Annotated in this window: 51 protein-coding genes and 4 pseudogenes (1 of these 55 only partly in view); 23 read left to right on the top strand and 32 right to left on the bottom strand. The window is 52.9% G+C overall.

Annotated features, from left to right (window positions below; all coding sequences use genetic code 11):
• On the bottom strand, nucleotides 1-627 hold the 5' portion of the coding sequence (ggt, locus tag H6G13_RS11860; protein WP_190483428.1) for a gamma-glutamyltransferase. 1,170 nt of this gene lie to the left of the window's left edge; 627 of the gene's 1,797 nt are visible here — the first part of the coding sequence; the start codon lies at nucleotides 625-627; its stop codon lies off the left edge, out of view.
• A 193-nt stretch (nucleotides 628-820) separates the two neighbouring features.
• A complete protein-coding gene (locus H6G13_RS11855) occupies nucleotides 821-1,438 on the bottom strand; it encodes a TetR/AcrR family transcriptional regulator (RefSeq protein ID WP_190483427.1) in 618 nt (205 codons plus the stop codon).
• Nucleotides 1,439-1,557: 119 nt separating this feature from the next.
• Between H6G13_RS11855 and H6G13_RS11850 the strand changes: the two genes are divergently transcribed.
• From H6G13_RS11850 to H6G13_RS11835, 4 genes are all read left to right on the top strand, one after another.
• On the top strand, nucleotides 1,558-3,150 hold the full coding sequence (locus H6G13_RS11850; RefSeq protein ID WP_242028279.1) for an FAD-dependent monooxygenase: 1,593 nt from the start codon (nucleotides 1,558-1,560) through the stop codon (nucleotides 3,148-3,150).
• Nucleotides 3,151-3,245: 95 nt separating this feature from the next.
• Nucleotides 3,246-4,436 (top strand): HlyD family efflux transporter periplasmic adaptor subunit, encoded by a 1,191-nt coding sequence (locus H6G13_RS11845; RefSeq protein ID WP_190483426.1) that lies wholly within the window; start codon nucleotides 3,246-3,248, stop codon nucleotides 4,434-4,436.
• The gene (devC, locus tag H6G13_RS11840; RefSeq protein ID WP_190483425.1) at nucleotides 4,433-5,608 is read left to right on the top strand and encodes an ABC transporter permease DevC; all 1,176 of its coding nucleotides are present in this window, start codon (nucleotides 4,433-4,435) and stop codon (nucleotides 5,606-5,608) included. The genes H6G13_RS11845 and devC overlap by 4 nt, the downstream gene beginning before the upstream one ends.
• Nucleotides 5,609-5,616: 8 nt before the next feature.
• On the top strand, nucleotides 5,617-6,315 hold the full coding sequence (locus H6G13_RS11835) for a DevA family ABC transporter ATP-binding protein (protein WP_190483424.1): 699 nt from the start codon (nucleotides 5,617-5,619) through the stop codon (nucleotides 6,313-6,315).
• 26 nt (nucleotides 6,316-6,341) lie between these two features.
• Here the strand turns inward: H6G13_RS11835 and H6G13_RS11830 are convergent, their stop codons facing one another.
• Genes H6G13_RS11830 through H6G13_RS11815 form a run of 4 tightly spaced genes read right to left on the bottom strand, consistent with a single transcriptional unit; the run spans nucleotide 6,342 to nucleotide 9,804 of the window.
• Complete coding sequence (locus H6G13_RS11830; protein ID WP_190483423.1) at nucleotides 6,342-7,427, bottom strand: hypothetical protein; 1,086 nt, start codon at nucleotides 7,425-7,427, stop codon at nucleotides 6,342-6,344.
• Nucleotides 7,428-8,159 carry an FHA domain-containing protein gene (locus H6G13_RS11825; RefSeq protein WP_190483422.1) on the bottom strand — a complete coding sequence of 244 codons (732 nt, stop codon included), beginning with the start codon at nucleotides 8,157-8,159 and terminating at the stop codon, nucleotides 7,428-7,430. It abuts the gene before it with no gap.
• Nucleotides 8,160-8,161: 2 nt separating this feature from the next.
• Nucleotides 8,162-8,950, bottom strand: a complete 789-nt coding sequence (locus H6G13_RS11820) for a hypothetical protein (protein WP_190483421.1) — start codon at nucleotides 8,948-8,950, stop codon at nucleotides 8,162-8,164.
• On the bottom strand, nucleotides 8,947-9,804 hold the full coding sequence (locus tag H6G13_RS11815; protein ID WP_190483420.1) for a hypothetical protein: 858 nt from the start codon (nucleotides 9,802-9,804) through the stop codon (nucleotides 8,947-8,949). Before H6G13_RS11815 ends, H6G13_RS11820 begins: the two co-directional genes overlap by 4 nt.
• Nucleotides 9,805-9,927: 123 nt before the next feature.
• On the opposite strand from H6G13_RS11815, the gene H6G13_RS11810 reads away from it, so the two are divergent.
• The gene (locus H6G13_RS11810) at nucleotides 9,928-11,103 is read left to right on the top strand and encodes a glycosyltransferase family 4 protein (protein ID WP_190483419.1); all 1,176 of its coding nucleotides are present in this window, start codon (nucleotides 9,928-9,930) and stop codon (nucleotides 11,101-11,103) included.
• A gap of 43 nt (nucleotides 11,104-11,146) precedes the next feature.
• On the opposite strand, the gene H6G13_RS11805 is transcribed toward H6G13_RS11810, so the two are convergent.
• The 3 genes from H6G13_RS11805 to H6G13_RS11795 form a co-directional block, all read right to left on the bottom strand.
• Entirely contained in the window at nucleotides 11,147-12,328 is a 1,182-nt protein-coding gene (locus H6G13_RS11805; RefSeq protein WP_190483418.1) for a glycosyltransferase family 4 protein, read from the bottom strand.
• A 79-nt stretch (nucleotides 12,329-12,407) separates the two neighbouring features.
• Nucleotides 12,408-12,977: a hypothetical protein gene (locus H6G13_RS11800; RefSeq protein ID WP_190483417.1), complete on the bottom strand. Its 570-nt coding sequence runs from the start codon at nucleotides 12,975-12,977 to the stop codon at nucleotides 12,408-12,410.
• 25 nt (nucleotides 12,978-13,002) lie between these two features.
• Complete coding sequence (locus H6G13_RS11795) at nucleotides 13,003-13,707, bottom strand: hypothetical protein (RefSeq protein WP_190483416.1); 705 nt, start codon at nucleotides 13,705-13,707, stop codon at nucleotides 13,003-13,005.
• A gap of 375 nt (nucleotides 13,708-14,082) precedes the next feature.
• On the opposite strand from H6G13_RS11795, the gene H6G13_RS11790 reads away from it, so the two are divergent.
• Complete coding sequence (locus H6G13_RS11790) at nucleotides 14,083-14,976, top strand: AEC family transporter (protein WP_190483415.1); 894 nt, start codon at nucleotides 14,083-14,085, stop codon at nucleotides 14,974-14,976.
• A gap of 361 nt (nucleotides 14,977-15,337) precedes the next feature.
• Here H6G13_RS11790 and H6G13_RS11785 read toward each other — a convergent pair whose 3' ends face one another.
• From H6G13_RS11785 to H6G13_RS11760, 7 genes are all read right to left on the bottom strand, one after another.
• Nucleotides 15,338-15,739 (bottom strand): fasciclin domain-containing protein, encoded by a 402-nt coding sequence (locus H6G13_RS11785; protein WP_190483414.1) that lies wholly within the window; start codon nucleotides 15,737-15,739, stop codon nucleotides 15,338-15,340.
• A 296-nt stretch (nucleotides 15,740-16,035) separates the two neighbouring features.
• Entirely contained in the window at nucleotides 16,036-16,335 is a 300-nt protein-coding gene (locus tag H6G13_RS11780) for a hypothetical protein (protein ID WP_190483413.1), read from the bottom strand.
• A gap of 104 nt (nucleotides 16,336-16,439) precedes the next feature.
• On the bottom strand, nucleotides 16,440-18,311 hold the full coding sequence (ftsH, locus tag H6G13_RS11775; RefSeq protein WP_190483412.1) for an ATP-dependent zinc metalloprotease FtsH: 1,872 nt from the start codon (nucleotides 18,309-18,311) through the stop codon (nucleotides 16,440-16,442).
• A gap of 466 nt (nucleotides 18,312-18,777) precedes the next feature.
• Entirely contained in the window at nucleotides 18,778-18,951 is a 174-nt protein-coding gene (locus tag H6G13_RS29130; RefSeq protein ID WP_190483411.1) for an NblA/ycf18 family protein, read from the bottom strand.
• Between the two features lie 347 nt (nucleotides 18,952-19,298).
• The gene (locus H6G13_RS29125) at nucleotides 19,299-19,430 is read right to left on the bottom strand and encodes a hypothetical protein (protein ID WP_277882507.1); all 132 of its coding nucleotides are present in this window, start codon (nucleotides 19,428-19,430) and stop codon (nucleotides 19,299-19,301) included.
• Between the two features lie 462 nt (nucleotides 19,431-19,892).
• Nucleotides 19,893-22,211: an NACHT domain-containing NTPase gene (locus H6G13_RS11765; RefSeq protein WP_190483410.1), complete on the bottom strand. Its 2,319-nt coding sequence runs from the start codon at nucleotides 22,209-22,211 to the stop codon at nucleotides 19,893-19,895.
• Nucleotides 22,212-23,261: 1,050 nt separating this feature from the next.
• Nucleotides 23,262-26,111: a PAS domain S-box protein gene (locus tag H6G13_RS11760; protein ID WP_190483409.1), complete on the bottom strand. Its 2,850-nt coding sequence runs from the start codon at nucleotides 26,109-26,111 to the stop codon at nucleotides 23,262-23,264.
• Nucleotides 26,112-26,411: 300 nt separating this feature from the next.
• On the opposite strand from H6G13_RS11760, the gene H6G13_RS11755 reads away from it, so the two are divergent.
• From H6G13_RS11755 to H6G13_RS28675, 4 genes and pseudogenes are all read left to right on the top strand, one after another.
• Entirely contained in the window at nucleotides 26,412-27,011 is a 600-nt protein-coding gene (locus H6G13_RS11755) for a tyrosine-type recombinase/integrase (protein ID WP_190483408.1), read from the top strand.
• Nucleotides 27,012-27,032: 21 nt separating this feature from the next.
• Entirely contained in the window at nucleotides 27,033-27,278 is a 246-nt protein-coding gene (locus tag H6G13_RS11750; protein ID WP_190483407.1) for a hypothetical protein, read from the top strand.
• 707 nt (nucleotides 27,279-27,985) lie between these two features.
• Nucleotides 27,986-28,075: pseudogene (locus H6G13_RS29425) on the top strand (hypothetical protein); the annotation flags it as partial.
• 69 nt (nucleotides 28,076-28,144) lie between these two features.
• On the top strand, nucleotides 28,145-28,393 hold the full coding sequence (locus H6G13_RS28675) for a histidine kinase dimerization/phospho-acceptor domain-containing protein (protein WP_347277467.1): 249 nt from the start codon (nucleotides 28,145-28,147) through the stop codon (nucleotides 28,391-28,393).
• Here H6G13_RS28675 and H6G13_RS11740 read toward each other — a convergent pair.
• A complete protein-coding gene (locus tag H6G13_RS11740) occupies nucleotides 28,390-28,779 on the bottom strand; it encodes a barstar family protein (protein WP_190483406.1) in 390 nt (129 codons plus the stop codon). The two genes, H6G13_RS28675 and H6G13_RS11740, sit on opposite strands and share 4 nt — an antisense overlap.
• A gap of 354 nt (nucleotides 28,780-29,133) precedes the next feature.
• Here H6G13_RS11740 and H6G13_RS11735 point away from each other — a divergent pair, with 354 nt between their 5' ends.
• From H6G13_RS11735 to H6G13_RS11700, 8 genes are all read left to right on the top strand, one after another.
• Nucleotides 29,134-30,885 carry an ABC transporter ATP-binding protein gene (locus H6G13_RS11735; RefSeq protein ID WP_190483405.1) on the top strand — a complete coding sequence of 584 codons (1,752 nt, stop codon included), beginning with the start codon at nucleotides 29,134-29,136 and terminating at the stop codon, nucleotides 30,883-30,885.
• 40 nt (nucleotides 30,886-30,925) lie between these two features.
• Entirely contained in the window at nucleotides 30,926-31,900 is a 975-nt protein-coding gene (locus H6G13_RS11730; RefSeq protein WP_190483404.1) for an AraC family transcriptional regulator, read from the top strand.
• 162 nt (nucleotides 31,901-32,062) lie between these two features.
• Nucleotides 32,063-34,546: a TonB-dependent siderophore receptor gene (locus tag H6G13_RS11725; protein WP_242028278.1), complete on the top strand. Its 2,484-nt coding sequence runs from the start codon at nucleotides 32,063-32,065 to the stop codon at nucleotides 34,544-34,546.
• Nucleotides 34,547-34,819: 273 nt separating this feature from the next.
• Nucleotides 34,820-35,782, top strand: a complete 963-nt coding sequence (locus tag H6G13_RS11720) for an iron-siderophore ABC transporter substrate-binding protein (RefSeq protein ID WP_242028277.1) — start codon at nucleotides 34,820-34,822, stop codon at nucleotides 35,780-35,782.
• A gap of 7 nt (nucleotides 35,783-35,789) precedes the next feature.
• On the top strand, nucleotides 35,790-36,164 hold the full coding sequence (locus tag H6G13_RS11715; RefSeq protein WP_190483402.1) for a DUF1636 family protein: 375 nt from the start codon (nucleotides 35,790-35,792) through the stop codon (nucleotides 36,162-36,164).
• An 84-nt stretch (nucleotides 36,165-36,248) separates the two neighbouring features.
• On the top strand, nucleotides 36,249-38,255 hold the full coding sequence (locus H6G13_RS11710) for an ABC transporter ATP-binding protein (protein ID WP_190483401.1): 2,007 nt from the start codon (nucleotides 36,249-36,251) through the stop codon (nucleotides 38,253-38,255).
• A gap of 14 nt (nucleotides 38,256-38,269) precedes the next feature.
• Nucleotides 38,270-38,698, top strand: coding sequence for an EamA family transporter (locus H6G13_RS11705; RefSeq protein ID WP_190483400.1), 429 nt, complete (start codon nucleotides 38,270-38,272; stop codon nucleotides 38,696-38,698).
• Between the two features lie 110 nt (nucleotides 38,699-38,808).
• Entirely contained in the window at nucleotides 38,809-39,786 is a 978-nt protein-coding gene (locus H6G13_RS11700; RefSeq protein WP_190483399.1) for a class I SAM-dependent methyltransferase, read from the top strand.
• Between the two features lie 510 nt (nucleotides 39,787-40,296).
• On the opposite strand, the gene H6G13_RS11695 is transcribed toward H6G13_RS11700, so the two are convergent.
• On the bottom strand, nucleotides 40,297-40,611 hold the full coding sequence (locus H6G13_RS11695; protein WP_206756519.1) for a hypothetical protein: 315 nt from the start codon (nucleotides 40,609-40,611) through the stop codon (nucleotides 40,297-40,299).
• Between the two features lie 206 nt (nucleotides 40,612-40,817).
• Here H6G13_RS11695 and H6G13_RS29120 point away from each other — a divergent pair, with 206 nt between their 5' ends.
• On the top strand, nucleotides 40,818-40,952 hold the full coding sequence (locus H6G13_RS29120) for a hypothetical protein (RefSeq protein ID WP_277882506.1): 135 nt from the start codon (nucleotides 40,818-40,820) through the stop codon (nucleotides 40,950-40,952).
• A gap of 15 nt (nucleotides 40,953-40,967) precedes the next feature.
• On the opposite strand, the gene H6G13_RS11685 is transcribed toward H6G13_RS29120, so the two are convergent.
• The 8 genes from H6G13_RS11685 to H6G13_RS11650 form a co-directional block, all read right to left on the bottom strand.
• Nucleotides 40,968-41,204 (bottom strand): hypothetical protein, encoded by a 237-nt coding sequence (locus H6G13_RS11685; RefSeq protein WP_190483396.1) that lies wholly within the window; start codon nucleotides 41,202-41,204, stop codon nucleotides 40,968-40,970.
• Between the two features lie 429 nt (nucleotides 41,205-41,633).
• The gene (locus tag H6G13_RS11680; protein WP_190483395.1) at nucleotides 41,634-42,131 is read right to left on the bottom strand and encodes a hypothetical protein; all 498 of its coding nucleotides are present in this window, start codon (nucleotides 42,129-42,131) and stop codon (nucleotides 41,634-41,636) included.
• Between the two features lie 515 nt (nucleotides 42,132-42,646).
• Nucleotides 42,647-43,453, bottom strand: coding sequence for an ABC transporter ATP-binding protein (locus H6G13_RS11675; protein ID WP_190483394.1), 807 nt, complete (start codon nucleotides 43,451-43,453; stop codon nucleotides 42,647-42,649).
• A 48-nt stretch (nucleotides 43,454-43,501) separates the two neighbouring features.
• Nucleotides 43,502-43,936 carry a ferritin-like domain-containing protein gene (locus H6G13_RS11670; RefSeq protein ID WP_190483393.1) on the bottom strand — a complete coding sequence of 145 codons (435 nt, stop codon included), beginning with the start codon at nucleotides 43,934-43,936 and terminating at the stop codon, nucleotides 43,502-43,504.
• 107 nt (nucleotides 43,937-44,043) lie between these two features.
• Nucleotides 44,044-45,087, bottom strand: a complete 1,044-nt coding sequence (locus H6G13_RS11665) for an iron ABC transporter permease (protein ID WP_190483392.1) — start codon at nucleotides 45,085-45,087, stop codon at nucleotides 44,044-44,046.
• 93 nt (nucleotides 45,088-45,180) lie between these two features.
• Nucleotides 45,181-46,203, bottom strand: coding sequence for an iron ABC transporter permease (locus H6G13_RS11660; RefSeq protein ID WP_190483391.1), 1,023 nt, complete (start codon nucleotides 46,201-46,203; stop codon nucleotides 45,181-45,183).
• 57 nt (nucleotides 46,204-46,260) lie between these two features.
• On the bottom strand, nucleotides 46,261-46,665 hold the full coding sequence (locus tag H6G13_RS11655; RefSeq protein ID WP_190483390.1) for a biopolymer transporter ExbD: 405 nt from the start codon (nucleotides 46,663-46,665) through the stop codon (nucleotides 46,261-46,263).
• A complete protein-coding gene (locus H6G13_RS11650) occupies nucleotides 46,652-47,302 on the bottom strand; it encodes a MotA/TolQ/ExbB proton channel family protein (protein ID WP_190483389.1) in 651 nt (216 codons plus the stop codon). The genes H6G13_RS11655 and H6G13_RS11650 overlap by 14 nt, the downstream gene beginning before the upstream one ends.
• 300 nt (nucleotides 47,303-47,602) lie before the next feature.
• Between H6G13_RS11650 and H6G13_RS11645 the strand changes: the two genes are divergently transcribed.
• Nucleotides 47,603-49,147: a TonB family protein gene (locus H6G13_RS11645; RefSeq protein WP_190483388.1), complete on the top strand. Its 1,545-nt coding sequence runs from the start codon at nucleotides 47,603-47,605 to the stop codon at nucleotides 49,145-49,147.
• A gap of 378 nt (nucleotides 49,148-49,525) precedes the next feature.
• Nucleotides 49,526-51,136, top strand: coding sequence for an NAD(P)/FAD-dependent oxidoreductase (locus H6G13_RS11640; protein ID WP_190483387.1), 1,611 nt, complete (start codon nucleotides 49,526-49,528; stop codon nucleotides 51,134-51,136).
• A gap of 41 nt (nucleotides 51,137-51,177) precedes the next feature.
• Here H6G13_RS11640 and H6G13_RS11635 read toward each other — a convergent pair whose 3' ends face one another.
• Nucleotides 51,178-52,569 carry an FAD-containing oxidoreductase gene (locus tag H6G13_RS11635; RefSeq protein ID WP_190483386.1) on the bottom strand — a complete coding sequence of 464 codons (1,392 nt, stop codon included), beginning with the start codon at nucleotides 52,567-52,569 and terminating at the stop codon, nucleotides 51,178-51,180.
• A gap of 224 nt (nucleotides 52,570-52,793) precedes the next feature.
• On the opposite strand from H6G13_RS11635, the gene H6G13_RS11630 reads away from it, so the two are divergent.
• Nucleotides 52,794-52,985, top strand: coding sequence for a hypothetical protein (locus H6G13_RS11630; protein WP_190483385.1), 192 nt, complete (start codon nucleotides 52,794-52,796; stop codon nucleotides 52,983-52,985).
• Between the two features lie 122 nt (nucleotides 52,986-53,107).
• Here the strand turns inward: H6G13_RS11630 and H6G13_RS29420 are convergent.
• From H6G13_RS29420 to H6G13_RS29415, 3 genes and pseudogenes are all read right to left on the bottom strand, one after another.
• Nucleotides 53,108-53,587 (bottom strand): annotated as a pseudogene (locus H6G13_RS29420) (GNAT family N-acetyltransferase).
• Between the two features lie 20 nt (nucleotides 53,588-53,607).
• A complete protein-coding gene (locus H6G13_RS11620) occupies nucleotides 53,608-54,006 on the bottom strand; it encodes a hypothetical protein (RefSeq protein ID WP_199305864.1) in 399 nt (132 codons plus the stop codon).
• A gap of 35 nt (nucleotides 54,007-54,041) precedes the next feature.
• Nucleotides 54,042-54,112, bottom strand: a pseudogene (locus tag H6G13_RS29415) (hypothetical protein); the annotation flags it as partial.
• A 114-nt stretch (nucleotides 54,113-54,226) separates the two neighbouring features.
• On the opposite strand from H6G13_RS29415, the gene H6G13_RS11615 reads away from it, so the two are divergent.
• Entirely contained in the window at nucleotides 54,227-55,132 is a 906-nt protein-coding gene (locus tag H6G13_RS11615; RefSeq protein WP_190483384.1) for a LysR substrate-binding domain-containing protein, read from the top strand.
• Between the two features lie 147 nt (nucleotides 55,133-55,279).
• Here the strand turns inward: H6G13_RS11615 and H6G13_RS29410 are convergent, their stop codons facing one another.
• The gene (locus H6G13_RS29410; protein ID WP_347277469.1) at nucleotides 55,280-55,456 is read right to left on the bottom strand and encodes a hypothetical protein; all 177 of its coding nucleotides are present in this window, start codon (nucleotides 55,454-55,456) and stop codon (nucleotides 55,280-55,282) included.
• Nucleotides 55,457-55,661: 205 nt separating this feature from the next.
• Nucleotides 55,662-56,157: pseudogene (locus tag H6G13_RS11605) on the bottom strand (O-acetyl-ADP-ribose deacetylase).
• Between the last annotated feature and the right edge of the window lie 234 nt (nucleotides 56,158-56,391).

The following is a 56,391-nucleotide window of genomic DNA, read 5'->3' as shown; positions in this document are numbered from 1 at the left end:
CAGTTTGCCGCCGGGCAGGTAGAGGGCTCCAGTCGAGGTAAAGGCCGCAAAGCGAGCCTGGTTTTCTTCAATTTGTTGGGCAAAAGTTTCATCTACCACAAAGCCGTTTTCTGCCAGTGCGATCGCAGGTTGTAGGGCCTCTGCTAACGACAATGTGCCATAGCGATTTAGCGCTTCTGCCCACTCTAGGGGCGTTCCCGGTACACCCACCGCAAGGCCAGAGGAAATTCGGTTGGGGGAAAAGGGCAATACTTGCCCTGTAGGGCTATCTGGGTCTTTGAACAGGTTCACATCGGCAGCAGCAGGTGCCTGCTCGCGTCCGTCGATGGTGATCACGCGATCGCTATCCTTGAGATAGATCACCATGAAACCACCTCCGCCAATGCCGGCAGAAAAAGGGTCTGAAACTCCCAGAGCAGCGGCAGTAGCCACAGCTGCATCAATGGCATTTCCTCCCCGCTTCAAGACATCAATACCAATCTGGGTGGCGCGTGCGTCTACTGTTGCTACTGCGCCGCCTCGTCCCTGAGCCACAACAGAAGGGGTCTGGGACAGGAGTATCCGGTTCGACAAGAGGAAAAAACAGAGACAGCCTCCTAGCACCCCTAAGATAATTCGCCTGACCATACTGGTTCCTTCTACAGACTCTCTACAGTTTGGCTTAGAGGGTGTCCTGTTGTCTTATACGGCTGTCCTACAACTGGCTCACCCAGCAAAAGGTTATTCCCCCAGTTTTGATGGATGCTGATGTCAATAAAGAGTCTCTGCTGGCGGCTTTGGCATCTACTTCATTTCTGCACATTGCCTGTTACGGCGTCTTTCACCCTACAATCAAGCCAACCAAGCTATTGACAAGGCGATCGCGTTCCATCGGCAAAATATCTTTCCCATGCAGCATTTCCTGCACGATCATGAAATGCACAATTGCACCCACAAAAATTCGGGCTGTCGCTTCAGGGTCAGCTAGCTTGAGTTGGGGACAGTTCGTGAGGTAGTGACAGAGCCTACTAAAGGCGGTCTGTTCAATGTTGTGAACAAAAGCGCGAGCGAGCTGCGGAAACCGCCCTGACTCCCCCAAAATTAGCCGCATAAAGTTGAGAAACTGCGGCTCTGTAGCCCCAATATCGAGAGCTCGGTTGGCAAAACTTTTCAGAACGTCTTGGGGTGGCATCTGCAAAATCCGGTCATCCTCTGCACCAAAGATAGACTGGAACTTTTGCTCAACCAGACGCTGTATGAGGACAATAAACAAGCCTTCTTTGTCCTGAAAGTGGCTATATACCGTGGCCTTTGAGACTTTTGCTGCGATCGCAACTCGGTCCATCGTGGTTGCCGCATAGCCGTGGGTCAAAAACTCCTGCATTCCCCCTTCTAAAATGGCTTCGGTTTTTTCTGGAGAGAGCTGTCTCTCCGGGCGTCCAGATTTTGCCTGTCTCATCCGGGTTGTTTTTGACGCTAAACGGCTGTTTTCCCTTGACATTATAAACTAGTCGGTTTAGTTTAAACGCATAGCTAAACTAGCCGGTTTAGTTTACCGCTTTTACACCAGGAGGAACCATGATGTCAGATGCCACGGTTCAAACGGATGTGATTATCGTTGGAGCCGGCCCGACAGGGCTCTCGCTGGCTGTGCAGCTAATGCACTACAACATTGATTTTGTAATCTTCGACCAGAAAAAAGGGGTTACAGAACTGTCTAAGGCGCTGGTAGTCCACGCCCGCACGCTGGAAATTTACGACCAAGTGGGACTGGCAGAAAAGGCTGTTGCCGGGGGTGAACAGGTGCGAACTGTGGCCGTCATGCACGACGGCAAGGTCCGTGCCCGTCTCGACTTTTCAAACTTTGGCGCAGGTCTTAGCCCCTTTCCCTTCATGCTCGTGTATGAACAGAGCAAAAACGAGCGTCTGCTGTATGAGCATCTGCAGCGCAACGGTAAAGCAGTGCATTGGCAGACCGAACTGGAGACTTTGACCCAAGATACAGACAAAGTGAGGGCAGTTGTTAGAACTTCCAGCGGCGAAACGCAAACGCTCGAAGCACGTTATCTCGTGGGGTGTGATGGAGCTGGTAGTCCTACTCGCAAGCTGCTTGATTTGCCCTTTGAAGGGTCAACGCATCCGCGCTTATTTTATGTCGCTGATGTGCAAATGGAATTTCCAAGGGAAGAGAACACGGCGTATCCTGTCTTAGGCGAAGACTCTTTTGTGCTGATGGCACCAATGCAGGGTGAAAACCGTTGGCGGCTGATTGGTAACCTACCTGAATACGAAGATCGGGTTGATCAGGAAGTCTCCTTCGAAGCAGTTGAGCCCAAAATCAAAGAGTTGGTACAACAGCCTTTAGACATCAAGACCGTACTCTGGTTTTCGAGCTACAAAGTGCATACTCGGCAGGCAGAAACCTTCTCGGTTGGCAGATGTTTTTTGGCTGGTGATGCAGCTCATGTCCACACGCCTGCAGGAGGGCAGGGCATGAACACAGGCATTCAAGATGCCTATAACCTTGCCTGGAAGCTTGCCTTTGTTTTGCAAGACAAAGCTCAGGACTCGCTGCTAGAAACTTACGACGAGGAACGGGTAGCCAATGCCAAACGGCTGCTGCAAACCACTGATCAGTTTTTTGATGTGGCAGCCAGCGATCGCTGGCATTTCCGCTTCTTTCGCGAAAACATTTTGCCAAGCCTGGTCGGGCTGGTGTCTCAGTTTGACGCAGCAAAGAAACTTTTATTTCCAATGATCTCTCAAATTGGGCTGGACCACCGTGATAGTTCCTTAAGTCAACATCAGCATGACCACAAGTTTGAAGTCAAAGCTGGAGATCGAATGCCATATTTTTCAGTTAATGGCAAAAACGTTTACGACCAGCTTCGCAGTCCTAAGTTTCACCTAATTATGTTTTCAGATGGGCAACAGGACTATGCGCATTTGAAGCCCAACCTTGAAGCTGAATACGGCGGCTGCGTAGATTTTCACATCATTCCGCTCTATCCGAAAGTGGTTGAGATCTTTGGCAGTCGTGAACCGTTTAAGGTGCTGCTGCGACCCGATAACTACATTGCGCTGATCTCCGCCGATGGCGCTTTAGACGATCTCAAAGGCTATTTCAATAAGGTCGTTGGGCGTACTCTTAGCTCAGCTTTATCCAGTTGAACTGAAAATCTAATTGAACTGAAAAGAAAAGCAGCAAGGACCATTCAAGGTCCCTATAGCTTCCTAACTTTCTGCATTTTAGGAGTTCATTACTTATGCAGGGCACAGCTCAAGATAGGAAACAATCTACTAAGGCCATCTCTCAAAGAGTCATTGCGATCGCAGGCGTAGTACTGTTAGCTGTCGTTGGCACGGCGGCGTTGCGATGGGTGCTCACAGCCTCGGTTGAGCAAGAAGAGGCTGCCCCTATAGCGGCCCCTGTGATTCAGACAGTCACTGCTTTGGGGCGATTAGAGCCACGGGGCACAGTGATTGCGCTGTCGGCTCCCACAGCCAGCCAGGGCAACCGGGTTGAACAGCTGCTGGTGCAGGAGGGCGATCGCATTCAAGCCGGCCAAGTCATTGCTATTTTAGACTCGCACGATCAGCGCCAAGCCGCCCTTGCAGAGGCAGAGGAGCAGGTGAATGTAGCGCGGGCTCAACTAGACGTGATTCAAGCGGGGGCAAAACAGGGTGAAATCAATGCCCAGCAGGCAGAAATTGAACGGTTGACTGCAGAACGTCAGGGCAGCATTGACGCGCAAGCAGCCACCGTAGATCGGCTGCAGTCAGAGCTGAGAAATGTTCAGGTCGAGTTTGATCGCTACCAGTCTCTATACGAAAGGGGAGCGATTTCGGCCTCTGAGCGTGACAACAGACGCCTAGCCCTCGAAACGGCTCAAGCCTCTGCCCAAGAAGCGCAGGTTAACCTCAATCGGCTCCGTTCGGTTGCTCCGCCAGAACTGAATCGGGCCAGGGCAACGCTGGAGCAAATTGCTGAGGTGCGCCCTGTTGATGTGCGTTCGGCGCAGGCAGAAGTAGAGCGTGCGATCGCAGCTCGCAACCAAGCGCTGGCAAGTTTTGATCAGTCCATCGTGCGTTCTCCTGTGGCGGGGGAAGTGCTCGATATTCACACCCGAGCGGGGGAAGTTGTCTCGTCAGATGGCATTGCCGAGATTGGGCAAACGCAGCAGATGCAGGTAGTTGCAGAAGTCTATCAAAGCGATGTCGGCAAAGTTCAAGCTGGACAACGAGTTCGAATCACCAGTGATTCCATTACGGGCGAACTGATAGGAAGGGTTGAGCGCGTGGGTTCTCAGGTGCGCCGACAGGCGGTTGTCAACACTGACCCTAGCGCCAATATCGATGACAGGGTGGTTGAGGTTTATATCAGCTTGGACGAGGTCTCTAGCCAAAAAGCCGCTAAGTTTACAAATTTGCAGGTTGAGGCGGTGATTGAACAATGATTGGATTTATTCAACAGCTGCAGCGCCGCACGCCCCTGGGATGGCTACAGCTGAGCCATGAAAAAAGTCGCTTGCTGGTTGCCCTAGCCGGTATTGCGTTTGCAGATGTGCTGATGTTTATGCAGCTCGGCTTTCAAAATGCGCTGTACGACAGCAATACCCGCGTTAGTCACGCCATGTCAGCCGATATCGTTTTGCTCAGTCCCAAAGCCCTTAATCTGCAAAATCTATCAACCTTTTCGCGGCGGCGACTGCTGCAGGCAAGGGATGTTCCAGGTGTCGAGTCGGCAACTGCGCTGTATATCAGCAGCATCACCTGGAGAAATCCCCAAACCCGTCTGAACGCTACGGTGCAGGTGTTGGGATTTAGGCCAGATGAGCCAGCCTTTGAGCTACCAGAAGTCAATCAGCAGCTCGACAAGCTGAAGTTGCCAGACACAGTTCTCTTTGATCGGGGTGCGAGAGGCAAGTATGCCGATGCGATCGCACAGGTAGACCAGGGCAACCCCATCACCACTGAAGTTGATCGTCGCACATTGACGATTGCCGGACTGTTTAGCCTGGGGGCATCTTTTGGCGCAGATGCTAACCTGATGGTCAGCGATCAGACCTTTCTCCAGCTTTTTCCGCGCCGAGAGGCTGCCAGCATTAGCCTGGGGCTGATTCAGGTGCAATCAGACTCCGATCCTCAGCAGGTGGCCGCTGCTCTAGCCTCCTATTTGCCCGAAGATGTGCGCGTGCTGACGGTTCAAGAGTATGTGCAGTTTGAGGAAACCTATTGGAGAACTGCCAGCCCAATTGGATTTGTCTTTGGGCTAGGAACTGTCATGGCATTTGTGGTGGGCGTTGTGATTGTTTATCAGGTTCTATCCACCGATGTCAATGCTCACTTGAAGGAGTATGCGACTTTCAAAGCAATGGGTTACGGCAATTCCTATTTACTGGGCATCGTGTTTGAAGAGGCAATTATCCTGGCCTTTCTCGGATTTATCCCCGGTGCCGTTTTGCCCCTGGGGCTGTATACCCTGGCAGCTCGAGCAACGGCTTTACCGATTTACATGACGGCTTCAAGAGCAGCCTTTGTCCTTGTGCTGACGGTTGTGATGTGTGCGCTTTCAGGTGCGATCGCAACCCGCAAGCTTCAGTCCGCAGATCCAGCAGATATGTTTTAAAGCGAATAATGGCTATCGCTATTTCGGTTCAAAATCTCGACCACACCTTTGGCCAAGGTCAGCTGCGTAAGCAGGTTTTATTTGATATCAATCTCGAAATCAATGCAGGCGAGATTGTGATCATGACTGGGCCTTCAGGCTCTGGAAAAACAACGCTGCTGACGTTGATCGGTGGGCTACGGTCTGCTCAATCTGGCCGCTTACAAGTCCTGGGGCAAGAATTGTGCGGGGCAACTTCTCGACAGCTGACGCAAGCCCGCAAGCACCACGGATACATTTTTCAGGCACACAACCTGCACAGCAGTTTGACGGCCCTACAGAACGTCAAGATGGGTCTAGAACTGCATCGAGAGCTAACTTCCGCAGATATGAAAGCGCGGTCGGTTGCGATGCTAAACCAGGTCGGCTTGGGAGAGCGCATCGACTATTATCCAGATGAGCTATCGGGCGGACAAAAACAGAGGGTTGCGATCGCACGAGCACTAGTTAGCCATCCCAAACTGGTCCTTGCTGACGAACCTACTGCCGCGCTAGACAGCAAATCAGGGCGAGATGTGGTTAACCTAATGCAGTCTCTGGCAAAAGAGCAAGGCTGCACAATTTTGCTAGTAACCCACGACAACCGAATTTTAGACGTCGCAGATCGCCTCATCCACATGGAAGATGGCGTGTTAAAGCGTAACTCGGCAGCTTCAGCCGTGGGTTAGGGGGCTGTGTCACGCGCCTGCTGAGCTCAGCCCCCAAGCACCTGCTGTATCTGCCGAAGTGCGTTGGTCGCACCATTGGAGTAGAGTGCAATGGCATTGCTGAGGCTGAGGCAGGGCATTTGAACATCTCTCTGTGGCCGTTGCAGGACGATCTTTACTTGCTCTATCGCCGCTGCCATTGTGCTCACCTGCACCCCATAGCGGCCCAGCCGACGCGACTGACGGTCGTATAGGCGGGGCAAAGCAAAGGCCACTAGCGGCTTCTTGAGGGCAGCACATTCATAAACTGTGTTGTAGCCACCGCCGCCTACTACGACCGCAGCCTGGGCAATCCAGGGCAACCCCGGCCAGGTTTGTAGCCATAGAGCGGGGGGACAGCCGGGGGGACAGTTAGCGGCCAGACACCGCACGCGGGCTTTGGGAAATGCCTGCTGCAGCTGATCGGTGAGGGTGCCAAAGAATTCTTGTTCAGCGGTGTTGCCTGCTGCACAGACCAGGATGAGGGGGTGCCCTCCGTTAGGGGCAGGGGTCGGAGCGCAGGGGCCTGCACCTTTAGTGAAGGTGGGATGCGCCAACCGTTTTGCTAGTTCTGCCGCGTCGTATATTAGCCAGGGCGGGGTGTGGCGAACTTGGGGCAGCGAGGCTAGGGGCACAGCGCCCTCCCCAGGAACAATTACCAGGTCGTAATAGCGAGCGACAAATTCTGACAGCTGGTGCGATCGCACATAGTCCGGGTTCAAATCCCGATGAATGAGCACCTTAGGACAGTTCAGCCCTGGCAGCAGATCGGCCAATTCGCCGCCCAGCCCACGGGGAAAGGTATCGGCAATTAGGCAGCGGTAGGAGCGGCTGATCACCTGCGCCTGGACTTGGCGGCAGAGGGCCGCTTTTTCCAGAGTGGCTGAAAAGGCTATCAGGTGAGGAACGCTCTGGCCCTGCTGCTGCCAGCGCTCTAGTTCCTCGTTCACTAGGGCAGCATAGGGGCTGTTGGTGAGAATGTGAACCGGGCTTTGGGCGGCAGCAAGACGGCCCAGAGCCACGGTTCGGTTGAGATGGCCCCAGCCGCCGCCCAAGGCATAAATCAGCCAGGGGCAGGGGACGGACTGACCCATTTAGCTGGCTCCCATATCCCTCTCATAGTCACGGTCCGCCTCTGACTCAAAGGCAGCGGCATCGGCCTCAGTGAAGTCGGCCTGCCCTCGATTGTAGGAGCCGGAGCTGTAGCGGTAAGCGTAATAGTCGTGGCCCCAGTAGCCCCGGTTATAGATGCCGTAGTTAGGGTAAGCGCTGTATTCTTCGTAAAAATAGGGGTCACCTGAAGACTGGCCGTCATTGCAGTAGGGGCAGTCAACGCGGCTAGTGCGGCCACAGCGCCGCTTAAACAAAAAGCCGACTTTGCGATCGCACCCCTCTGGCCCCAGATCTTCCTCAGTTTGAGGTGTAGCGGTTGGGGGTGCAGCGATTGGAGCTACACCCCCGACCGCTGGTGCCGCTGGACTTGTTGCTGGACTGATTGAGGTCTCTGCAGAAGGGAAGCTGAGCAATAGAGAGAAGGGGCCAATCTGCAGCACATCACCCTCAAACAAGGTAGACATGGGCAGGGTCAGGCGGTTGATCTGCACGTTTTGACCAGAAGGCGTGGTGATCAGGGGTGTGTCGTTGCGAACCTCGATCAGAGCGTGGTAAGCGGTCACTGTCTCATCGGGTAAGACCAGACGGCTGACCTGCTGCCCCTCGTAGTTAGTGGGCATAGCGTCAAAGTCGCTGCCCAAGGCGATGGGGGTTTCTAGAATCGGCTGACGCTGCTGGCCGCTCGGGTCGGTCCAGGTGAGTTGAATACGCAAGATTACTGGCCCCCTGTCAGGTTGACCGAGTAGGCAAGGGCGGCCTGCTGTTCCGGCGTTAGCACCTCAAAGCCAAAGGCGGCAAAGGCAATGGGTGCGATCGCATCCTTGGTAGACAGCACAGTTTCTTCTGCTGCGTTGCGTAGAGAGATTTTGCCTTCCTTTACCTTGATCTTGTAGAGCGACTGTTTATCCGGCGTTTCAATCTCATAGCCATAGTCCCGCACCTTAATACGGTAGATCGGCTGGTCTTGACCATCTTCTAGCTTGTAATCGCCGTCAGTCTGTCGCCGCAGCACGTAGAGCGTTTTGCTCTGCTCGGCATTCTCCACCTTCCAGTGATCCCCGTTCTTCACTACGTAGCCTAGGGGCTTGTCCTGAGCGTTCTTAATTTTGACCTTCTGCGCATCATCTACTGTCAGTCGGGCCAGCTCTGCCTCTCCAGGATTTACCAGCTTGGCCCCATCAGGCTTGAGCTTGAGGGAAAAGGCTTCGGCTCCGCTGCCCTGTTTAAACTTGAGAGTTTCGAGGGTGGTTGTGGCGTCGGCTGCCGGGTTAGCGTCAGGTGAGGATGGTGTAGCAGGCTCCACCGCTGCGGGTGGGGGATCTGCCGTTAGAGTCGTCGAAGCAGTACAGCCCGTCATGGAAAAGCTCAGCATGATTGCCAGAAGCAGCCCCAGAGAAAGCCACTGAGATTGACGGGATGGCGTTAGCCGTTGAGGACGGGGGGTTGGCTCTAGCCTTTGAGGCCAACAGAGATGAGTTGAGGCAAAGGAAGAAATCGGCATCATGGCTGCTTAGAAAGTTCGCGTGATAGGTTCAAAATTTGGTAGATGCTGAGGAACATGAGGCTGATGGTTTGGTACAGATCATCAACACCGGGGGGCGGCGAGGACTTGACCTGGAGCAGCAGGTGGTTGTCCCGATTTTCGATAGCTTTCAGGCGAACCGTAGGCGGTAGTTGAATCGCGCCCTGCAAATCACTGCTCATCTGGTCTACTGCGCCATACTTACGTCGGGAAAAGGTCAAGTTTAGGCTCAGCAGCTGACCCTTAGGCTTGGGCTTGCGCTTGTATTTGCTTTTGCCGCTGCGGCCTCGCTTCCAGCCGTGGTGACTCTGAAACAGCTCTGTAGCGCTGAGGGTAAAGCGCGTACCATCGAGAAACTGGCTCGACAGCTCCAGCCAAGGGTCGGCGTAGCGGTCAATGTTCCATTTAGATCGAGACGGGTGGGGAATGGTGTCGATCTTCTTCTCCGGCCGCTCAACCGAAGTCAGCCCCAGCTTTAAGTCAACTGGCTGATCGGGAGCCATGTCCCGCAGCAGCATTTGCAAGACCCGGATCAGCAGCTCATAGCGGTAGTTGGGAATGTTGATTTTGACTAGCCGCTGACGGCTGACTCCGCCCCAAATCGCTAGCCCCAGCCCCACAGCCAGGGTGACAATGCCAATGCCTATGGCAAGCAAAAAGAACGAAATAAAAACCACAGCAATTCCCACACCCAGCAGTATGTTGGCCCTTTTGAGCTTTTGCTCGATTTGGACATCTAGCTGGGTCAGGAAACTCAGATCACCTAGCAGCGACTCAACTGGGGTGCTAGCTTGGTAAGTCGGCTGCTGGCGCAGAGTCTTGATATCGACAGCCATGGTATCACTGGCTACAGGACATCTCCTGTCTATCAAGCCCAGCTCTACCCTATGGGGGGTTGTCACAAAACGTTATAGCTGCTGCCTGCGTAATGGCTGAGCCTGCCTTCTTCTGTAGCATCCATGACTCAACCGATTGCTTACCTCTCCTTTGACACAGTACCCGCGCCCAAAGGAGCTGCCACCCACATCGAAGCCTTTGTCAAAACCCTAGGTGCCGCTGTGGGGCCGGTGCAGCTAGTCACTGTTGCCGCCACTCCTAGCGCAGAAGAGACGGCCCGTTGGTCTGGTGTCTATCACACCGCCCTACCTGCCCTCGGCAAAACTCTGATTGACCGAGTGATCGACTTTCGCCAGCGGCTGTGGCACTGGCTGCAGGGGCGGCATTTTGAGGTAATCCAGGTGCGCTCCATCTTTGAGGGGCTGCCAATTGCGCTGAATCGGGAGCAGTTTTGCCGCCACCTAATTTTTGAGGTCAACGGGCTACCCTCGATCGAGCTGAAGTACCGCTATCCTCAGGTGGCCGATGACCGGGAGCTGATGCACAAGCTGCGATCGCAAGAACACCTCTGCCTCCACGCTGCCACCCACATCGTCACCCCCAGCCCCATCACCCGTGACTACCTGATCCAAGCCTACGGAGTGCCTGCCGAAAAACTCACTGTCATTCCTAACGGCGTCGATTTGGGCCTGATTCCCTACCAGCCGCCTGCCCTGGGCAACCCACTGGAGCCGCTACAGCTGCTTTACTTTGGCACTCTGTCGGCCTGGCAGGGCGTCTCCCTGGCCTTGGATGCCTTGGCCCTGTACTGCCGCGACTTTGAGGCGGAGCTAACGGTCATTGGTCCGGCCCGCCCCGATCAGATCACAGCTCTAGAAAAGCTGGCCGACCGCTGGCAGGTGGCCGACCGACTGCACATATTGCCGCCCCTGCCCCAGACCGAGTTGGTGCGCTATTTACACAAGGCAGATGCGATCGCAGCTCCCCTCACCGCCAATGATCGCAACATGGTCCAGGGCTGCTGTCCCCTGAAAGTATTAGAGGGTATGGCCTCGGGCACCCCAGTGATTACCAGCGACCTGCCGGTGGTGACAGCCTTGGGTCAACCCGAGATCCATTTTTTGACCACTCCTCCTGGCTCAGCTAAAGGCATTAAAGAAGCAATGGTGCGGTTGCGGCAAGACGGGGATCTGCGGCAGCGACTTTCTAGCCAAGCGCGCCGGCGGGTTGAGCAGCACTACACTTGGGAGCAGGCAGGGGCTCAGCTAGTAGCGGTGTATAAGGGGATGAGAGGATGAGAGACTTATGCTTATTGTCTGTTCTCGTCCCATTCACCATTCCTCATTGCCTATACAACCCTTGTAACAGTGCTTTGAGCTGTGTCTGTTCCTGCATTAAAGAAAAGCGGATGCGGATGAGGTTGCCAGCTCTCTTTCCGATCTCCTGCCGTTCGCTGAGGGGCAGGGATAAGCACTCTAGAACGGCGTCGCCTAGGTGGTGAAGTTGCGATCGCGGCAGCAGAAAGCCGGTCTTGCTAGATTCCATCACCTCCGGGATGCCGCCAGCATCACTGGCGATGCAGCAGCGCTCACAGGCCATAGCCTCTAGCAGGGCATTGGGCAGTCCTTCCCAGAGTGAGGGCTGTAGATACACGTCACATAGGCTCAGGTGGCGAGCAACGGCCTTAGGGTCAGGCAGATGGCCCGTAATCACAATTCGATCCGCTGCTTGGGGGTGGTCGTTAGCAAAGCTCTCGATTAAGGTTTGGGCTGAGGGGCGCACCTCGCCAATGACCAGCAAACAGGCAGGCCGCACCTGCTGAACCTGGGCCAGGGCCTGCAGCAAAAACCGCTGCCCCTTTTTCTCCCGCAGCTCACCAGAAAAGCCCAGTACCGTCTCTTGCGGGGCAATCCCTAGGGACTGCCGCAGCTGGGCCAAGTCATCCGTCGGCCAGTTCGCGTGAAACTCGTCCGTATTCACCACGTTGTGCAGCACCTGCACGTCCTGACGCTGGCTTAGGCACTGCACTTTATGGGCCATGTTCTGGCTGACGGCAGCAATCTGGGTCGCTTGGGCTAAGGTCCACTGCAGGCGGGCAAAGTCACCGGGGGGAAACATGGCCCGATCAACGTCATTACCCCGAGCGCTAACCAGGCTGGGCAATCCTTTGAGCTGGGCAAACCAGACGGCCACAAAGGCAGCTGGAAACAGGTAGTGCCCCCAGACCGCGTGGAAGGGCTGCTCATCGTGGAGCCAGTCCAACACGTTGAGGGTATGGGGCAGGGTCATATCCCACTGGCGGTACAGACCGACTCGATGCACACTCAGGCTGCCAGACGGCGTATCGACCGCTTGACGCATCACCTCCCCCGGCTGCAGGTAGCGGCTCCAGGTCAGTACCTCCAGGCTCAGACCTAACTGGACTAGGCTCTGGGTCAGACGGTCAGCGCTGCGGGAAACGCCTCCCACATCGGACGGAAAGCGTTCGCTGATAAACAGTAGGCGATTTGGAGAACGGGCCAAAAGATTCACAGCTGTACGGTGACTTTTTCTTTATCACAGTACAAATTAAGGTCATGAAGGGTAAAAAGCTATCTCCGCCTCAATTCAATTCGGCCTGTTGGGCTATTCTTCGGGCCGCTTCAATTTCTTGTCTGAGCAGGGCGGCCTCTTCTTTGGCTTCAACCGTCTGTTTTTCAAGCTCAACGGCCATTTCCTGAGCCTCCTGGCCGAGCCGCTGGGCTTTATCGATGGCTTTGCTCAGGTCTGTGGTGGCAGAGTCTATTTCTGCAAAGAGGTCTTTGTATTCCTCAGAGGGCTGATTGAGCCAGTCTTGAAAGGTAATCGGGGAGGGTTGGAGGAGGGCCAGCGCCTTTTCCCACGAGGCTTTTTGGCTGAAGTTGAGCGTTTTAGTCGCTGCAACTTTGGCTTTGAGTTGCAGGGGAGTGGTGACCTGGGCTAAGGCATACACCTCCGCCTTTAGCTCGGAGAGGGTTTTGGGCCGAGCTGATTTAATCTCTGGGTTAGCTCGGAGAAACTCTAGCGCCTCTGCCCAAGAAGATTTGAGCCGTAGGTTGAGGGCGGCTAGAGGTTGGTAACGCGCTTTTAGCTGCCGAGTATTGCTGACCCCGGCTAGCTGATAGACCTCGGTTTTTAGCGCAGGAAGTTCCATGACGGCTAATCTCAACAGTGCCGAGCTAGTTTTTTTGACGTAGCTGCTCCAGGTCTAAGCGTAGCGTTTCGTTTTCTTGCTGGAGTTGCTGGTTTTGTTGAACTGCGATCGCAAGCTGCTGGCGCAAGTCCTGGATAGCGACTCTAGCTTCATCACGCTCTCGCCTGTAGCGATTGGTGTGGGCAACACGACCGCCCAAGCTCTGGTTATTTTTGGCGAGCTCTTTTTTACGCTTTTCAATGACTGCGTACTGTTGCTTAAGCTGCTCAAAGGCTTGGAGCAATTCGGCATAGGCTTTGTCGTTTTCAGACTCAGCTCGTAGGGCTTCATTTTCGGCTTCTAGAATGGAAATTCGAGCCTGGAGCCGTTCAATATCGCGGTCTTTGCCAAAAAGCTTTTCCTGTAGGGCGCGAATTAGGCCAAGAAGCCTGGATTTTTGCTTTTCGACGTCATCTGTGGCTGCCTGCAGCTCAATGACCCGGTCTTTAAGAATGCCCGATCGGCGCTGGAGAACCTGGGCAGTGCATTCGTACTTAATGATGGCGATTATCCGACTGCGTTCGGGTTCTTCCAACCACTGAACTTCTCGACTGCTACGGAGATCGTCGTAGTTAGTGCAATTGTGGCGCAAGTTTTGAGTCTGGATGTGCCCGGCGGATGAAATCAAATCCAGGTTTTTAAGCCGGACTCGCTCATGCCAATAGTCAAAAAGCGCTTTGTTGTCGTCCATCGTCAACTGCTGCAGAAAGTGGCGATTTTACATACTGTTTAGGATACCCAACAGGTAAGTAGGCTAGGCTGCCACTGCCAACGACTTTACACAATCCACAAGACTATTGAAATTAAGGTGATGCTGATGGGCGCGCCGGGATCGATTGCTAAAAGGGATTAAAGGCCAGAGAGTGAAGCGCCTCAAGCCAACAAACTGAAGCAGAACCACAGAGTCAAAACCTGGCGTTGCAACGCATAACGGCAGCAAGGAAACCCCTAGCTAAGGGTACTAAAAACAGCGACGGCAGAAAAACAGCTGCGATCGCAAGTTTGTTCTGGTAAAGCAGATCCTTGGGTTCATGATGTTGAGTGTCCCTCTAGCCTGCCAAACACGATGCTCCATCAAATACTGCCCATGATCCTGGTGTGCCTCATCGGGTATGGGTTAAAGCGGGCCGGAGTATTACGACCAGAGGATACTAAGACCATTGGGAAACTGCTAACCAATCTCGCACTTCCTGCCCTCATTCTGAAGGCCTTAGCAACTACCTCAATCACGCCTGACCTAATCTATTTACCCCTTTCAGCTCTAGTCGTCGTGCTGGGCCTTACCCTGATCGGAGCCCTCTGCCTGCGGGGGCTAAAGTTAGGCAGAGCGACTGCAGGGGTTTTGGTAACCGCATTCCCAACGCTTGAGGCAGGCGCTCTGGGCTATCCCTTGATGCTGATCGCCTTTGGCGACGTTGGCCTAAGCCGCATTGTGCTGTTCGACTTAGCCCACGCCATCTACCTGCTAACCGTTGTATATTGCCTGTCGGCCTGGTCCGGTAAAGCTGACATAACAGCTCAGATGCTCGTCTCTAAACTGGTCAAAACTCCCTTCTTCTGGGCAATTATTTTGGGCCTAGGTCTCAACGTTCTGGGGCTTAACGGCGGTATGTTGCTGAACCTGCTCGACATCGTAGGCGGCAGTTTTTTGCTCCTGGTGCTGCTCCTCCTAGGCCTAGAGTTTCAAATCAATATTTCCGCTCTTGGCCTCTGCCTGCTCTTAGCAGTAATCAAAATGGGCTGTGGATTAGGATTGGGTTGGCTAGTGGCTGGGGTCTTTGGTCTTGATGGAGTTGAGCGGGCAGCAGTACTGGTAGGTTCAGCATTGCCCCCTAGCCTGCTAACTCTGCTATTTGCCCAAGAAAATCATCTAGATACAGGCTTTGCTATCAGCTTAATTTCGGTCGCTATTCCCCTCTCTCTAGTCGTTTTACCGCTAATTATTAGCATCAGTCAATAGTGCCCTTTAAATAACTTTAATTGCATCTATACAGTCCTGGCCAACCTGAGGAAGTCATATAAGACACATCTTCACTGGTTACACCAATTCTTCAAATAGCTGCTGTTCATCCACCCATCCACTCTCCCACCCCCCTATCTGCAGCACTTTTTCTGGAATTAGTATTACCCTGACCCACGAAGCTCGCCTCAGAGTTGTAGGGAGCCGTCTTGGCACACATCGAGCTTGAATAAGAATAGTCCACCCCCTAAACAGGAGATGGACTAACTAAATTCCTTGAAACCATCGGGGCCGTGCCCGTTACTGGTTTCCAGAGGAGTAGTGTTCTAAGAATAGCAGTGGCTACTCTTGGAAGAGGAGGTTATGCAGGCATTAACACAGTATCAATGATATGGATAACGCCATTGTCAGCTGCTACATCAGGGGTGGTAACGGTTGAATCGTTCACCTTAACGCCTGCGGACGCATCAATGCTTACATCTGAACCTTCGACAGTTTTAGCTGATTTCAGCTTTGTGACATCTGCCGCCATTACCTTGCCAGAAACGACATGGTAGGTCAGGATTTTCTTGAGCATGGGAATGTCCTTAAGGAGTCCATCCACCGTGCCAGCAGGCAGCTTAGCAAATGCCTCATCAGTAGGCGCAAAAACTGTAAATGGGCCTTCGCCTTTTAGAGTATCAACCAAGCCAGCGGCTTTTACAGCGGCGACCAAAGTGCTAAAAGAACCGGCATTAACAGCAGTATCAACGATATCAGCCATGGGTATTACCTAGTGTGCGTTGTTGTTGATGTTGTCATCTTAACGATGCTTGACCAACAGTAATTAGTATGACAGCCTGATGTTTGAGAACGGGTTTGATTCGTTGCTTGAGCGATGAGATTTACACATAAAAATCAAATTTGTTCAGATAAAAAGGTTATACACTTCCTATTTAACCAAAACCAAAAATCTACCGCTCAATAAATTAAAAAGAAGGTGCAAGTTTTGAGCTAGCTCAACCCTGTACCTTCTTTATTGGACTTTATTAAAATTTTGAGATTAACGCAATATCTAACCTAATCAAACAATCCGTCTACAGTTTGGCGGAAGGCGATCAGAGCATAGGTTGATTGAAGGGGTTTCAACTCTTCTAGTAACTGGCTAGATATTTCCGACGTGACAACAGTCTTGATTTCAATATTGGTGTTGTACCCTGCCATATCACCCATCCGTCTGCCATGACTTCCTGCGCCCTGCGCCGGAATAATCGTGTAGCCAGACACGTCAAGCTTTGTAAGAAGGTGTATTAACCGATCCTGTAAGACAGCTTCTCCAATAATCGTGACGAGAACACCTTTTGCTAAAGAAGAAGACATAAAAACTCCAAAAATGGTTGTATTGAAAAGACTTAATGTACTAGGTTTGATTCCCTAACTTGGGCTAGTAACCAATACTAGCCCATGATGCCTTGAGCACTATCTTAGCTGACTGATACCGCTTGGACTTGGCTTAACAAATGGTGCAGCTTTTCACCTTCGATCGCTTCGGTTTCCAAAAGCTGCAGGGTGATAGTTTCTAACAAATCACGGTTGCGCATGATAGTATCTAACGCCTGCTGATGAGCTGTCTCAATAATGTCTTTAACCTCGCGATCGATCGCTTCTGAGGTTTTTTCACTCATTGTGCGGCGAGGATTGGGCCTTCCATCTTCTAAAAACGCAGCTCGGTTGCCCTGCTGATATGCCAGTGGCCCTAGAATTTTGCTCATGCCGAAGGTCGTCACCATTTGCTCTGCCAGGTCGGTGGCCCGCTGCAAATCGTTGGATGCGCCAGTCGTGATGCTGTTAAACACAATCTCTTCTGCCGATCGTCCGCCCAGCAGGGTTGCGATTTGTCCCCGCAATTCTGCTTCATCCATCAAGAAGCGATCTTCTGTAGGCAGTTGAAGTGTGTACCCTAGGGCTGCCATACCACGAGAAACAATCGAGATTTTCTCAACGCGACCGCTCCCCGGCATCAGCGAGCCAACCAGTGCATGGCCGACTTCGTGATAGGCAACGATTTTCTTTTCCTTCTCGTTGAGGACGCGGCTTTTCTTCTCGAGTCCAGCCACAACCCGTTCAATCGCCTCGGCAAAGTCGGTCTGTGCCACCGCTTGACGCTGATTTCGGGCGGCTAGCAAGGCTGCTTCATTCACCAAGTTGGCTAGGTCAGCTCCGGCAAAGCCGGGAGTGCGAGTTGCGATCGCTCTTAGATCCACATCGTCACCCAGCTTCACTTTCTGGGAGTGGATGCGGAGAATGGCTTCTCGGCCTGATAATGCTGGACGATCGACTAGCACCTGACGGTCAAACCGACCGGGACGCAACAGGGCAGGATCAAGGACTTCAGGCCGGTTGGTGGCTGCTAGCACAATCACCGGCGCAGCTTCAGCTTCCACCGAAAATCCATCCATCTCAGCCAACAGCTGATTTAGCGTTTGTTCCCGCTCATCATTGCCGCCATAGAAGCCGTTGCTGCTTCGCGACTTGCCGATAGCATCTAACTCATCGATAAATACAATGCAGGGAGCTTGCTTCTTCGCTTGCTCAAACAAATCCCGCACCCGCGAAGAACCCACACCGACAAACATTTCTACAAACTCAGAACCCGAAATACTGAAAAAAGGTACGCCAGCTTCTCCAGCGACGGCTTTTGCCAGCAGTGTTTTACCTGTTCCCGGCGGGCCAACCAGCAGCACACCCTTAGGAATTCGCGCCCCAATCTGGGTATAGCGCCCTGGCGTTTTGAGGAAGTCCACAATCTCAACTAGCTCGGCTTTGGCTTCTTCAACCCCTGCCACATCAGTAAAGGTTGTTTTGGCTGTTTCGCCCTCGACGTATACTTTGGCTTTGCTTTTACCAATCGAGAGCATCCCCTGACCAGCACCGCCAGCGCCACGACGGATAAAGAACTGCCAGATACCCACAAAGATCAGCGGAGGAATCACCCAGCCCAATAGACTGGTCACCCAGCCGTTCTTAGGAGGAGGAGCGGCAGCAAATTCAACGCCTTTCTCTTCGAGTAAACTGGGCAAGTTCAAATCAAAGATAGGCGTTGTTGAGAATACGGATCCAGTTTCCTCATCGCCCGCCTTTAGCTGAAATTGAATCTGATTTTGACTGATCTGCGCCCGGGCAACATCCCCTTCTTGTACCTGGTGAATAAACAGGCTGTAGGGCACTCCAGGGATTTGAGGGCCTAATACGAGAGGCAGAATAAAGCTGGCAATCAGCAATAACACCCCGCCTATTAGAAGAATGTTATTGAGGAACCGAAAGCGTGAGGGAGTTGGTTTATCTTTAATTGGCATGAGGTTAACTACGAATAATAGGGTGTGTTTTCGATTCGCCTGAAGTTACAGAAATCGATGATCACTGTAAAACTAAATGCTGATGGCTGGATTCTTGATCGATTGAACCTTTAGCTGAGTAGATGGCTCAAAGCAGTCATTGTGAGAAAAGCGTGTAGCCGGAACATTCAAGCGCAGTGAAGCCATGCCTCAAGAGCTATAACACCTTCTGTAAAGCAGCTACTACACAAGGACTGTTGCGCCTTACTCGCTGAAGTCATTGAAGTGAACGCAATAACAGCAACGTTTGATTTAGTCTGCCTACTTAGGTGTCAAGCTGCTAAATCACCCGTCCTTTTGACAGTGCCTATTGCCCTGCTTGCTACAGCTCAGGAGCAGCCAACTAAGGTTGCCTCTTTGTCTCACCGTAGAACTAATTTAAGCCTGTGGCACTAGAACTGCTTTCTAAATTAGAGAGAAGCAAGATTCAGTTCCATTCGTGCTTTAGGAGCTCTTGATACATTGTGTTCTGAATCATCATGAGCTTGTACTGCTCAATTAAAAACTCTTGCGCTTGTTCGCGAGACATACCCTGCACTTGGTCTTTAAAGACCCTCAGATTAAACTTCTGATTTATAGTTAGTTCGATTAGCTGATCCATAGCTGTCTCCCATAGCCCAATGAAGGTAGAAGTAGAACTGACATTGGCCGAGAACAGAGCCAGGACTTATGTGTTTCGTTGTGTAAATTCACCATGTATATTAGTATAACAACTATTTACATTGTGTGAATTTTCGAAAAGGATGAGCTATTTTACTTCTTCAACCATAAAAGCTTTATTTGACGAACTACTGCTTAGTGCGTGAGCAGCGGTTTTCTATTTCTGGAGTTGCTGCCTAGGTGGTAGAAACATCCCACCTGCTCATATTGCACAAGCGGTGGGATTAAAAACAACAGTGTAAGATTCCCTTACAAGGAAAAAACAGAGTTAAATCGCATCAGAAAAATCTATTTAGAACCACTAGACGGCCCTGCTGGCGGCCCATCATATCTTTTAGGATCTTTCTTTTGCTTTTTGCTTCCGTCAGATTCTGCTTTTGTTTTTTTAGACTCTCTGTTGCCTTTTTGCTGCTTTGCCATAATACTTCCTCTTCCTTAATCAAAATTTTTAGAAACTATTGAGCGGTAACTAGCAGTGCCCCTGATTTTGCTGCTATTAATCAGGGCAGACTGCCTATTATGGGTCGAATAGGTAGCAGATTTCAAACGGTCATCATGCGCACTGCCGTTCGTTATTTCTACACTAACTAGATGCGGCCTAAAATCTTTTTTTCTATCTGCCTATTGATTGAAACTCATCGACATCCATATTGGTTGCCTCGCAATATGTGACATTGTCGCTGTTTCTATTCTAGTTTATAACTACTTGCTTTAACTGACACAATGGCGAACAACTGTTTGATATGATGATTAATTTGGTTGACTTCAGCTTAATAAGCAGAATAGTTTTTCTCCTATCTTTAGATTTATGCATAGGTCACTGGTCTAGCAGTCGCTGATCTCTATATACTTATGAGAAGCGACAGCAACGGCTACATCTACTCAATTTCCCTGCCACTCCCGATCTTCGAGTTCCTTTTGGGGTAATAACAAGGTAGCCTCAATTTCTTGCCGAATTGCTGCTGTAATTTCGCAATCGCTGTTCAAGCAATCAATCAGAAGTTGATTGGCGTCGTAATAGTTCTTTAGCACTTGCTGCTGCTCAGGAGTAAACTGCCAAGAATGATGAATATTTCGGTAATTAGCGGTTATGCTCTTCAGTTGTTCTACCCAGGCAGAATAGTGCGTCTGCCACCAAATCTGAAACCGTTCTTGGTTTTGATCGGGCGATGGCAACTGCTCCCTTAACTGCTGCAGAGATTTGTAGAACCCAGCATCTAGGACCATGACCATAATATTTTTAAGTGCCTCACTACACGCATTCGCGTGGGCAAAATCTTGGCTGTGATTTGCGGCGCACTCTAGCAGCAAGCTATCTAAGGCTGCATCTAAAAACATCCCCTGATCGAGGGTGCTAGCTAAGGCGAAGTGGGCCATTGTGTGAGGAGTCTGGGCAAGGGCAAGATAAAACGCTCGCGAGGCGGCTATTTTAGGCGGGGAGACAACAGCTTGCGATTTTTGGCTTGCCCATATCAAGAATTCCTGTAGATAGGGATCTTGAGCGACTAGGGCATCAATTTGCTGCTTCATTAGCTGCACCAGTGAATCAGCGCTTCGTAACATTGCAGCTGTTAATAGAAAGACTTCGCGCCAGTGCTGATCTGTTATGTGGCTAACCAATCCTTCTAAAGCCTGTTCTAAAGCTCGCAGATTGTGGCTGGCAACGATTTCTCGAGCCGTGAAATATTCTTGAAAAGCCAAATAAGAAAAAGAAAATATGCCCCGTGCCCGTTCGGTAAGCAAGCCGTGTTGAGCCTCAATGGCATTCAGCATGGCCTCGCTTTCGAGCTGCAATTCTTCAGGTTCCAGGGACACGCCTGGTAAATTCCGCAAATAGTCCCCGATGTACTGCTCAATCGTGCGTTGCTCAAAAAAGTACTGCCCTTGTTCGAAGGTGACGGCGGCTAGCTGGCTCAGCAGCCTCAACTTCTGAGGTAATAAGAAGCCTCGATAGACGTCATCGCGTTCTACTCCTTTCGCCTCGTCCCACTGGCCTAGAAGCAGATCTAGCCCTTGCTTATAAAATTCGCTGCGCTTGGCTGGCAACTTTCCTCGCCCGTAAAATACCCAACAAGCAAGGTGCAGAAATAAAGGGGTCACCACCAATTGTCGAAACTGCCAGTTTTCTGGCAAGTCCAACTTTTGCATAAACTGAGTAGATTGATTTTGTCCCAGTTGATCTGTTGTTTTGGTGAGTGCCACAAACCACTTTTGCGCGAAGGTTGTGATTTGAGCCTGGGTAAAGGGGGCGATTTCGACATCGGTAAAGCCCCGAAGCTGCAGCTTTTGGGCAGCAGTACGACAAGATGCTACAAACCGATTTTTGTGATACTTTTCTGAAAACTTGCGAATTTCTCTCAGAACGGCTGTAACGTCCTGATTCAGCAGTTCATCCATGCCGTCTAACAACAGCAAGACTCGGCCCGTTTTGAGTAAAGTCTCAGGCGCAGACGAGTTGGAAATGCCGGCAGTGAGGAAGGTCTGGCGAATGTAGCTCAAGAGGCTGAATTTGCCGTTGTCCCTAGACTCTTCAGCAAAATCTCTGAGGGTGATGAAGATGGGGACTTGGTGAGCGGCAAATTCGCCTCGGTTGCACTGGATTGCTAGATGCTGCAAGAAGGTTGTTTTTCCTACACCGGGTTTGCCCAGAACTCTGAGTTTTGAGTAGGTTTCGACTGCCTGTATTCCCGGTATTTGCTTCTGCTCGATCGTCCCTAAACCAACACGATCGAACTCGACAGGCTCTAAGCTTTGCAGGGCATCTATCTCAAACCATTGCTGGCTAGCAATTTCCTCCAAGATATTGACATCGACATAAATATCATCAATGTTAACCGGGCGGTTAATGTCTAATAGCTGCAGGATTCCACACTGATTTTGAATGGTGTCGCAATATTGCGATCGCACCTGCTGCACCAGCTCATCGAGATCCTGAGTAACAGCCTTAGCCGTCTCTCCGAGCTGCGGAAAGTCTTCAGGCGGATTTTCCGAAATGTCTCGCCACTCTAAATCGAGGATCAAACAAAGGGCTAAAAAAATCTGCCGGTCTACAGGTTGCCCTGTGAAAAACCTCCAGATCGGCTGGCGGGTCTTTAGATTCACCTCGCTTGCTAAATTTTCCTGCGTCCACCCCTTCAGCGCAAACGCTCGTTTAGCCCGCTGAATTCCAGTAGGAGATGCCTGGAGTGACCGCTTGACCATGAAGTAAATAACTCATAATTAAGACCGGGAATTCAAACTTTTATAAAAACAGGAATTTTGCAGGCTTCTTTATAGTATGTGCTTTTAGCGCCAGTGAAATCATACAGGATTCAGAGCAGCTATTTAACTACCCTGCAGGCACAATTAAATCAAACGTTTCTGTTGTGGAAAAGTCAGCTAGTAGGCATCAACCTTTAGTATGAGAAAAGAGTTGAGATTTCCTTGAAGTAGCAGAAATCCATTTGATTGGCTGGAAACGGAGCCATCTCCCTCACTAAGCAGCAGCAGGAAGCTTTAGAAAATCATGAAACTCAGGCTTTCCGTCGTTACTGTAGGGATGCCTGAACTTGCTAACTCAGCAGACTACCACAGCCTCTGACTGAAAAGGAAGTAGCCTAAATTGAGTTTGATTTTGAGAGGGAGGCAGAGTCCTCTCAAATATCCTTCGTAGGAGGGGCCTCTACAGCTGCACAACAAAATATAACAGAGCAGGGTACAGCTCTTACTTCTTTGCTCTGTGCGTTGATAGGACATTGGACTGATGAGGCGGGTCGCTATTGTTGATGATAATGAGGCATGGTGCTTTGCGCTTGCTTGCTGTCTAGAGCAGCAAGGGTTCGAAGTAGCTACCTTTCAGGATCCTTTTCAATTTATCCCGGTTGCCCATCAGTTTGACCTAGCTCTGGTTGACTTTTGCATCCCTCCCAAGCGGTATCGAAGAGACTTAGACGGGGCCGGACTAATCTGCGAGATCAAGGAAAATCTTGAAGTCCCCCCGCTGCTAGTGCTGATGTCTGCTTTCCTGACACCTGATATTCTGGAGTCAGCAAAGTCTATCTGTCCATCAGCCGATGCTTTTATAAGTAAGGGCTCTGGCCTAAATTTTATTCTTTTGGAAATCAATCAGATCATCTCCAGCCGAATCCCAATGGAAGAGTCTGATGAACCCGTCAAAACAGAAGAATTAGCCGTATAAAGGGGCGTTTAATAGGGATTGAAACGATGTTGCGATCGCTTTTGCCCTAGTGCTTAGAGAGTCAGGCCAAAAGTTTACGGCTTGACCAACGCTGCGATCCTAGCCATCAGCTGCTGGGGCTCGACTGGCTTTGCTAAATGAACCTGAAATCCGGCCTCAAGCGCGCGCTGCTGATTGGTCTCACCCGCGTAGGCAGTTAGAGCCACCGCTGGAATGCTTCGATTGTGTTGAGCCGGTAAAGTGCGAACCTGACGAATCAAGGCATAACCATCCATCTCTGTCATCCCAATATCGCTGATTAGCAGGTCAAATTGATCCTGAGTCAACGTGTGGAGTGCTCTAGCCGCAGAAGAGACCGCAGTAACAGCTGCGCCTTCCTGCTCCAAAAGCACCTTGAGCAACTCTAGAGAATCGCTTTCATCATCCACTACCATGACTCGCAGATTCTCTAAATTCAGAGGCTGGTGGTTAAAGAAATCAGGTTTGTAGACATTCAAGGTAGGCATCGACGGCAGTTGCACTGTAAAGATTGCTCCCTGCCCTTCCCCGGCACTCGCGGCGGTAATGGTGCCGCCGTGCGCTTCAACCACTTGCCGAGCGATCGCTAGTCCCAATCCTAATCCGCCAAAAGAACGCGTTGTAGAACTGTCTTGTTGCTGAAACAACTCAAACACGTGGGGCAAAAATGTGGGCTGAATGCCCTTGCCAGTGTCGCTCACCTGAATTTGAACGTTGCGATCGCACTGGGTGAGCTGCAGTCTTACCCGACCCCCTGCAGGCGTAAATTTAATCGCATTCGACAATAGATTCCAGATCACCTGCTGTAGTCTGCTGGCATCTCCCCTGACTTGGCCTACCGATGGCTCTAGAAATACTTCAAGCTCAATGGCTTTGGCTTCTGCTGCCAACCGCACGGTTTCTAGAGCCTCTGTGATTGGCCTTGATAAGGCAACAGAAGCAAAGTTTAAAGTAATTTTGCCACGAATAATGCGAGAGATATCTAAGAGATCGTCGATCAGCTGTACCTGCTGTTTGGCATTGCTCTCAATCGTGGTTAACCCCTGCTGCAGCCTAATGGAGCTGACCTGCGGGGATTGCAGTAGCTTTGCCCAGCCCAAAATTGGGTTGAGCGGCGTTCGCAGTTCGTGGGAGAGAACGGCCAAAAATTCGTCTTTCATGCGGTTGGCGCGTTCTGCGGCTTCCCGCGCTGCCTGCTCTTGTTGGAGCAACTTTTCTCGCTGGGTTTCAATTGCTTTGCGATCGCTAATATCTTTAAACAGAACAGCAACTTTGTGGTTCTCTAGCTGCTCGATGGGAAATGCATACACCTCAAACCAGCGATTCATGACATCAGAGCCGTTTTCAAAACGAACAGGTTCACCCGTGAGAGCTACTTTGCCATACGTTTCAAACCAAAATTCTTCTAGTGTGGGCACGAGTTGACGGGCCGTTTTACCCACTGCTTGATAAAGCCCACTTTGCCGTTCAAAAGCAGGGTTACTTTCTAAGAAGCGATAGTCAATTGGCGTCGTGTTTTCATCAAACAATACTTCAATGACGCAAAAGCCATCTTCCATCGTCTCAAACAGCGTACGATAGCGTTCCTCCGATTGGCGCAGAGCAGCCTCTACCCGTTTGCGCTCAGTAATCTCTTCACAAACGGTGCTAATGCCAATGACACGCTCGCCATCTTTTAAGGGCAAAAAGCTCTCTAGCCAAACTCGCTGTACGCCTGGGTGAGCAGGCGTTTCCCCAACGATTTCAACATTTAACCGGGGCTCGCCGGTTTCTAGAATGGGTCGCAGGATGTGTTCAGCAGCGTCAGCCATTTCTGGCAGCAACTCTCGCACAGTGCGTCCAATGTGCGTTTCGGCAGAAATTCCATTCATCTCTGCCAATCGCTGATTGATTCGGACAAAGCGCAAATCGGTATCGAGAACATTCAGCCCGATTGGGGCAGACTGGTAGAGGGTTTCAATTTCAGCCAGCTGCCGTTGCAATATTTCCCGGCTCTCTTGCAGCGCCGCATTTGCCTGTTCTAACTGGGCAGTTCGCTCGGCAACGCGCTGTTCTAGGTCTTGGTTAACACGCTGTAGAGCCGCCTCTAGTTCCCGCCGTTCCGTGACATCGGTATGGGAGCCGACTATCCGCAGCACCTTGCCAGCCTCATCCCAAATTGCCTGACCGCGATCAAGAATCCACTTATAGGTACCGTCTTTGCACAACACCCGATGCTCGTTGATATAAAACGGCGTTTTTTGAGCAAAGTGGTTTTGAATTGACTGCGTTACCGATATCAAATCATCAGGATGTACCCGCTTTTTCCATTCATCAAAATGATTGTCAATTTCGTGGGCCTTATAGCCCAACATCGTCTTCCAACGGGTTGAGAAAAACACTTCGTCCGTCTGCACGTTCCAATCCCAAATCCCGTCGTTACTGCCCCGAAGGGCTAGCTGCCAGCGTTCCTCGCTTTCTCTCAGGGCTGCTTCAGTCTGTTTTTGCTGGGTTATGTCGCGGGCGACGCAGTATATCATCCCCTGGTCAACCTGGGGGGATGCAGTCCAGGCCAGCCATCGGTAGCAGCCATCTTTTGTTCTGTAGCGATTCTCGAAAGCGAGCGTGGGAGCTCCCCTGTTCAGCTTCTCCATTTCTGCCAAGGTGGCGGGGTGATCGTCTAGGTGCACAAAGTCCAGAAAAGGACTGGCTAGAAATTCTGCTTCGCAATAGCCCAGAGTCTGGGTAAACATAGGGTTGATCCGCTTGAAGTAGCCATCTAGACCGATGACTGACAGCAAATCGAGCGATCGCGCAAAGAAAAAGGCTTCCTCGGATATTGCCTCAGAGCGATCCTGCACCTGCACAACAGCTAAAGAAGCAATTTCAGGATGACCTTGCGAGCGAGCAGTTTCTTCAGAAGGCATAACTCGACGGGGGTGAGAGGAAGCAGAATGACCGGCAGACGATGTTGGGAAATCGAACCTTACTAGGTAAACCCTAGCTAAAATCAACGTTTTCTAAACCTTAATTTAAACAACCTCTAGAAACACTTAGGAAATAGTTAACTGACGAAGAGAGCAGAACCTGCGATCGCACTAGATTGGGTAAGTCCTCCCCAGATATGACCAAATTCCCTCTGATCAGGCTTACGCAGCAGAAGTTTTGTCTCACTAAGTTATTGAGCTTATACTGGGGCAATCTAACGAGTTTTCAGGCATCACTTTATGGCCTTCAAAAGGGGCGAAAATCCAAACCGCCCGCTCCCAGGCACCACCATTCGAGTAGAGCCGATTCGCGATCTGGCGGCAATTAAGCGCATTAAGAAGCTGCTGCGAGACCAGCCACGGGACTTGTGCCTATTTACGCTGGGCATTAATACGGCGTTTCGAGCTAATGAGATGCTCTCGCTTCGGGTAGGTCAGGTGCGATCGCTTAAGGTGGGGGATGTGCTCGAGATAAAGCAGTCAAAGACAGACAAATACCGGCAGGTAACCGCCAATCGGCCAGTGGTCGAGAGCATTCAGGGATGGCTAGCAGTGAGCAATCCTGATGAGGCGCAGTTTTTGTTTCGAAGTCAGCGGGGGGTGTTGACAGTGCCAACTGTGAGCACACTGGTCAAGACCTGGTGCCGTCATGTGGGCCTCAAGGGCAACTACGGCAGCCATACCCTACGCAAGACCTGGGGCTACTGGCAGCGGATGGAGCGAGGAACGGCAGTACCGCTGCTAATGGAAGCCTTTGGGCATACTACGCAGCAGCAGACGCTAGCGTATTTGGGCATTCAGTCAGAAGAAATTGCTCAGATCTACGATCTAGAGCTTTAGGCCGTATCTACAGGGGGAGTGATGCCGACATACGAGATGGAGCTGTGGCAGACGCACCGATGGCAGAAGGAAACGCGCTACTACATCTGCCGTTTGGAGCAAGACTTGTTTGGTCAGTGGCTGATCAGCTCTGAGTGGGGCGGGCTACGGGTAGGGCGGCGACGGTTGCGGGAAGAACTGTACGACACCTATGACCTAGCACTCGCCCGCCTAGAGCAGGTGAACCGCAAGCGAATAAGGAGGAAGTATGAGCGGGCGCTCTGGTAGAAGTTCCAATCAGATAGAGCCGGAGAGGATTTTTGAGTTTTGTCAGGCTCATCTCAACCTAACAACTTCGGACGTAGAGCAAAATTTTCTTGCACTCTCCCTGGCCTCAGAACCGCATTTGCCTAACTGCTGAACTTTGCTTGCTTACTTTTAAGCCGCTGTGACAACAAGAAGCCATAGTTAGAGTGACTAACACTGGGAAATCGACGATTTTTGGGACAAAACATTGCTTGCCCTGTCTTCTGACCGGTCTGGGTCAGGATCTCGTACTCACCACTGACAGGAACAATTTCATTAGGGCGATAAACGTAGGAGTTGCCAACGCGCATAAGTTGAGTGGACTCTCTACTACAAAGCACAACCTTACATCTATTGTGTTGTCTCTCACTGATTCCCCCAACCCTCAAGGGAGGCATTGAGGAACGTTTCAATCTGCTGTTTTCGAAGCCCGTAGGAAGACCTCAGGTTCTTTCTTTAGAGGGTCTCATGGCAAATTACTGAGCAAGCTCTCCGCTTGTAAGTGAGTAGCCTAAGTTAAACAGGGTGTCACTGTATTCGCTTTGGCGAGAAGCTGTGCCGGAGTTTGTCCAAATCATTTCTAAAGGTAGAGTCTGCATTTATGCTTATTCATGGATGATTCGCATAACGAATGCCATAAATAGTCTCTACAATTTTACCCTACTGTAAAGCTTGTTTGCTCGGCTGGCATCACGGCTTATGCTGGTCAGCCCTTAATCGTCCAGGGACGGCTGCTGGGAGCGCTATCGTTTGCCAGCCGCACCCGCAGCCACTTTACCCCAGAAGAAGCGGCCCTGCTGCAATCGACCTGTGATCAAATAGCGATTGCCCTTGAGCGAACGAACTTAGTGAGTTCGATTCAGCAACAGGCCGAGCAGTTGCGCCGTGCGAACCAGGTAAAAGACGAATTCTTAGCCGTACTGTCGCACGAGTTGCGAGCGCCACTCAACCCTATTTTGGGCTGGACCCGCCTGCTGCAAAGCGGCAAGCTAAACCCAACCCGTCAACGCGAAGCCCTAGCAACTATTGAACGCAACACTAAACTGCAGTCGCAGCTCATTGAAGACTTGCTCGACATTTCCCGCATTGTGTTCTAGTCTTCGTTTGCCGCCAAAACTAGCTCAATGTGCGGGTGTTTTTGAATCAGCGTCACCAGCCAGTCATACACCGTTGGCCCCTGGTCTCGCAGCGCCGCTCGCAGCGCCCAAGCTGTCTTGATCAACACCGTAGGCGGGCAGTCTCGCAGCTGCCGAGTGAGCTGGCGCACGGTCTCTGGATAGCCCAGCGCCACCTGAGAGCAGTCAGCATGGTGCCAAACAAGCCGAAATACCTCTGGAAGTTGCCCGTAGTCGCCTCGCAGCACTTCGTTGAGCGCATCTAGGTTTTCTCCCCAGGGCTGCCCGCCCAGCAAAGCGCGACCGATTTCGGCATAAAACCCCTCAAGCGTAGCAATCTGGCGACCATCGAGCGTATATTCCAGCATCTGCTTATCTCCCTCGGTGCAAGCAGAGCATTCAACCCCTAACGATAGGTCGTTGTGGGTGCGCCCAGCCCTTTTGTCGGTTGGTGTCGAGCTTGCTAGACTCAACAAACCCCTGGAACTGCCAGGTTTCGCTGAGCCTCAACTCAACCTGCGAGAGCTAGCGTTTCGTTCTAGCCTCTAAACATTATGGTTACCGCATGGCTTTACAGGGGCCACCTAGGGGTAGGAGTTGGCGGTGTTGGGGTGCCCTGGTCTAGCAAGCTCCGTATACAATTCTGACACCCATCAAGTAACCTTCAAGACAGTTCCCTACGGCTCTCAAGCAAGGGGCTTTGGTAGTAGGGGTGAGGACTTATGGTGAGTGCATCAGATCATTCTGCTCAGCTGCTGACTCAATACCTGAGACCCCAACGGCTACAGATGGTAGGGCTGGCTGTGACGCTGCTGGGCGGTATAGGGCTACAAATTCTCAATCCGCAGATCGTTCGCTACTTTATTGATACGGCGGTAGCGGGTCAGGCTCAAGGGGCGCTGGTGGGAGCAGCCCTGTTGTTTATCGCGGTGGCTGCGGTCAGGCAAGGGCTTGCGATCGCAGCCACCTACTTTAGCGAAACCGTGTCTTGGAGCGTGACCAATCAACTGCGGCTGGATCTGGCAAATCATTGCCTTAAACTAGATCTGGCGTTTCATAAGGCGCATACCTCCGGCGAACTGGTAGAGCGCGTCGATGGCGATGTTGACGCTCTATCCCGGTTTTTCTCCCAGTTTGTAATTCAGGTAGTTGGCAATGTCCTGCTGCTGCTGGGTGTGGTGGGGGTGCTGTTTTTAGAAGATTGGCGAGCGGGGTTGGCGCTGGGCCTCTTTGCTCTGGCCGCTTTGGGGGTGCTCAGCGGGTTGCGGGCTGTCGCCGTTCGCCCCTGGCGCACCTACCGCCAGGTGACGGCTGAGTTTTACGGCTTTGTGGTTGAGCACCTAAGCGGGCGCGAAGATATTCGCGCCAATGGGGCAGTTGACTACGTTATGGCGCGGTTTTACGGCCTGCTGCAGAGCTGGCTGCCCGTCTTTCAGCAGGCTCGCTTTAGCAGCACCCTGCTGTGGGGCAGCAGTGTGGGTCTGTTCACGGTGGGCAATGCGATCGCACTGGCCCTAGGCGCGTACCTGTGGCAGCAAAACGCCATTACTGTTGGCACCGTCTACCTGCTGTTTGACTACACCAACCTCCTGCAAGAGCCCATCGAGCGCATTCGGGAGGAACTAGAGCAACTGCAGCAGGCCGAGGCCAGCCTCCAGCGTGTTCGTGACTTACTGGCGCAACAGCCCCAGCAGCGCTCCGAAGGGCAGGCCGTTTTACCCACCAGTGCCCTGTCTGTGACCTTTGATCGAGTCTGGTTCCGCTATCCCGATGAATCTAGCGGCTGGACCTTGCAAGATCTGACCTTTGATCTGCCTGCCGGACAAGTCTTGGGCCTTTTGGGCCGCACTGGCAGCGGCAAGAGCACCCTAGCCCGGCTGCTGCTGCGGCTGTACGAACCACAGCAGGGCAGCATTCGCCTTGGCCCCCTTGAGCTGAATCAGATTCCTCTGGCAGCCCTGCCTCAGCAGGTGGGCCTAGTCACCCAAGACGTGCAGCTCTTTCAAACCACTGTGCGCCACAACCTAACTTTCTTCAGCCCCCACGTTGATGACGCAGCTCTGCTCACAGTTTTAGACGATCTGGGGCTGAGGCCCTGGCTGCAGTCCCTACCCCAAGGACTCGACACCGAGCTAGGGCCCGACGGCGGCGGTCTCTCTGCAGGCCAAGCCCAACTGCTGGCCTTTGCCCGCGTTTTTCTCAAAAACCCGGGCCTAGTGATTCTCGATGAGGCCTCGTCTCGCCTCGATCCGCAGACCGAACTCCTGATTGAACGAGCCGTTGATCGCCTACTGGCAGGGCGCACCGGTATCATCATTGCCCATCGGCTGAAAACGATTCAAAGGGCCGATCAAATTTTGATTTTGGATCAGGGCCAGATTTTAGAAGCCGGTAGGCGGGATCAGCTGGAGAATCAGCCAAATTCACGGTTCGCACAGCTGTTGCGGCTGGGGGCAGGGGCATTGTTGGGGTAAAGAGATGATATCTTGAGAAACAATCTCAACAAGATTGTCTATGACCATCACGCTTTCCCAGACGGATTACTGGGACCTTTTTGAGTGCGTCGAGCCGATCCAGGCAGCCGTTCAGACTGAGAATTTTGAGGAGTTTGTCGTGCCCTATCCCAGTTCTCTAGGGCAGGGCCTGCAGCGCTCGATTTCGCTGCGGGCCGGTCTAGAGCTGATGATTTCTGAATACGAGCTGCTGGAGGATGTGCGGGTGCGTTTGCCGGAGCGTCCCCACCCTTTGGAATACACATTTGAAGCTGTAGCTGGTTCAGGGCGGTGTGCAAATCAACGTTATGGGCTATGGGGCGCTGGTTTGGCCCCCCAGGAAGATTGGCTGTGTCGGGCCGGGAGTTCTTTAACTGCAGTGAATGTCCACATTGAGCCAGAGCTGTTTCAGGCTTGGGTTGGAGGGGCTGCGGGAGACGTGCCAACGACGCTGCAGCCCCTGCTGCGAGCCCCCGATCGGCAGTACTACGAACGATGGGGCCAGCCCACAGCTTCAATGCAGGGGGTGCTGCAGCAGCTCATGGCTTGTCCCTACCAGGGCTTGACGCGGCGGCTGTATTTGGAGAGCAAGGTTTGGGAGTTAATGGCTCTGCTGCTAGAAGACATGCAGACAGAAGCAGCCCCTCGCCGCAAAACGCATCGTCTGCATGCAGAAGACGTAGAGCGCATCCACTGCGCCGGAAAAATTTTGGTGCGGCGGCTGGACGATCCGCCCTCTCTAATGGAGTTGGCTCGGGCTGTGGGCATCAATGATCACAAGCTCAAGGTGGGCTTCCGGCAAGTATTTGGAACGACAGCGTTTGGCTATCTGCACGAGCGACGGCTGGAGCGATCGCAACAGCTCTTAGCCGCTGGAGAAATCTCTGTAACAGAAGCGGCTCAAGTCGTCGGGTTCGCTAGTCGAGGGCATTTTGCGGCGGCCTTTCGGCGCAAGTTTGGCGTCAACCCCAGCGTCTATATACGACAGCAGGGCTAAGCTACCCCCCAAAAACTCCCGCTAGGGATCACAAAAACTCCGCGATGCGATCGCATCCTCTACAACCCTGTCCCCCTCATTCGGTATTTTGTTGAGAAAGATTCCTGATTAATTCAACTGCTCCTAGTGTAAGGGGCACTCGTTTCGTGAGGCCGTGGTGTGATGATTTACAAATTACAACGACTGATGTGGCTAGCGGGTCTGCTTTTCCTGCCAATGGCCTTAGCAGCCCCCCCTGGGCTAGCTGTGCCGGGGCGATTAGAACACCGCAGCCAATCTCTAGATCAGTACCTAACCCAAGCCCCCGCGCAGATTACAGCCGTTCGGCTAGAAACCGACGAACTTGGGCTACGGCTGATTTTGGAGGCTGCCGCCCCGTTAGAAGTCCCCCCAACCGAAGTGGTGGGCAATGCACTGATTGCCGAAATTCCCAATGCGGTGCTGGCTCTAGCGGATGGCGATATTTTTGAGCAATTTGCCCCTGCAGAAGGGATTGCGCTGGTGGCGCTCACGACCCTAGAGGGCAACCGGGTGCAAATTGCTATCACGGGTAACGATGGGCCGCCCACCGCTGACATTGTCACTGGCAGCAATGGTCTGGTGCTGGGCATCTTGCCGGGTCAAGCTCTAGAGACGGCTGCTGACGACGCGCTGCTGATTGAGGTTACAGGAGTGGTCGAAGAGGGCTACAACCCCTCTAGTGCCAGTACGGCTACTCGCACAGATACGCCTCTTCGCGATATTCCCCAGTCGATTCAGGTGATTCCCCAAGCGGTAATTGAAGACCGGGGCGTTACCGAACTGGATCGTGCCCTAGAAACGGCTGGTAGCGTCGTCTCCTCAGGAGGGCGAGGGACGAGCGTATTTGGCCCAGGTTTTTTGATTCGTGGTTTCCCGATTCGCGGTGGGATCTTTCGCGATGGCATCAGTACCTTTTCACTCGCCCCACTCAGCACTAACGATGTGGAGCAAGTCGAGATTCTTCGGGGGCCAGCCTCGGTGCTATTCGGCCAGGGAGAACCGGGCGGCATCATCAACTTAGTATCTAAGCAGCCCCTGAGCGAACCGTTTTACTCGGTAGGCGCTACAATCGGCAGCTTCAACACGTACCGAGGGGATGTCGATGTCACTGGGCCGCTGACCGAAGATCGCTCAGTGCGATATCGCCTGAACCTGTCCTACGAAAACTTTGGCAGCTTCCGCGACTTGGTTGATGGCGAACGCCTCCTGATATCGCCGACTCTCACTTGGGATATCGGCCCCAACACCTCAATCAATTTCTTTGGTCAGTATGCGCGCGATCGCGAAACCATTGACCAGGGCATTCCTTTTACCGCCGCTGGCCCGGTGAATGTGCCTCGCAGCCGCTTTGTTGGGGAAGATTTTGGTGAATTTTCCCAAGACCAGTTCACCCTGGGCTACCGACTCAACCATGACCTGAATGAGAACTGGTCACTGCGCCAAGCTACCCAGTATCTGCAGTACAGCCCTAGACGCTATGCCCCCCTCTACGACTTTTTTGATGAAGCGACCGGCGACATCGAACGGACAGAGTACTTTGGCGGGGGCACCTACCGCCGCCTATTCACCAATGCCGAAGCAGTTGGTCGCTTCAGTACAGGCTCAATCAACCATCAGGTGCTAATTGGGGCAGAATATCGCAACGTGCTGGAGCAGCCAGAGTTTCAGTTCAGCAATTTCTATACCCCGATCAATGTCTTTAACCCGGTTTATACCGGCATTCCCTACGCCATTGAACCCGAGTTTTTCCGGGACGATACGATCAGTACCTGGGGCGTTTACCTGCAGGACCAAATTGAAATTCTGCCAAATCTGAAGGTGTTGGCAGGCATCCGCTACGACGTTGCCGATCAGTTCCGCACCACTCAAGATCTAGGCGACCCCCGGAGCGAATTTAGCCAGTCAGATAGCGCCTTTTCGCCACGCTTTGGGGTAGTCTACCAGCCCATTGAGCCGATCTCCTTATACGCTTCGTACACCCGCTCCTTTAGCCCCTCCTTTGGGGCAAGCCGCAATGCCAACGGATCAACCTTTGAGCCTGAAATTGGGCGGCAGTTTGAAGTGGGAGCCAAAGCCGACCTCACCGATCGTCTCAGCCTGAATCTGGCCCTGTTTGATATCCGTCGCCAAAATGTCAGTACTCCAGACCCAAACAACCGCCAATTTTCGGTGCAAACCGGGGAAGTTGCTAGCCGCGGCATAGAGCTTAGCCTGGGGGGCGAAATCTTGCCGGGGTGGAATATGACCACCAGTTACACGCTGCTAGATGCCTTTGTCAGTCAGGACAATCGCGACATTGTGGGCAATCGCCTCGCCAATGTACCGGACAACCAATTCAGCCTGTGGAGCACCTATGAAATTCAAGAGGGCAACCTGCAAGGGCTGGGCTTTGGCCTAGGGCTGTTTTACCTGAGCGACCGGGCGGGGGATCTAGACAATACGTTTACCCTGCCTAGCTATTTCCGTACTGATGCGGCGCTGTTTTATCGGCGCGACAACTGGCGGGCGCAGCTCAATATCGAAAACCTGTTCAACACTGCCTATTTCACGTCGTCGGATGAGTTTCAGTTTGTCAGGCCGGGGGCACCGTTTGGGCTGTCGGCGAGGGTGGTGGTGGAGTTTTAGGGATGGTGATGCATTCTTGCTCAATGTGTTGATATTGAGGGCGATCAATGTAACCAATTTCGAGGTCAGTTACCTGGTATACCCAAACCGCTAAATCCTTTCCCCTACACCAAACTTTCAAATCCCGATAGTTTCCCACCCCAATACTTACAATTCACCAACCCTCAACGTTCCCTTTTTCTCCTTATTTCCCTCTTCCTCCTACCCCCTAGACCCTGCACCCTAAACCCACTAAAGGAGCACCCATTGAAAATAACTAATACCCTTCGATCTTTGCGACGCCGAAGTTGTCTGTTAGCACTTTTTCTCCTAGCGTTGGGCCTAGTAGTGGGCTGCCAAGGGCGCACAGATCTGGCAGGAACGGTTGAAAACTGCACCCCCATCGAACACGCGGCAGGGTCGAGCTGTGTGCCGAAGGCGTTTGAGCGGTTGGTGACGCTGGATGGGATGTCGTTTGAGGATGCGATCGCATCTGGCCTTGCCCCCGTTGCCACTTCTTTCTCTGGCTTGGTAGGCCATTTGGAAGAGCACCTAGTGGGGGTCGAAAATGTGGGTCAGGCGGGGGAGCCTAACTTGGAGAGTGTGCTGGCGCTCAAGCCAGATTTAATTTTGGGGCTTGACCACCATCAGGGCATCTATGGGCAGGCGGCTCAGATTGCGCCAACGGTGCTGTTTGCGTCTGAACACAGCGGCCAGTGGAAGGAGCGCTTTAAGCGAGTGGGCGAGGCGCTGGGGCAAGCTGAGGCGGTCGAACAGACGATGGACGCCTATTATGCGCGGTTGGCTGATTTCAAGGCCCAGATGGGACACTTGCAGGGGCTAAAGGTTTCTGTGGTGCGGATCTATCCCGACACTATCAATCTTTATCTGCGGGATTCTTTTTGCGGCACTGTTTTGCAAGATGCTGGGTTGTCGCGCCCTGCGGCTCAGGATATTGGTGCTGAAGAAGCCATTGCCCGCTTTGACAACCCGATTCAAACCAGCATTAGCCAAGAGCTGCTAGACCAGGCTGATGGCGACGTGATCTTCCTCTGGACGGGTGAAAACACTGCTGAAGCTGCCGAAACGGCCCAGGAGAAGCTGCAGACGCTACAGCAAGACCCGCTTTGGCAGCAGCTTAAAGCCGTTCAGCAGGGTCGGGTGTATGTCGTGCCGAGCTATTGGATTGGCAGCGGCGCGGTTGCCGCTAACCGTGTGATCGACGACCTATTTACGTATTTGGTCACTCATTCCTGAAATAAACATGAGTAAGCATCTTCTGATTGTCTGTGAAGCCTGTGGGATGTCAGCCAATCTTGAGAAATCTGAGGGGCAGACTAGCGGCACTCACCTGCTAGAACAGCTTAAGCAACTTCATCAAACCTGGCCTCGCCGGAATGAACTTGCCCTTGAGACCACGAGTTGCCTCTGCATTTGCGATCATCCTTGTGCAGTAGCCTTGGTAGGAACCCACAAGCCAAGCTACCTGTTTGGTGACTTGTCACCCTTGAGCAGTGCTGCTGATTTACTGATCGCTAGTGAGCTGTACCTGGATAGCGAAGACGGCTTCGTACCGGCCTTTCAGCTGCCTTCACCCCTCAGATCCTGCCGAATTGCTCGTATTCCTCCCGCTCCCTAAGCAGAACCTAAAATCTGGCTTAGTGGATTCTTTGCAGAGTTCAGCTAAGCTACAGCCAAAATCCTTTCAATCACGGCCTGCTCCATGCGCCCTGCTCATCCCTCCATCTGGCAGCTGCTCTGGCAGCTGATCCGCTATGCCCAACGGCTTTACTGGAGCGACACCTTTCTGTGGCTGTTCATTCTGGGTCTGCCAGCGGTGCCGGGACTGATTCTCCGTGAGTATTTCAATACGCTGACCGGAGACTCTGCGCTGGCCTTGTCGCCCTGGGGCTGGATTGCGCTGCTGCTAGCCACCGGCGCAGCCCGAATTGTGGCGATCTTTGCCGGACGGATAACCAAAACCCAGCACCGTTTTATGATGAGCGCTTTGGTGCGGCATAACCTGCTGGGAGAGCTGCTGAAACGCCCAGGGGCAGAACCGCTGAGATTAGGCCCCACCGGCCCCACCGTAGCACCGGGAGAAGTGCTCAGCTATTTTCGAGATGACGTTAGCCAGATCGAAGATACGGTAGTCGGCACTAACGAGGTTTTTGGGGCGGGGGTGTTTGCTCTGGTGTCGTTGGGAATTTTGCTTAGCGTTAACTGGGCAATTACCCTGCTGGTCTTTTTGCCCCTGTGTGCGATCGCAGCTCTGGCCCACCAAGCCGAACATCGCCTCAAGCGCTACCGTCGCGCCAGCCGCCAAGCAACTCAGCAAGTCACCGGACTCATTGGAGAACTCTTGAGCGCCGTTCAGGCCATCAAAGTCGCCGGAGCCGAAGCCCCCGTCCTGAGCGAACTAGAACGTCGCTGCCACATTCGCCAGCGGTTAATGGTGCGCGATCGCGTCTTCTCAGCCGTTTTAGACTCTGGCTTTGAAAATATCATCAGCTTGGGGACTGGCCTAGTGCTGCTCTTGGCAGCCCAGTTCATGCAGAGCGGTCAGGATCCCCTCAGTGTTGGCGATCTGGCCCTTTTTATTTATAACCTTTCTTTCGTCACCTACTTTATGAGCTTTTTGGGCGGCTTTTTGGCTGTATCTAAGCAAAGTGAAGTGTCGTTTGAGCGCATGGGAGAGTTAGTAGGAGGGTGGAGGGGTGGGAGAGTGGATGAGAGGGAGCAGGGAAGTGGAGCAGGTGAGCGGGGGGAACCAGGAGAAGACTCCGCTGTTTCCTCATCCACCCCCTACCCCTCCATCCCCTACCCATCTACCCCTCACCCCTCCCTCGCCCTTGTCGCCCCTAACCCGCTCTACCTGCAAGATCTATTAGGCCGTATGCCTAACCGGCTGCCTCTGCAACAGCGGCCTTTGATGCAAATAGAAACGCTACAGACTCTGCGGGCGGTTGGCTTGACCTATCGGTATCCAGATACCGGGGGAGGCATTTCAGACATTAATCTGACGCTGAAGCGGGGCAGCCTGACAGTAATTACAGGGCCAGTGGGAGCCGGGAAAACGACGCTGCTGCGGGTGCTGCTGGGGCTGCTGTCTGCCCAGGCGGGAACTGTCTACTGGAACCAGCAGCAGGTAGAGCAGCCAGAGTGCTTTTTTGTGCCGCCGCGCAGTGCGTACACACCGCAAATTCCAGAGCTGTTTAGCGCTACTTTGAGGGAAAATCTGCTGCTGGGACTGGAGGTGAGTTCGGAGCGGGTGGAGGGTGCGATCGCAACCGCCATTTTTGACCGCGACCTAGCCACTATGCCAGAAGGCCTCAATACCCTCATCGGCACCCGTGGACTCAGACTCTCCGGCGGCCAAAAACAGCGCGCTGCCGCCGCCCGTATGCTGCTGCGCCAGTCCGAACTGTTGGTATTCGATGATCTCTCCAGTGCCCTAGACGTAGAAACCGAGCAGCAGCTATGGGCAAAACTGTTTGAAGGGAGAGCAGGGAGGCAGGGGAGCCAAGGAGCCAGAACGGACTCCGCCCCTCTACCCTCCCACCCCTCCACCCCCACCTGCTTAGTCGTCTCCCACCGTCCGGCAGTTCTACAAAAAGCCGATTGGGTGCTCGTTCTAGACCAGGGAAGGGTGCAGTGTGAAGGCCCACCGAGTGAGGTGTTAAGTCATTATCCTGAGCTGGCTGCCCCATCGTTCGAAGGTGGTAGCTAAACAGCGGGTGAGTCATGGTTGAAGGTGAATCTTGGTGGGTTTTTGCGCTGCTGTCTGCAGTTTTTGCTGCTTTAACGACGATTTTTGCCAAGATTGGGGTTGAGGCGATCAATTCTAATTTGGCTACAGCGATTCGCACAGTTGTGATTTTGCTAGTTGCCTGGGGCATTGTTCTGGCTCAGGGGCAGCTGCCGGGACTGTTTGAGATATCGCGCAAGACCCTTTTGTTTTTAATCATGTCGGGCCTAGCAACGGGGTTGTCGTGGCTTTGCTATTTCAAGGCGCTGCAGCTGGGGCCAGCTGCCCTAGTGGCTCCGCTAGACAGGTTAGGGCTGGTGCTGGTGCTGGTGTTCTCTGTGCTGTTTTTGGGCGAGCCGTTGACGCTCAAGACAGTTCTTGGAGTGGGTCTGATGTTAGCCGCTACACTGGTGCTGATCCGCTAAGGAAGCTGTGGGTATGTTTGACTGAACTTAAGGAGTTCCTGCAACAATAAACTGCTTGCCCCACTGCTAGACCTTATGCGTTGCTTATTAAGTTGCTGGATATCAGAAGCATGGAAACGGCAAATAAACCGTATCAAATCACACAAGAAATGGTTGTTTGGGCTTACCGACTCTTTTTGGATAGAGAGCCAGAAAGCCTTTACGCCCTAGAGGAAAAGATAAAAAGCGCAAACAATATTCAAGCGCTCAGGGAAATGTTTCTAACCTCTGAGGAGTTTAAACAGAATAACCCTCAAGCCTTTTATACAGTCTCGCTATTGGGTCATGAACCTCCTCTGCCAATCGAGCAGGCTACTGATTTGCAGGCCCTTTTTTCTCATATTCAAGGTGTATGGAACCAGCTTGGCGCTTCTGAACCTCACTGGTCTGTTATAAGTGCTGAAAAGTTCAAATCTTCTCAAATTCAAGAGACTGAGGACGAGTTCTATAAATCTGGATTTCACGATGTAGCTCTCCTACTGAGAACCTTGGAGCGTAATGGCGTTGATCCAGGTCAGCTCAAAACTTGCTTAGAATACGGCTGTGGAGTAGGTCGCTTGACCTGCTGGCTAGCCAGAAACTTTTCTGAAGTCATTGCCTACGACATCTCAAAATCTCATTTGCAGCTGGCTGAGAATTATCTGAAAGAATCGAATCTTGAGAACGTTTCATTACGCCATCTTGACCAGCCTCAAAAGCTCAAGGACTTGCCATCTGTTGATCTGGCCTACTCGTTAATTGTTCTGCAGCACAATCCTCCACCGATGATTCACCTGGTTATTCGAGAGATACTCAAGTGCTTAAATCCTGGCGGAGTAGCGGTCTTACAGGTTCCTACCTACCGGCTCGGATATCAGTTCTCTTTACAGGAATACTTGAGTGCCTCAACCACCAAGAAGGAAATAGAGATGCATGTCTTACCTCAAAAAGAGATCTTCGAAATAGCTAGGCATGAAAACTGCTACCCGCTTGAAGTTCTCGAAGATAACAAAGCGGGTTTAACATACGGCCACCGATCAAATACCTTTGTTATCCAGAAGGAACGTTAGTCAGTATCGTCGTTTTGTAGGATGGGCAAAGCAAAGCGTGCCCATTACAGCGTGGGCCTTTGAAAGATGGGGCCTCGCTTCGGTGGCTAGATCCCCGGCTTTTGGTACGTAGCCGTAGATCTTAGCCTCTCCTCAGAAAAAGCCGGGGATCTGGAGCGGTAGCCAGATCCCCGTTAAAGAAAAAGCCGGGGATCTGGTGCCTACTCGGCTTTTGTGAGTCGGCGGCTCATGACGCTGATGTATTGGCCACTGCGGCCTGCAGGGACTAGAGTGATCCAGGTAACCTTTTAGCAGGGCAGCATGGCCCTTCGAAAGATGGGCACGGGCTATCGCCCTTTGCCCATCCCACGATCTTTGGCCCAATCGACAATCGTAAAGGCGTTTTTTGTAAATAACGTCTCGTTTCTTAAGTTGATCGCGCCGTTCATTGAATTAACCGTCCCATTTGTTGAATTGATCGCGCCATTTGTTGAATTGATCGTCCCATTCATAACAAACGCTTAAGCCAATTCAACAAAAATGAAAGCATTTATTATGAATGGGCTGCCATTTGTTGAATTGATCGTCCCGTTCGTTGAATTGCCCCCCTTCTTCATTGAATAGCTCGCCTCGTTTGTCGAATGGGTCGTCCTGTTCGCTGAATGAGTCTTCCTCTTCCTCGAATTGGTCAGCCCATTCCTTGAATTTGGCTGTTTGTTCTTTATGAAAGGCGTTTTCTGCGAAAGGCGGTGCGTTGCAATGGGCCTCGCTTCGGCGGCTAGATCCCCGGCTTTTGGTACGTAGCCGTAGTTTTGTAGGATGGGCAAAGCAAAGCGTGCCCATCACAGCATGGGCCTTTTAAAGATGGGGCCTCGCTTTGGTGGCTAGATCCCCGGCTTTTGGTACGTAGCCGTAGACCTTGGCCTCTCCTCAGAAAAAGCCGGGGATCTGGGGCGGTGGCTAGATCCCCGGCTTTTTATGTGTAGCCATCAGCCTTGGCCTCGTTAAAGGAAAAGCCGGGGATCTGGTGCTTACTCGTTTTTTACGAGCCGGTGGCTCATGACGCTGATGTACTCGCCGCTGCGGCCTGTGGGGACTGGGGTGATCCAGGTGATCCTTTGGCAGGGCAACATGGCCCTTTAGAAGATGGGCATGGGCTGTTGCCCTTTGCCCATCCTACGATCTAGGTTTAACTCTAGTTGTTAAATTGCGGCAACGGCTTTAGACGCGCTCTTGCGGATGAGGACGCTGATGTACTCGCTGCTGGTGCCGATGGGTTGTGGGTTGCTCCAAAACTTTTTGTCTGCGAACTTAACGACGGCTAAAAAGTCTTGCGTTCTGAGCACCGCATCGAGTTCGCCCATCAAGACGACTTTTAGCTGCTCCTGATTGCCAGCCGGAATTGCCCGGAGAATGTCCAGGTTTAACGATGTTGTCATTGTTTTGCCCTACTTTTCTAGGTAAAGGAAAGCAAGGCGAAGCACTAGCTACGCCTCAAAGTAGGTTAAAGAGTTCGCCGAGATCTTATGATTGATCCAGCGTTTCAGCCTACCGTATATAGGTTGGACGTGAGGGGGGATTGGGGTGTGTCAGACCTCTTTCCTCCCGCTAGGCCTAAATCGCCTTGCACCTCTCAAATTATCAGAACCGATCGAGAATCACAACAGTAGAGGGGGCATTGGGTTTTCGCCAAAGCTCAATCCGACTACGGGACTGGCACGAGAGCATGAAATTACGAAAAGGGTCGATTGAGATGGATGTCCCTTGGGTGCATCCCACCTTTGCAGTGAGTAAAAGTGCTCGGTTGTCAAAGCCTTGTAACAACGCGGTTTTGGGAATCTGTCTCAAAACTCAAGAAGGACTGCCGTCTATTTTCTTTTTCCTGATTTTCGGGGACCAAAACGAGCCGTCATGATTCTCTCTAGGTCTATCTCGCTACTGCGATCCGGCGGTGACTGCGGAGCAGACGGTTGACCTCCTGCATTTTTGTCAGATTTACTCTGGTTACGCTCTGGCGTTTCCTCCGGGAGAACTGACTTCAAAGACTTCAGCCGAGTTGCGAATTTATTGTCTCCGGGGGTTTTCTTGCCAGCGGGCTCTGTTTTTTCGGGCAGGCCTTCCTGGGCTTTTTGAAGCGTTTTACGTAAAACTTTATTTTCCTTCTCTAAACTAGATACTTTTGATTTCTGGACAGTTAGCTGATTTTTGAGTCCTTCGATAACGTTTAAATTCTCTTTTTTAGCGTCAAGCAGTTCCTTCACCTGACGCTCTAAGTCGTGTCTTTTATCAATTTCCTGTTTAAGCTGTGTCTCTGCTCTATCTAGAGCCTGGCTTTTTTGATTTGAGGGGTTATTTTCGCTAGCCATTATTAAATTGAAGGAGCTTAGGGGTCTGCGTCGATCTTAGACTTTAGAGGGGTGGGCTGCCAGCGCAAACCCAGGCTGTGCCCAAAAAGGCTGGATCGAAGTTGGGAGTTTGATTATTCTAGCTGGTGCCAATATCGGTAAAGGGGGCTCGCGAAATTCGACCGAGGCTGCGATCGCATAGACACTGCGTAGCGTCTTTGAATCCTCTCCATAGGCAGCAGTGCCCGCCTCTGCCACGACCAAATCTTCCAGCCTCGCTTTGATGGCTAGATCCCCGGCTTTTGGTGTGTAGCCGTAGACCTTAGCCTCTCCTCAGAAAAAGCCGGGGATCTGGGCGGTGAGCTTTCCATTCAATAACGCTGATGCACTCGTCGCTGCGGCCTGTAGGCACTGGGATAATCCAGATTTTGTAGGCTGGGTTAGCGAAGTGTAACCTTTGCTGAATAACGCCTCTAGCACCTCAAGATGACTCAACAGTTTGGGCTAAACGCGCTATTAAAAAGGGCTGCAAACGGCTACCGACTGCGGCTAATCGGAATGCACAGTGGCGTGCCCGCTACGGGGTCTGGCAAGATCTTGCTCTCTAGGCCAAAGACTTGCCGCACTAGAGCTTCAGTCATGATCGCAGCGGGCGCACCCTGGGCATAGACCTGGCCTACTTTGAGCGCAATCAGGTGATCCGCATAGCGGCAGGCCAGATTCAAATCGTGCAGCACTATGATGATGGTCTTGCCCTGCTTACGGTTAAGGTCGGCCAGCAAATCTAGCACTTCAATTTGGTGGGCCAGATCTAGGTAGGTCGTAGGTTCATCTAGCAGCAGGGTTTGAGTATCTTGCGCTAGGGCCATCGCAATCCAGGCCCGCTGCCGCTGCCCGCCAGAGAGGGTATCGAGCGGGCGGTTGGCAAAGTCTTCTAGGTGGGTGGTTGCGATCGCAGCCTCCACCGTCAACTCATCCTCCCTAGACCACTGCTGCAGCCAGTTTTGATGGGGGTAGCGTCCCTGAGCTACCAGTTCACGCACCGTTAGCCCCTCTGGGGCGGCAGGGCTTTGGGGCAAGATTCCCAAGCGCTTGGCCAGTTCCTTGGTAGGGAGGTGGGCGATCGCATCTCCATCTAGATACACCGTGCCGCCTTTGGGCTTAAGCAGTCGGGCCAAGCCCCGCAGCAGCGTAGACTTACCGCACCCATTCGGCCCTACCAGCATCGTTACCTGCCTTTTAGGAATAGCCAAATCCAGACCTTGGATGATGGTGTTGCCATCGTAGGCGAGAGACAAGTTACGAGTAGTGAGGGCGATGGGGCTGGCAAAGTCAAACGTCATGGTGAGCAATATGAGCAACAGCAGGTGAAAAAGGAATAGGGAAAATTCCTAGCTAAAGTCCCGCAGCATTTTCTTGATTTCCAGGTTGTGCATTTCCTCCTGGCCGATCTTGGTGCGGGTATATTCCTCCAGGTAAATGCTGGCGTCTTGAACGATATCTAGCAGTTGCTTGTACATATGCAGGGCTTTTTGCTCGTGGTTGAGGCTTTCCTGCAGCAGATCGGTCACCGAGTGCCGGTTTGTCTCCTCAATGGCTGCAATGCGCTGGCTAGGATGCCCCTCTAGTCCTGTGATAATCTCGCCCGCTTCTTGAGCATGGAGGAGAGATTCATTGGCTTGAGCCTTAAAGAACCCTACGATGGGAATTCGGTTGGGGCCGGTCACCATGAGGGAGTAGTGGGTATAGCGAACGACGCCTGCCAGCTCAAACTCCATGATGTGATTGAGCAATTGGATAGTCTTGGGGGTATCGAGATCTCTCATTAGGCTGTAAAAAATCAACGGATTTCATCATAGATGGCAGGCCAATGACTCTGCAGGTTTAAGCAAGCGACAGCCCATCAATTGCGAAGCTTCTCAAAGGCCAGCCCTTAACTATCGCGATACAGCAGCCACAGGAAATAAGGCGCGCCGATCACGGCAGTAACTACGCCGCAAGGCAGCTCAATCGGCGCAAACAGCAGCCGTCCGGCCAGGTCTGCCAGCTCCACAATGCACGCTCCTACGAGAGCCGCTGTAGGAATCAGCCCCACGTGGGCAGGGCCAACGAGTTGCCGAGCCAAGTGCGGGGCCATGAGGCCGACAAAGCCGATGGTGCCTGCGGTGGCGACCGAGGCTCCGGCCAGCGCAACGGTGCAAAGCAGGAGCAGGGAGCGCTGCCACTCTACTCGACTGCCCAGGCCTTGGGCCAGGCTATCTCCCAGGTTGAGCGTGTCTAGGTCGCGCGCCAGCAGCAGGCAGAGGGGCAAAAAGACGCCTAGCCAGGGCAGTAAAGACCAAAGGTGCTCCCAACTGCGGCCATAGACGCTGCCGGTGAGCCACACCAGCGCCTGACTGACTGCGTTGATCTCGCCAAAGGTGACCATTAAATTAGTGAGCGCGGCGGTTATGGCCGTCAGGCCGATGCCGATGAGAATCAGACGCACCGGGGAGCTGCCTTGGTTCCAGGCCAGGAGGTAGATTGCGATCGCAGCCCCCAGCCCACCCAAAAATGCTGCTATGGGCAGCCAAACCGTCGAAACCCCCGGCAGTAGCACAATGATCGCTACCGCCACCAGACTCGCCCCCGAATTAATACCGATGATTTCCGGGGCCGCTAGGGGATTGCGGGTAATCCCTTGCAGAATGGCCCCCGCCACGGCCAACCCCATCCCCACTAGCAGCGCCACCAGCGCCCGAGGCAGTCGTAGCGTCTGCACCACAAAGGCATAGTCTGGGTTGGCAGGTATTCCCAGGAGGGTCTTGACCACCTCTAGCAGCGGCACAGGATACTCCCCCTGGCTGACGTTAAGCACCAGGGAGGCTAGGGCGACCAGCCCCAGAGTGGTTAGGACAGCGGGAACCCGGCGATCTACTCGGAAGGAAAGGGGGAGATGGTGTGGGCGGATAGAGAGCCAGGGTTTGGAGGGGGGCATGGGGGAGGGGGAAAGGGGGTTTAGGGTTTAGGGGGGATGGGCACTTTGCATTGCCTGTCCTCTGGGATCTGCTTTTACTGGTCAGCCAAATTCCTACTGCTTGATTCGGGATCGCGCCAGATATATAAAGAAGGGTGCTCCGACTAGGGCGGTCATGATGCCTACCGGCAGCTCTTGGGGAGGAATAACTAGGCGGGCTGCGAGGTCGGAGAGCGAGAGCAAAATGCCGCCTGTAATCATGGCGTAGGGCAATATCCAGCGATAATCTACACCCACGCTAAAGCGCACCACATGGGGCACGACTAGGCCGACAAAGCTGATTGGGCCTGCCAGGGCGACGGCGCTCCCGGCTAGGAGTACAACTACGATGGCGGCGGCTACTTTTACCCAAGTCGTCTGTAGCCCCAGGCCTTGGGCGACATCTTCACCGAGGGAGAGTAGGGTCAACTGGCGGCTTAAGGCCAGTGATCCCAGCAGCCCCGCGAGGATGTAAGGCAGTATCGGCAACATCCCGGCGATGTCTTGCCCAGCCAGGGAACCGGCTAGCCAAAAGCGAATCTCGTCTAGGGTGCGCTGGTTGAGAATGAGAAGGCCATACATCAGGGAATTTAGCAGGTAGGCCAGGGCAGACCCGGCAATTACCAGCTTCAGTGGAGTAAGTCCGGTGCGGCCCATTGAGCCTAGCCAGTAGACGGTGAGGGTTGCGATCGCAGCCCCACCAAAGGCAAACCAAACATTGCGATCGCTAACCCTGAGAAAGATCGTCAGCACCATCGCCAGAGCCGCCCCAGCATTAATGCCCAAAATATCAGGAGCCGCCAGAGCATTGCGGGTCAGCCCTTGGGTAATCGCTCCGGCAACCGCCAGAGCCGCCCCCACAACCACCGCCAAAATCGCTCTAGGCATTCGCACCGTGCGGATGATCAGGTGCTCAGTGGAGCCATTGAATTGAAAAATTGCCTGCCACACCGTTTGGGAGTCAATCTCAGCCGCTCCCAAGAGAACGCTGGCCATAAAGCAAACGCAGAGAACCCCAACACAAAACGCCAACCCAACAATCAGCAGCAGCGGCGATCGAGTAAACCTAAAGCGCGCTTGAGTAACAACCTGTCCCATTTCTACCTATTCACCCCCCACCCATCCACCCGCCTGCCCATCCACCCCACCAACTCCTCACTCCGGCTGCCTCGTCGCAATCCCCAACGTCGCCCCTTCAATGACACGCAGTTCATCCATCACAGCAATTACCTGCCCGTGGCTAACAGCCTCGTCAGCGTTGATGACGATGACCGATTCTTGTGTGCTGCTCATCAGGTCGCGGACGTCTGCCTGCAGCGTGTCGAGGGAAACAGCAGTTTGATTGAGCGAAATGTCGCCCGACTCATCCACCGTGACCGTGATCCGGGTGCGTTCTTGCATCTCAGCACTAGCGGCTTTGGGCAGGTTGACCGGCAGCGACTCGGAGCGCGTGAGAAACAGGCTAGAGATAATGAAAAACGTCAGAATTGCGAAGATGACGTCAATCATCGGCACGATGTTAAGTTCAAGTTCTTCTTCAGGTTCTTCAGGGAGAAACATAAACCTCGTCCTTGATTTGTTTCAGCCGTTCGTAGTGAGATTCGTAGAGGATCTCTAGCTGACCGCCATATTCCTGAATCAGGGCCACCTGACGCTTGTAGAGCCCCTTGAAGAGGTTGGCAAACAGTAGCGTAAAGATCGCGACCACCAGACCCGCTGCTGTAGACACTAGAGCTTCGCTAATGCCGCCAGTAACGGCAGCTGCATTGGCCCCGATATCGCCCAATCGCAGCACGCTAAAAGAGGCAATTAGCCCCAGCACGGTGCCCAGCAACCCCAACAATGGCGAGACGGTGACAATCGTGGCAAAGATAGTGTTAAAGCGGCGGAGATGCGGCAGTTCGGCCTGCATAGCGCTAGACAAGGCCATGTGAAACTGCTTGGGGCTGGCCCCGTCAATCTCCAGCGCCTCTAGAAAAATTCGGGCAATGGGCAGGTTCGCGTTTTGCTGAAGCCTCGGAAACACATCGACCGGGCTTCTGCGGTAAGTCTGCAGGATCTCCCGCATGACCTGCCGCTGACGCCGATTTAGCCGAACCCAGAACACTAGGCGCTCCACAATAAGTGCGATCGCAAGAATCGAAAAGGCCAACAGCGGCCACATGACAATGCCGCCTGCGGCAAAAATTGTTCCCATAATCTTCTAATTGAAAATTACTCTCAACTGATTGAGCCTGATTGTTTGTTCATTGTCAAGAGTCATTCAAGATTTATTCCCAACAAGCTTGTCGTAAAACCTTTTTGCGGCAGGCGAAGAAGAGGAAGTAAATCGGCTTTTTTCCTTGCATCTAGGGAATTTTAGGCAGCTGCTCCATGAGGATTTAGCCAGTCAAGCTTGAACAACCCGTAAAAATTATTCTGAATAAGGCTTGACTCAATGACAGGATTTCTCAACTATAGTGAGATGAATTAATTTGCTGTTTAGCAGACGGGCGGCATGAGTCTTTCACAGTTTTGTGCTCAGCAGCATGATCGGGAGCAGGCGCTCCTGCGTCGGGTGCTTCTTTGGGGAGTCGTGGGTTCGCTGGGGGTGCATGCGATCGCACTTGCCCTCAGTCAGCTCAACATTTGGCAGCGCCCGATAGAGGCTGAAATTGCTCCTATTGAGCTGATTGTGACCGAGCCGCCCCCAGCGGATCTGGCTGAAGAAACCGTCGAGGTTGAGCCACCCACGCCGATTGAACCGGCTGAGCTCAGTACTGAAACGGTTAATCCGGCTCCAGCCGCCGTCAGTTCAGCGCCTCCGGCAGCAGTCTTCTCGCCCGCACCCGCTGCTCCGCCTCCATCCGCTGACCTCCCAGAACCGGAGGAAGCTGCCCCCGCCGAACCCGTTGAGGCAGCAGACGAGGTGCCAGCGGATGAAGTGCCAGCGGATGAAGTGCCAGCAGACGACACCGAAACCCTGGCCGAATCAGACCTGGAGGAGCCTGAAGCACTGGCTGAGGCAGAGCCACCAGAAGAGGTGGCAGCGGTAGACGCCCCCTTAGAAACTTCAGATGCAGCTTCTCAGGCAGAGCGGCTGCGCAACTTCCTGCAGGGGCTGCGAGATGCACAGCAGACGGATACACAGCAAACAGATACAGCTGGGGCAGCGGTGAGCGAACCCGATTCTGCTCAGGAGTCCCCTGCAACAACGCAGCCTAGTGAGGTGGCGGCTGGCCCTGGTGCTGGCAGCTCTAATCGTCCTGCTGATTCTTCGGGTGGGGGCGGCAGCGGCCAGGATCGGGGTTCTCGCACAGTGGTTTGCGAAGACTGTGTTCGCCCGCAGTATCCGGCCAGCGCTTTGGCCGCTGGAGTGGAAGGGCAGCCTCAGGTACGGGTTGAGATCAACCCCGATGGCAGTGTGCGCAGTGTCACTCTGACTCGACCAAGCGGCAATGCGGCGATTGACCAGGCTGCGATCGCAGCCGCTCGCCGTTCTCGGTTCCAGCCTGTCGAGGGGGGAGCCAGTGTTCCGATGGAATACAACGTAACAATTGAGGGCTCTCGCCGCAACCGAGAATCGCAAGAACAGGAAGAGCGCCTCTCTATCGAAGTACCTCCGTCAGCTTCAGAATCAGCGTCGGAATCATCGGAATCAGCAGAGTCAGCCCCCACTACCCCAACCACACAAGCACCCAGGGGAACGACTGATCCTACCCCTCCTCAGCCTACTTCTGAGGAAGAGGCTACAACTCCAGACCCAACCCCAACCGCTGCCCCAGATCCGAAAACACCTGCCGCTGCAGACCCTACCGCGCCCGTAGAGGAGAGGCCAGCTCAACCAGTAGAGCCTGCTGCGCCTGAACCCGCTGTCCCTACTCCTGAGCCTGCCCCTGAGCCAGACCTAGCGCCTGCTAGACAGCCTGCGCCTAGCGTAGAGCAACCGGCTTCACCTCCGCCTCCAAGCCCACCTCCGGCTTCAAGTCCACCCTCTGCCCCTGAACCTGCTGCTCCCCCAGTCGCCCCGGCCGCTCCAGCTTCACCAGAAGAAAACTTATAACTATGGATGACTCAAGCTTTGACCCTCAAAGATGGGACCATTGGCTCCTCATCGCAGCCTTCCTAACGTTGTCCGGCTGGATCATTTGGCGCGTCTATTGGCGTGGCTAGGTTGGCGTGGATGGATGAGGATTGACATCATGCGCTTCCGGCACCCTCTCTGCAAAAGATTGTTAGGGTTCGTTCTCTGCTTACAGTGATTTTCGGAGCGGTAAGCTACAGGCTTGGGTAGATGGGTGAATGGGTGGATGGCGAATGCAGGCGAGAGTGGCTGTAGTTCGGCGTTTAGTGTAACGGAATCAAAAATTAAGAGGCAAAATTAAAGAGGGCCTTTTTTGCCAGCAGGCACTTTTTATTTCCAGGTTTTTAGTTTCCAAGTATGTTGCGACTCACCGAAATCAAGCTGCCGCTTGACCATCCCGAAGGGGCAATCGAGGCTGCCATCCTCAAAAAGCTGCAAATTGCGCCAGAGGCTTTAATCAACTACACCGTCTTCAAGCGCAGCCATGATGCTCGCAAGAAAGGGGAGATCACTCTCGTTTATATTCTCGATGTGGAGACGACGCAGGAAAAGTTGCTGCTGAAGCGCCTGAAAAAGGATCCACACGTGATGCCAACGCCAGACATGAGCTATCGTCTGGTGGCACAAGCTCCCAGTTCTCTAGTCAATCGTCCCATTGTTATTGGTACGGGCCCCTGTGGGATGTTTGCAGGGCTGCTGCTGGCGCAAATGGGGTTTCGCCCGCTGCTATTAGAGCGGGGGAAGGCAGTGCGCGATCGCACCGTAGACACCTTTGCCTTCTGGAAGAAGAAAGACGAGTTAAACCCAGAATCTAACGCGCAGTTTGGCGAAGGCGGTGCGGGCACCTTTTCAGATGGCAAGCTCTACAGTCAGGTAAGAGATTCCAACCATTACGGGCGCAAGGTACTGAACGAGCTCGTCAATTCTGGGGCTTCGCCAGAGATTTTATACGTCAACAAACCGCATATCGGCACCTTCAAGCTGGTCGGCATTGTCCAAAGTCTGCGCGCCAGAATTGAAGCCCTCGGCGGTGAAATTCGCTTTCAAAGTCGCGTTAAAGACATCCATATCGAACAGGGACAGGTGCAGGGCGTCACTTTGGACAGTGGCGAAACCATTGCTAGCCAGCATGTGGTGCTTGCGGTTGGCCATAGTGCCCGTGATACGTTTCAAATGCTCTTTGATCGCGGCGTTTATATCGAACCCAAGCCCTTTTCCATTGGCTTTCGGGTAGAGCACCCGCAGACGCTGATCGACCGCTGTCGGTTTGGCGAGCAGGCAGGTCACAAGCTGTTGGGCGCTGCCGACTATAAGCTGGTGCATCACTGCCAGAATGGTCGTTCTGTCTATAGCTTTTGTATGTGTCCGGGCGGTCTGGTGGTCGCAGCTGCGTCTGAGCCGGGGCGGGTCGTCACCAACGGCATGAGCCAGTATTCGCGCAATGAGCGCAATGCCAACAGTGCAATTGTGGTGGGCATTACCCCCGATGACTATCCGGGGCATCCTCTGGCCGGTATTGCCTTGCAGCGGCGCTTAGAAGAACGGGCCTTTGAGCTCGGTGGTGGCACCTACGACGCACCGGGGCAGCTGGTGGGAGACTTTCTGGCTGATCGCCCCTCCCACGACTTTGGCAGCGTGCAGCCATCCTATGCGCCGGGGGTGCATTTGGGTGACTTAAGTACGAGCTTGCCTGACTATGCGATCGAGGCCATTCGCGAGGCGTTGCCCGCGTTCGACAAGCAGATCAGCGGGTTTGCCATGCCGGATGCCGTGTTGACTGGAGTGGAAACGCGCACCTCGTCGCCTATTCGGATTAAGCGCAAGGAGGATTATCAAAGCCTCAATACAAACGGCCTCTATCCTGCTGGGGAAGGGGCTGGTTATGCAGGCGGCATCCTTTCGGCAGGCATCGATGGCATTAAGGTTGCGGAGGCCGTTGCTTTGAATATTGTGAACTCGGTATCGTGAGATCGGCTAGATAGCATTGCATATCTACCTATTTCATCTGCCTATTTCACAGGCGGCGGGAGCGGCTGCATTTGGCCCAACACGGTCGGGATCAGCTCCGAGACAGTTGGGTGGATCGGTACGGCCCATTGCAGTGCGGTGTAGGGCTGGTCGGCATTCATCATGTCGATCAGTCCGTGGATCACCTCATCGCCACTCAGGCCGAGAATTGCAGCACCGAGAATGCGCTTGGTTTCAGCGTCGGCCACGATCTTGATAAAGCCTTGTGTCTCACCTTTCTCAATGGCGCGACTTACCTGCGTCATCTGCCTAATCCCCATCAGCAGCGGCCGACCCGAGGCGCGCGCCTGCGCCTCAGTCATGCCGACGCGCCCGAGCGGGGGATCGATATAGAGGGCGTAGGCGGGGATGCGATCGCAAACCCGCCGCTCGGCGCTGTCGAGCAAGTTAGCAGAGACGATCTCAAAATCGTTATAGGCTGTGTGAGTGAACGCGCCTCGGCCGTTGCAGTCGCCCAATGCCCAAATGCCGGGTACGTTGGTGCGAAGCTGGTCATCCACTTTGATATAGCCCCGCGCGTCGGTTGCAACGCCAGCGCAATCGAGGCCCAGATCGTCGGTGTTAGGCCGACGTCCAACCGCCAGCAGGACATGGCTGCCGATCACCTGCGGTGTGCCCTTGATGCAATCAACATGGACGATCGCCCCCTCAGGATGGGATGCGAAAGCAATGCACTCAGCATTCGTGCGAATATGCACGCCCTCGGCTTCGAGGATCTCTTGGATCGCGGCAGAAACGTCCTCGTCCTCGCGGGCGACTAGGCGAGGGCCCTTCTCAACCACCGTTACCTCCGCACCAAAGCGGCGATAAATTTGGGCAAACTCCAGCCCAATATAGCTGCCTCCCACCACCACCAAATGGCGCGGGAGAACATCTAGCGCCAGGATAGAGGTGTTAGTGAGGTAATCGATCTCCTGCAGGCCAGGCATCTCAGGCACCTGGGCTCGACCACCAACATTGATAAAAATTCGTGGGGCCGTGAGGAGTTCGTCGCCAACCCGCAGCGTGTCTGCTCCTTCAAAACGGGCCTGACCATGAACCACAGTCAGACGATCCATACCACGGAGCCAAGTCTCAACGCCGTTCCGAGAAGCGGCCACAACTGCGTCGGCACGCGCCTTAACCCGCTTCATATCGACACCAACCTCACTGGAGATCACCACACCATAATCAGCGGCGCGACGAGCCAGATGAGCAGCATAAGCGCTGGCGACAAGCGTTTTGGTCGGCGTGCAGCCGGTGTTAACACAAGTGCCTCCAAACAAATGTCGCTCGATCAGTGCCACCTTCATCCCTGCCGTTGTCAGCCGTCCAGCAAGCGATGGCCCTGCCTGCCCGGCACCAATGATCAGCGCGTCAAATAGTTGGTTCATAGCAGCACAGCGTCCTAAGGCCCTTTAGTATGGCAGAGGATTGTAATGTGCTGACGTGCTCAGCCTTACTTTGTAAAACTTAAGGCTAAACATCTTAAAAAATTTCTCAAAATCCATCCTAAGAAGGAGCGCCCTTAGCCAGCAGGCAGAAGCTTCTGAAGGGGAACGGGTTGTTTGATATTAACTCTGCCCACTCTTTAAATACTGGCCTGGAGGCCATTCAAATGAATCTGTTGAAAGAAGCAATGAGCCTAGCTGAAGATACAGCTGGATACACTTTGTCTAGCTTTCAGAAGCTGGTTGAACTGCGAGATCGGGCTAAAGGGGATGAAGCAGCCCTCATCAGTAGGCTGGTAGAAACCTTTATCGCTCAAGCCCCCGCCAATATCGTGCAGCAGATAATGAAAATGATTTAGTCTTACCGAGAATGTACTCACTCTGCTGGGTACTGTAAGAGGGTCGAACCTAATGACTCTCAACTCTCTATCCCACTGCTGTCTCTTCAAGCGGTGGGATTTCTCATTGCAAACATCTGCACCTAGAGTTTCTTGACGTACCTGGCGATGGGAAACAGCCTAAAGCCGACCTTTTCATAGGTGCTACGTGCTGAGGCATGACCGGAATCGCCGCCGGTCTCAACCATAGCAATAGACATCCCAGCATCTTTCATCCAATCAAGAGCAAATTCTATGAGAGCAGTGCCAATGCCATGACCCTAAAGGTCTGGATCGACAGCAACCATGTGGATTTCACCCATACTGTCTTCTGAGTGTAGTTTCATGGCTACAAAGCCCACAGTAGAATCTGCATCGATAGCAACCCATACGTTTGTGTCTTCCGCAGTGCAGACATCCTCGACCGCCTTCTGCTGGCTCACACGCCAATTATCGGAATAGAATGCCCGATACAGATCAGCGTTCATCGCGTTCTGAATCGAATCAGAGACCGGAGCCCATGCCCGAAGCGAAAGACGAACAACAGCATCAAGGTGATTTGAGTCGTATGGTTGAATTTGCATCTTGCCTACCGGAGACAACCTTAAAATGCAACATCCGCAGCAATCTCCTGCCATTGAGTAGCCAAATCTTCGGCAGTAGAAACCTCAACAGCGGCAAGGTTTAACGGGTAATCCACATTGTCTCGCTCGATCCAGCGCGCGGCTGTAAATTGACCATTGCTTGCCCTTAATATAAATCCAGACTCTCGACATTCTGAAGAAGCAAGATATAACACTCCGGGGGCTACTTGCTCGGGTTGCAAATCCTCTGGCTCATCTTGGACATTCCACATCCGCGTTTTGGCTACTGGCGAAATCGTATTAACGAGAATTCCATGCTCTTGGGAACGCAACCCCACCAAATTCTCGAATCTTGCTTGCAGCATTAGCTGCCACGTCCGGATCGAATCCGATTCCATCCTTGTTAACGCCTGCGTCATGCACAACGACACGCGCTCCTCTTTCCGCCAGCAGACGGGCATAAGCTGCCCCCAAACCTCGCCCGCTTCCAGTAATAATCGCTACTTGATTGTCGAGTCGGATCATGTTTTCTCCAATACAAAAACGATAAGGCACGCCTTATTTCGTACAATAGGAGGCCGCCATCCGACTGTCCAATATATATTTGACTAGGATTAATAGGTTAAACATATAAATGTGATGGAACTACGGCACCTGCACTACTTCATCGCAGTGGCTGAGGAATTACACTTTAGTCGAGCAGCAGAGCGGTTACGCATTTCCCAACCCCCGCTCAGTCAGCAGATTCGTGGTTTGGAAGATGAACTAGGAGTCAAGCTGTTTGAACGAACGAAGCGGCAAGTGCATCTGACGGAAGCAGGCAAAGTGTTTTTGGAGCGCTCCTACCTGGTGTTAGCACAACTCGATCAGGCAATCGAAGTGACACAACAGATAGGGCGAGGTGAGGTTGGACGGTTGGCGATCGGCTTTGTCGGCTCTGCAACGTATACCGTACTGCCAAATATTTTAAGTGTCTTTCGAGAGCAGTTTCCTGCTGTAGAACTGCGATTGCATGAACTGACGACTGCTCAGCAAATTCAAGCCCTGCACCACAAACAGGTTGATGTTGGCATTGTTCGTTCTGCCATTATCGAGCCAGGTTTGAGTGTGAAATGCATTTTGCAAGAATCATTGGTATTGGCGTTGCCAGCAACCCACCTGCTCTCTGCCCAGACTAAAGTATCTCTCTCCGCACTGGCAGATGAATTATTCATCCTATTTCCTGCCAAGATGGGACCCATCTTTTACGAGCAGATTATTAACATTTGTCAGCAAGCTGGATTTAGTCCAAAAGTTGCTCAAGAGGCAGTTCAGATGCAAACTATCATCGGCTTAGTTGCAGCAGGACTGGGCATCGCTTTCGTTCCCGCCTCCTTGCAAAACTTCCACAGAAGCGGAGTCGTTTACAGACCCTTACAAGAGCAGACACCCCAAACCGGACTTTATCTTACTTGGCGGCAGCATGATTCCTCACCGGTAATAAGAGCATTTCTCAGCTTGGCACAGCAGACGACACAACACGAGCCAAATCTTAACGATACGTGAGTAATTAGGGACCAAACACCTCACCTAGTAGTGTCCCCAAGTACTATCTCAGTAGTAACCTGAAGCAGCCTAACGGCTCCCTCACTAGATGCAGACATTCTCTGTCTCTTGCCAATACTTTGACTTCGTTCTGGTGCAGCGGAATTGTTAGGCGTTCTGATCGTTGCCAGACTCGAGTTCCAACGTCATCAAGTGCTCGTCGTAGAATTGTCCATCCTTCGAAAAGGTTTCCTGTTCAGTACCGTAGATACGGAAGCCGAACGACTGATAAAGGCAGATTGCCCCTTCTTGTTGGGTCACAACAGTTAAATTGACCCTCCTAATACCTGGAGTGTTTGCTGCAGTGATGTGCTTCGAGTCCTTGAGGACTGGGCTCAGAAGGGGCGGCTGATCAAAAGGGGTGGAGAGTGAATCCAGGGGCGTCTACTCGTCGGGCTCGGTGGCCAACAGCTTGTTTAGGGCATCGTCGAGCTGTGGAAGTTTTGTGCCACACCACTAGAAAAGCGCAGATTGACTTGAACCAGGACAGCTAGATTGCAGCTTGGTAGCATTCGTATGCTTCAGCCCCAAAGCAGACAAACCTGACCTGCTCAAGGGCAGAGTTGCTCTCTAGGAAGGTCTTGGCTTGTGCGATCGCAATCTTTGCCGCCCGCTCCAGCGGAAAACCATAGATCCCCGTACTGATCGCTGGAAAGGCAACGCTGCTGAGAGAAGCCCAACTGCTAAAGCCAAACTATTGCGGTAGCACTGAGCCAGCAAATCATCTTCGTTGTGCTGCCCGTCCTGCCACAGAGGCCCCACTGTATGAATCACCCATCTAGCCGGGAGGTTGTAGCCTGCGTAATCTTGGCCTGCTCGGTTGAGCAACCCCCCAGAGTTCGGCACTCAGCCAACAACCCTGGGCCAGCAGCCCGGTGGATCGCCTCATCTGCCCCACCTCCCCCCAGCAACGATTCATTCGCTGCATTCACGATGGCATCCACTTTTTGACGGGTGCCTGGACAACTTGAACCCGCTCTTTCCAGTTTGAAGTCACTGTTCTCACCTCAGATCCGCAAGATTGCTGGCAAAGCGAAAGTATCAAATTAATAGGGATATTGATAGGGCTGGAGAAACTGTGTCGCCCGGTACACATGAAAGACTTCCGTCTCGGCCCCGCCTCGGGTAATGGGAATAGCGGCGATCTCTTCTATTGCTGCAAAGTTTTCCCGGTAGCTGTCGGTGATTTCAGGCTGCTCATGGAACCGCTCCAGGGTCAT

Source organism: Pseudanabaena sp. FACHB-2040 (assembly GCF_014696715.1).
In the GTDB taxonomy this organism is placed as follows: domain Bacteria; phylum Cyanobacteriota; class Cyanobacteriia; order Phormidesmidales; family Phormidesmidaceae; genus JACVSF01.
This window is presented reverse-complemented; position numbering and strand designations above follow the sequence as displayed.

What these genes read in the sequence shown, in the direction of transcription:
- H6G13_RS11835 (WP_190483424.1), top strand. Translation starts at nt 5,617, where the DNA reads ATGGCTATCGCTATTTCGGTTCAAAATCTCGACCACACCTTTGGCCAA.
- H6G13_RS11845 (WP_190483426.1), top strand. Translation starts at nt 3,246, where the DNA reads ATGCAGGGCACAGCTCAAGATAGGAAACAATCTACTAAGGCCATCTCT.
- H6G13_RS11730 (WP_190483404.1), top strand. Translation starts at nt 30,926, where the DNA reads ATGACCATCACGCTTTCCCAGACGGATTACTGGGACCTTTTTGAGTGC.
- H6G13_RS11635 (WP_190483386.1), bottom strand. Translation starts at nt 52,569, where the DNA reads ATGAACCAACTATTTGACGCGCTGATCATTGGTGCCGGGCAGGCAGGG.
- H6G13_RS11790 (WP_190483415.1), top strand. Translation starts at nt 14,083, where the DNA reads ATGCTCCATCAAATACTGCCCATGATCCTGGTGTGCCTCATCGGGTAT.
- H6G13_RS11685 (WP_190483396.1), bottom strand. Translation starts at nt 41,204, where the DNA reads ATGACAACATCGTTAAACCTGGACATTCTCCGGGCAATTCCGGCTGGC.
- H6G13_RS11670 (WP_190483393.1), bottom strand. Translation starts at nt 43,936, where the DNA reads ATGAGAGATCTCGATACCCCCAAGACTATCCAATTGCTCAATCACATC.
- H6G13_RS11615 (WP_190483384.1), top strand. Translation starts at nt 54,227, where the DNA reads ATGGAACTACGGCACCTGCACTACTTCATCGCAGTGGCTGAGGAATTA.
- H6G13_RS11750 (WP_190483407.1), top strand. Translation starts at nt 27,033, where the DNA reads ATGCCGACATACGAGATGGAGCTGTGGCAGACGCACCGATGGCAGAAG.
- H6G13_RS11810 (WP_190483419.1), top strand. Translation starts at nt 9,928, where the DNA reads ATGACTCAACCGATTGCTTACCTCTCCTTTGACACAGTACCCGCGCCC.
- H6G13_RS11820 (WP_190483421.1), bottom strand. Translation starts at nt 8,950, where the DNA reads ATGATGCCGATTTCTTCCTTTGCCTCAACTCATCTCTGTTGGCCTCAA.
- H6G13_RS11675 (WP_190483394.1), bottom strand. Translation starts at nt 43,453, where the DNA reads ATGACGTTTGACTTTGCCAGCCCCATCGCCCTCACTACTCGTAACTTG.
- H6G13_RS11760 (WP_190483409.1), bottom strand. Translation starts at nt 26,111, where the DNA reads ATGCCTTCTGAAGAAACTGCTCGCTCGCAAGGTCATCCTGAAATTGCT.
- H6G13_RS11700 (WP_190483399.1), top strand. Translation starts at nt 38,809, where the DNA reads ATGGAAACGGCAAATAAACCGTATCAAATCACACAAGAAATGGTTGTT.
- ftsH (WP_190483412.1), bottom strand. Translation starts at nt 18,311, where the DNA reads ATGCCAATTAAAGATAAACCAACTCCCTCACGCTTTCGGTTCCTCAAT.
- H6G13_RS11780 (WP_190483413.1), bottom strand. Translation starts at nt 16,335, where the DNA reads ATGTCTTCTTCTTTAGCAAAAGGTGTTCTCGTCACGATTATTGGAGAA.
- H6G13_RS11785 (WP_190483414.1), bottom strand. Translation starts at nt 15,739, where the DNA reads ATGGCTGATATCGTTGATACTGCTGTTAATGCCGGTTCTTTTAGCACT.
- H6G13_RS11765 (WP_190483410.1), bottom strand. Translation starts at nt 22,211, where the DNA reads ATGGTCAAGCGGTCACTCCAGGCATCTCCTACTGGAATTCAGCGGGCT.
- H6G13_RS11620 (WP_199305864.1), bottom strand. Translation starts at nt 54,006, where the DNA reads ATGACGCAGGCGTTAACAAGGATGGAATCGGATTCGATCCGGACGTGG.
- H6G13_RS11740 (WP_190483406.1), bottom strand. Translation starts at nt 28,779, where the DNA reads ATGCTGGAATATACGCTCGATGGTCGCCAGATTGCTACGCTTGAGGGG.
- H6G13_RS11710 (WP_190483401.1), top strand. Translation starts at nt 36,249, where the DNA reads ATGCGCCCTGCTCATCCCTCCATCTGGCAGCTGCTCTGGCAGCTGATC.
- H6G13_RS11850 (WP_242028279.1), top strand. Translation starts at nt 1,558, where the DNA reads ATGATGTCAGATGCCACGGTTCAAACGGATGTGATTATCGTTGGAGCC.
- H6G13_RS11655 (WP_190483390.1), bottom strand. Translation starts at nt 46,665, where the DNA reads ATGTTTCTCCCTGAAGAACCTGAAGAAGAACTTGAACTTAACATCGTG.
- H6G13_RS11815 (WP_190483420.1), bottom strand. Translation starts at nt 9,804, where the DNA reads ATGGCTGTCGATATCAAGACTCTGCGCCAGCAGCCGACTTACCAAGCT.
- H6G13_RS11705 (WP_190483400.1), top strand. Translation starts at nt 38,270, where the DNA reads ATGGTTGAAGGTGAATCTTGGTGGGTTTTTGCGCTGCTGTCTGCAGTT.
- H6G13_RS11680 (WP_190483395.1), bottom strand. Translation starts at nt 42,131, where the DNA reads ATGGCTAGCGAAAATAACCCCTCAAATCAAAAAAGCCAGGCTCTAGAT.
- H6G13_RS11830 (WP_190483423.1), bottom strand. Translation starts at nt 7,427, where the DNA reads ATGGGTCAGTCCGTCCCCTGCCCCTGGCTGATTTATGCCTTGGGCGGC.
- H6G13_RS11735 (WP_190483405.1), top strand. Translation starts at nt 29,134, where the DNA reads ATGGTGAGTGCATCAGATCATTCTGCTCAGCTGCTGACTCAATACCTG.
- H6G13_RS11650 (WP_190483389.1), bottom strand. Translation starts at nt 47,302, where the DNA reads ATGGGAACAATTTTTGCCGCAGGCGGCATTGTCATGTGGCCGCTGTTG.
- H6G13_RS11755 (WP_190483408.1), top strand. Translation starts at nt 26,412, where the DNA reads ATGGCCTTCAAAAGGGGCGAAAATCCAAACCGCCCGCTCCCAGGCACC.
- H6G13_RS29130 (WP_190483411.1), bottom strand. Translation starts at nt 18,951, where the DNA reads ATGGATCAGCTAATCGAACTAACTATAAATCAGAAGTTTAATCTGAGG.
- H6G13_RS11800 (WP_190483417.1), bottom strand. Translation starts at nt 12,977, where the DNA reads ATGGAACTTCCTGCGCTAAAAACCGAGGTCTATCAGCTAGCCGGGGTC.
- H6G13_RS11665 (WP_190483392.1), bottom strand. Translation starts at nt 45,087, where the DNA reads ATGCCCCCCTCCAAACCCTGGCTCTCTATCCGCCCACACCATCTCCCC.
- H6G13_RS11725 (WP_242028278.1), top strand. Translation starts at nt 32,063, where the DNA reads ATGATTTACAAATTACAACGACTGATGTGGCTAGCGGGTCTGCTTTTC.
- devC (WP_190483425.1), top strand. Translation starts at nt 4,433, where the DNA reads ATGATTGGATTTATTCAACAGCTGCAGCGCCGCACGCCCCTGGGATGG.
- H6G13_RS11640 (WP_190483387.1), top strand. Translation starts at nt 49,526, where the DNA reads ATGTTGCGACTCACCGAAATCAAGCTGCCGCTTGACCATCCCGAAGGG.
- H6G13_RS11645 (WP_190483388.1), top strand. Translation starts at nt 47,603, where the DNA reads ATGAGTCTTTCACAGTTTTGTGCTCAGCAGCATGATCGGGAGCAGGCG.
- H6G13_RS11630 (WP_190483385.1), top strand. Translation starts at nt 52,794, where the DNA reads ATGAATCTGTTGAAAGAAGCAATGAGCCTAGCTGAAGATACAGCTGGA.
- H6G13_RS11715 (WP_190483402.1), top strand. Translation starts at nt 35,790, where the DNA reads ATGAGTAAGCATCTTCTGATTGTCTGTGAAGCCTGTGGGATGTCAGCC.
- H6G13_RS11855 (WP_190483427.1), bottom strand. Translation starts at nt 1,438, where the DNA reads ATGAGACAGGCAAAATCTGGACGCCCGGAGAGACAGCTCTCTCCAGAA.
- H6G13_RS11795 (WP_190483416.1), bottom strand. Translation starts at nt 13,707, where the DNA reads ATGGACGACAACAAAGCGCTTTTTGACTATTGGCATGAGCGAGTCCGG.
- H6G13_RS11660 (WP_190483391.1), bottom strand. Translation starts at nt 46,203, where the DNA reads ATGGGACAGGTTGTTACTCAAGCGCGCTTTAGGTTTACTCGATCGCCG.
- H6G13_RS29125 (WP_277882507.1), bottom strand. Translation starts at nt 19,430, where the DNA reads ATGGCAAAGCAGCAAAAAGGCAACAGAGAGTCTAAAAAAACAAAAGCA.